Source organism: Rhizobium sp. CB3060 (assembly GCF_025200735.1).
Taxonomy (GTDB): domain Bacteria; phylum Pseudomonadota; class Alphaproteobacteria; order Rhizobiales; family Rhizobiaceae; genus Rhizobium.
Window position 1 is genome coordinate 3907311 of record NZ_CP104158.1, and the last position, 57671, is coordinate 3964981.

Here is a 57671-nt window from a genome sequence, read left to right on the forward strand (position 1 = left end):
AGACGCTATCGAGACCATCGGGCGCCAATGCTGCCAAACGCTCAGAAAATTCGGCAACGGCGGCATAGTGGAAGCGGGAATTGGTGTTGAGCCGTGACCATTGCCGCTCGATGGCCGCCGTCAGCCGCGGATGCGCATGGCCGAGCATGGTCACGTTGTTGACCATGTCGAGATAGGTGCGGCCTTGTGTGTCGAACACGAATTCATGCCAGCCGCGCTCGATCTGCGGCGGGACGTCGTAATAATGCTTTTGCGGGCTGGCAAAATGCGCTTCGCGCTGCGTGAGAAGTGCGGCGCTCTCCAGCCGCGGCGCCTCGCAGGCCTCGTTCAGGAGAATGGCGGGCGAGGGGCAGACGGCCGACCAGCCATCGGCCTGGTGGGCTGTGGCAAAGAGCGGTGGCACCATCCCCGGGACGCGGCAGAGCTGCACGCGCAGTCCCCCGATGGCCGAGCCCTCGCTGCCGATCGTGCCGACGATCGCCCCTTGTTCCACCTCGGCGCCCTCTTCCAGCGTGCACTCGACGCCGTCGAGATGCAGGCTGACGGTTTCGCCAATCAGAACGAGATGCTGGCCATGCCATTGGATGCGGCCGGCAAAGGGCGCGGTGACGGTCGTGCCGGCCGGCAGGCAGATATCGCTATGCAGCGCGAAATTCTGCGGCGGCGTCATGCTGAGAAGATCGGCATGCGACAGACGGAATTCCCCGTAGCGCGTCGCAGCCGAGCCGGAAGCGATGGCCGCCTTGGCGAGCAACCGCCAGTCCATGTCCGGCTTTAGCCAGTTACCGTCGACGAAATGCGGGCTGGTCACGGAAAGATCGACGGCGGCGATGTGATCCGATGCAATGTCCGGCAGCAATACGGACCAGCCGTCGGTGGCGAGCGGAGCGAGATCCATGCCCGCGGCCCGGAGGATCGCCGCTTCCATCACGTCCGGCTGCGCGCCGGTGGCAACGTCGAAAATCTCGCGCTCGAGTTTGAGATTGCCGCGCACGTAATCATTGTCGGGGTCGATGGCGAGCTGTTGCTCGCCGCTGGCGGCGAGAATCACCGCGCGGGCGACGATCAGCGGCCAGAGCGCCTTCAATTCGGCTTCCCCGAGCGGATAGATCGCGTGATAGGCCTTGATGGCAGGGAGGATGTAGAAGGGATCGCCTTCGGCGTGGTGAAGCAGCGAGGCGCAGGTGACGGCGAGGTCGCCCACCACCCAGCCCTGGATGATGTCGCCGAAATCGATCACCCCATCCGGGATAGGCTGCCCATGCGCATCCGGATGACTGACGACATTGTCGCCGGTGACGTCGTGATGGACGGGCTGCACGCGAAGCCCGCTCGCAAGCGGCTGGATGCGCTTTACGGCCGCGACCATTGCCTTGGCGATGCGGTCGCGCGCCTCGTGATCCGATATCGCCGACAGGAGCTGCACGGCGACCGGCCCGGCGCGGCGCAGGTCCCATTGCAGGCTGCGGTGGAGGCCGGGATGTTCGAAATCGGCAAGGTCACGGGCGAGCCGGCCGGAAAGGGCACCCAGCGCCGAAACGGCGGCGACGGGCAGATGCTTGCGCCGAGTCAGCGATTGACCGGGGAGATAGCTGAGCAGCCGGACAAGATAATCCTGCTCGCGAATGGTGACGACGAGAATATCCCGGCCGCTCAGCGAGGGCACGATGTTGGGCACGCGCGGCGCATCGGGTTTCGCATGTAGATGGCGGATGGCGGCGTTCTGCGCCTCCAGCTCGACCGTGTCGTATTCCGTTCGGCAGATCTTCAGAACGTAGCTGTTGTCACCCGCGTCGATACGGTAGTTGCGGTCCTGCTGACTGCCGAGTTCGGTAACCGTCCCGGTCAGGCCGTAATGCGTCTGCAAGATCTCCGCCGCCGCTTCCGGCGTGGTATCCGGTCTTGGCAGTTGCATGCGATTGACGAGCGCGGCGTCGGTCATGGCTCCCCCGGATGGTTCATCTGCGTCGACACTAAACCATTCCGTCCAAAAGAAAATCACCGAAAACGAATAGGGTGATCTAACGTTAAGACGAAAGATAGGCTCCCGATTACGCCTGCCTAGAGCGCCATGCGTTCATTTGCATGAAAGCGGGATGCTCAAGAGCGCTGTGCGTTCATTTGAATACACAAAAGTCGGTCTTGTTCGGACCCTACTCAACCTCGATTGAATAGCTGCAGCCGGCGAGCGTCTTGCCGGGATGGTAGATGTCGGTCGAGACGTCGAGGGCGATGCGCGAATGCAGGACCGTGTCGGAATTCTCCAACTGCTCCTTCTTGGAGAATATCTCCCTTTCGGCAAGATATTTGTCGAACCGGTCGACCGCAGCGGTGACGCCCAGCTCCTTGGCAAGCGGATGCGGATCGGCCTCGTTGATCAGTGCAAGCGGACCGGAGGAAGCAAACGCGATCCTGTCGGTCTGTCGCCCGAAAACGGTGATCGGCTTTGCCAGCTTGAATTCCCGCAGCAGAAGGCTGGTCGACGGCTGCTCGGTAATGCCGAACCGTCTCATTGCCTCATCGCTTTCCGGTCCGGTCAGCCACATGGCAAAGCCATTATAGCTTGGCACGTCATAGGTCGTGCATTCGATCAGCTTGGCGAGATCGATCTTCGAAGGGTCTTCTTCCGAGGTCATTGCGGCCGTTGACACCTGTGTGCTCACAAGGATGGCAAGGGCCGAGAGCGGCAGGATTCTCTCCAGATATGATCGCATTTTCCTCCTCCGCAACCTCCAAGCGATTCGATATCGGCCGCATTAAATCGCAATTTAGCGGGAAAAGGAAATAGGGACATGGAGGCGCAGATCGCGGGTTTGCGAATTCGGCGCCCCTTGCCCATAGCCGCGTGTTTTTACCCCATCCGCTCCGAGGCATAGCTTCCGGGGCTTGCCGGGAAGACGATGGTGCGGTTGCCGTTGAGGAAGGTGCGGTAGTGGATGTGGGCATGGATGGCCCGCGCCAGTACCTGGCTTTCGACATCGCGGCCGATCGAGACATAGTCTTCCGCCGACTGCGCATGCGTGATGCGGGCCGTGTCCTGCTCGATGATCGGACCTTCGTCGAGATCGCCGGTGACGTAATGTGCCGTCGCCCCGATCAGCTTCACGCCGCGCTCATAGGCCTGCTTGTACGGGTTGGCGCCCTTGAAGCTCGGCAGGAAGGAATGGTGGATGTTGATGATCTTGCCCGACATCTTCTTGCACATGGCGTCCGACAGCACCTGCATGTAGCGGGCCAGCACGATGAGTTCGGTGCCGGTCTGCTCGACGAGGTCCAGCAGTTGCGCTTCGGCCTGCGGCTTGTTGTCCTTCGTCACCTTGATGTGGTGGAAGGGGATGTCGTGGTTGACGACCACCTTCTGGTAGTCGAAATGGTTGGAGACGACGCCGACGATGTCGATCGGCAGCGCGCCGATCTTCCAGCGATAGAGCAGGTCGTTGAGGCAATGGCCGAAGCGCGACACCATCAAGAGCACCTTCATGCGCTTCTGGGCATCATAGATCTCGGCATCCATCTCGAATTTCTCGGCGACCGGCTTGAAACCTTCGACCAATGCCTCCTGCTTGACGCCTTCCTCGGAGATGAAGGAGACCCGCATGAAGAACTTGCCGGTATCGAGATCGTCGAACTGGCTGGAGTCGACGATATTGCAGCCCTGGTCGGCCAGATAATTCGCTATCGCCGCAACGATCCCGCGCGTCGATTTGCAGGATACCCGTAGAACATAGCTCTTCATGTTTCTTCCCTCGTAAGGCGGCTCGTCGTTTCGCCGCTCGCTTATAGCAATCGAAAGGCACGGGAAAGCTCCCCGCCCATTCCTCGCAACAGAGCTTAAGATAGGCGGCGGAAAATTCCGTTCCCATTGCGCCTTTCAGCCGCGTATCCCCGTCGTTCTGAGGGAAAGCCGCTGCAGATCGATGAGAAACGGCTCAGGCGATGGCGGCCTGCTTCTTTTTCCACTTGCTCCAGCGGCTGGGTGTCGTCAGCTCGTGGACGATCGCGCCGCCAATCGCCGAGCCGACGATGCAGCAACTGACGAAGATCGGACCATGCGCCATGATATCGATCTTCAGCACGCCGCAGACGACGCGCAGAAATGCCAGCGTGAAGGCATGGGTGATGTAGATGCTGTAGGACGCGTCGCCGAGATAGCTCAACCAGCCGATGACGGGAAGCTTGGAAAAATCGATCGAGACGGCCGAGTAGAGAATAATGACGGCCGGAATGCCCCACATATAGGAGCGCATGTTGGCATCGCAGAGCGTCTCGTTGATCAGCAGGAAGGCGAATCCGACCACCAGCGCCGGCCAGGCGACCGTCTGCGGCAGCAGCACTTTTTCGAGATAAAGCTTGGCGAGAACGACGCCCGCCAGGAATTCATAGATGATCGGGTCGCCATAGACCGTGGTGGCGGTCGTTTCTACCGGAAACAGGTGGCAGGCGAGGATGATCGCCGTCATCGTGCCGAAGAGGGCATGGAGCCGCCATTTTTCGCGCACCAGCAGCAACAGGCCGAAGACGAAATAGAAGAACATTTCATAGTTCAGCGTCCAGCCGGGCACGACGACGGGTGCGATGAGGCTGGGATCGGCAGCATTGTGCCAGGGCAGGAATAGAAGCGAAGCGACGAGGTGGGGAACGTCGAACACCGTCGATTTCAGGATCGATGGCGCGACGAGAGCGACGGCGGCGGAAAACAGTGTCGCCAGCCAATAAAGCGGCACGATGCGCTGGATGCGGCGGCGATAGAAGTCGAGCGGGCGCACTTCACGTCCTGCCGTGGTCAGCCACATGACGAAACCGCTGAGGACGAAGAAAATGTCGACGCCAGTCTCGCCGAAGAGATGGAATTGCCAGTCGAAGCCGGAATTGACCTTCGGTACCTGCAGCACTGAATGAAAATAGACGACCATCAGCGCAGCAATGGCGCGCAGATACTGCAACTGTACAAGCATCCCGATCCTCATGCGGCCTCGGCCGACATGAAGCAAGTCAGCCCGGCACTCTGCTGCCATCCACATTTGCCGGCTGTGTCCGGGCAATGCGCGGCTTTTCAGAAACGCGCATGTAACCGATCAGCAGCCAGAGCAGGCCAGCGATTTTGATGGAAAAGATCGCCGTACCGCCGATCATCATATTCAGAAAAATGAAAAGAGAGAGTGAATGACCGCACCGTCTTTGCGCCGGGGTTGCACCGGCGGGAAAAAGGCAGACGAACAGCCAGAACATGATCAGGCCAAAAATCGTCGAACCGTAGATGAGGTAGACATAACCGCTGTCGGCGAATTCCCCGATACGCGCAATATCCAGGCCGAGGATCGCCTGGAAATCGAGATCCAGCATCTTCTTGACCGTAACGCCGATACGGCCGGTGAAATTGTCGCCCATTTCATCCGGCTTCATGAAATGCACGAAGAAGCCGATCAGGATGATCAGCGGCATCAGGATGAGATCGAAAGCCTTCGGAATCTTCGGGAAGACGAAGTAGCCGATGATGCTGATGCAGGAGAAGATCAGCATGGTGCGCGTATCGTTGGTGAGCAGGATGAGCAGCACCGTCGAAACGAATAGCGCCTTGTCGATCCTGCCGAGCTTCGGCCAGAAGGAGAGCAGATAGATGACGATCACGCCGCAGAAATTGGCGAGCGACACCTGCTCCAGGAAGATCGACGACGACCGGTGGTCGATGAGGCCGAAGGAGAAGCGGCCCTGGAAACCGAGTGCGTTGGCGAACAGGCCGGTACTATTGAAGCTTGCCTGCTTGATGCCGCGGGTATTCTCGAAATATTCGCCGGGATGGAACAGGCTGACATAGAAGGGCGTGCTGACGATCTCGCAGACCAGAAACAGCAGCACGAAGAAACAGCCGATGCGGAAAGCCATTTTCACTGTCCGCTCGCTCGCCCAACTGCCGATGCCGGCGAAGGAGACGATGATCAGCACGTTGCGGAACTGGTCGATGAAAGGCACATGGTTCAGCACGGTGATGTAGATCGTGATGATCAGCGTGAATGTCAGAAAGAGGAAGATCGGCAGATCCTCCTCATAGATGCCCTTCTTCAAAATGAACGCGACGCTGGAAAGCATCATCATGCCTTCGCAGAGCACGACATGCGAGACGGCAAGCGGCGTGATGTTGTGGTTGATATAGGCGAGAATGCAATTGTAGAGGACCGAAAACAGTGTGATCGCCAGGATCGGGTAATCGATGCGCTGCTTGTCCGTGAGGGTTTTCATGAAATGTCCAGGGCTGCCGCGTCCATCGGCCGGGGCAACCATAGCAGCGCCGTGATTCGCGACAAAGCGCTGTCCGCCCGTTCGTCTCCGCCGATCAGCCCGCCGGCTTGACGCTGGCGCAGGCCGGCGCAATCACCGTTTTCTTACCGACGGCAGCAGCGATCACCTTCATCTGCGGCCGGTCCTTGCCGCCACGCGGCTGCACGTTCAGCGGCTCCTGCGACGGCCACCAGTCGCCGGCCGCCCAATACGTCCATCCGAGCCAGACATCGTTGTTGTCGGCCATGACATCGAAAATCTGCTTTAGCCCGTCAAGACAGGGCTGGTTTCCCGCCACGCCGAATTCGCCGAGAAAGCCGCGCTTGCCGTTCTTGCGCAGCCAGGCGGTGACGTCGGTCAACCCTTGTCTGGCCTGGTCGCTGCCGTCACAGACAGGATGCGTACCGGAACTATCGGCATCGAGATACTGATGAAACTCGAATGCATAGAAATCGAGAGGGTCCTTGACGCCAAGCATGACAGTATCGTTCGCGCCGCCGCCGATCCTGTCGGTAGCCCAGGTGAGCGCGCCGCTCCAGTTCGTGCCGGGCACGAGGATGAGGTTGCGGGCGCCGACCGTACGAATGCCCTGTATCGCGGTATTGGCGGCTTCCAGCCAATCGGGAGCCTTGATATCGTGCGGCTCGTTCATCAGGCCGAAGAACACGCCCTTCTGATTGGCAAACTCGACGGCGAGACGCGCCCAGAAATCGCCGAAGGCGAGATCGGTCGCAGGCGCCTGAGTGAGTTGATCCTTGTCGTAATAGCCGAAATTGTGCGGATCCAGGACGACGGCCATGCCATGCTCTTGGATGAGATCGACGGCATCCCTGAGCCGCTGCAGTTCTTCGCCGTCCAACGGCTGGCCAAGCACCGGCTGCAGCCGCTCCCAGCGGAACGGCAGGCGGACAACATTCATGCCCTTGCTGGCGAAATAGCGCACCGTTTCTTCCGACGGATAGGTATAGTTGGTGCCGACCACGCCGGTGCGGTCGCCATATTCGGCCCCGGAAAGGTTGATGCCCCGATAGCAGAGCTGCGATGGGTCAAAGCTTGCATCGGTCTCTGCGGCCGAAGCGAGCAGAACCGCTGCGGCGAGCGCTTGGCGCAGCAGTCTCCTCACGAGTCCGGTCATTGCGAGCTCCTGTTCTTCCTCGTCGCCAGTGAGCCCGTTTCATATGAACCTCCCGGTTGAATATTGATGAAGAGATGGGCTTGGCGGGCTCTCTGCCTGCCTCCACCAAGGGACTTCCTGGGAATGTCCTTAATGTTCCGTTAGCCAAACATTTCTAAACTCCAGGCATCTGCGGCGCAGAGACTGCGCGCGGACCCCGTGAAAGTCTGACATGAGCTCATTGGAACGAAGCAAGCGATCGAGCCAACTTCCGGGTTGGCGCAGCACCGAGCCGTACGAAGGACGGCGCGAAGGCTTGCGTTCACGCAGCCCTGTGCTGCGGCCGAGAGACTTTGTTCATGAGGTTCAACCCGTTGCCGCCGAAAAGCCGGTCGATCCGGCGGAGCGGATAATCGCCGCCCGCGATGACGTACGTCGCGAATTCGAACGCAAAGCGGAAGCCGCGCCGCCGCCGGTCGCGGAGCCGGTCGTTGTCGCTCCCCCCCCAGTCACCGAGCCGGTGGTTGTTGTCACGCCGCAAACGGTTTCGCCTGCGCGGATGCCCGCGGCCGATACGCCGCTTCTCGACTTGCGCTCGGCTGTGCGGTCGATCTGGGCGAAAAAGCTGCTGGTTCTTGCGCTTGCAGGCGTCGGGGCCGTGCTCGGCGCCAGCATCATCCCGCTGCTGCCGCAGAAATTCACGGCCGAAACCAGCCTCTATTTCGATCCTCGCCAAGTGGGGGGCTCCGATGGTCCGCAGGCCGCGCCCACTGCGCCGGAACTGATCCTGACGATGATCGACAGCCAGACCCAGATCCTTTCCTCCGGCAGGGTGCTGGGCCGGGTCGTCGATGCGCTGAAGCTCGATCAGGATTCTCAATTCAACGGCGGCGCGACCGGCGACGCGGCAAAATACGTGGCGACCGCAACGCTGGCGAAGGCAGTGCTGATCGCCCGCGAGGCCAGTACCTATGTCGTGTCGCTGAAGGTCACGACGCGCGATCCGCAAAAGTCGGCCAAGATCGCCAACCAGCTTGTTACCTCCTTCATGGAGGAAGAGAGCAAGGCGGCGGCGAACAGCTATCACACCAGCAGCACCGCGCTGGATGGTCGGCTTGAAGATCTGCGCCAGCAGGTGCTTGACGCCGAAAAGGCCGTCGAGCTCTACCGGGCCGATAATGATATGGTCGCCGTCGAAGGCAATCTGATCTCCGACAAGCGCCTAACTGCGCTGAACGATATGCTGGTGACCGCACAGCAAAAGACGATCGAGGCGAAGGCACGGGCCGAAGCTGCCAATAAACTGAGTTTCGAGGACGTCGTTGCCAATGGCTCCCAGGCCAACATGACGGCAACGTCCACATCGCTCAGCAGTCTGCGTCAGCAATATGCGGCGCTCGCCGCCAATGTCGGCAGCCTGCAAAGCCAGCTCGGTGCCCGCCATCCGCGCCTGCTTGCCGCCAAATCCTCGCTCGACAGCCTCGCAGCGGAAATTCGCCGCGAGCTGCAGCGACAGACGACGTCGGCCCGCGCCGATTACGAGCAGGCGCAGAAGGCCGAGCAGGATATCGCCAAGGAATTGGCGGTGCAGAAGGCGTCGCAGGTCAATACATCGGGCAAGCTGGTCGGACTGAACGAGTTGCAGCGCAAGGCGGCTGCTGCGCGCGAGGTTTACGAGGCGCTGCTGAAGCGTTCCGGCCAGACGAGCGACGCGCAGGACCTGTCGCAGAACAATATCCGTGTCATCTCCGAGGCCGAGCCGCCGCTGACGGCGAATGGACCGAGCCGAAAGGTGATGATGGTGGCCGGATTGATCGCCGGCGCGCTGTTCGGCATGAGCCTCGGGGCAGCCTTTGCCATCCTCGCCGGCTTGTTCCGGCATCCGGTCGTTCGTGGCTATCTTGGGAAGTGATCTTCGCCGCCACCTCTGCTGTAAGCGACTCTTTCAAGATCGGGGATGCAATTGCGCGTCCGCTGTTCTAAAAGTGAATTGATGCAGAGAGTGATTGCATTTTGCTAATGAAGGCATAAAGACAATCTTGCTGTGCCGTGCAATACATGGTGGGACAATTTATGCGAGAGAAGCGGTATGCTGTTCCGTTGACCGGCGCCAGGGGAAATTGACCCATGGTACCCGCGGATAAGCTCGTCCTGCCGTTCCTGGCGCTGCCACGCTCGACCAAACGCGCCCTGGCGCTGATTGTCGATGCCAGCCTCTGCGTTCTGACCGTCTGGTTCGCCTATTGTCTCCGCTTGGATGACTGGGTCATTCTCGAAGGCGTGGAGTGGCTGCCGGCGATCGTTTCGCTCCTCGTTGCCATCCCGATCTTCATCGTCCTTGGCCTCTATCGCGCCATCTTCCGCTATGCCGGCATGTCGGCCTTCATGACCGTCGTCAAGGCGGTGGCGATCTACGCGCTTGCCTTCATGACCATTTTTACCGCGATCAGCGTGCCCGGCGTACCCCGCACGGTCGGCATCTTGCAGCCGTTGCTGCTGTTGATCGCCATCGGCTTGTCGCGCATGTGGACGCGCTACTGGCTCGGCAACGCCTATCAGCGGCTGTTGAACCGCAATCAACTGGCCAAGGTGCTGATCTACGGCGCCGGCTCTTCCGGGCGGCAGCTCGCCGGTGCACTCGCCAACAGCGCCGAACTGAATGTCGTGGGCTATCTCGACGATGACAAGCATCTGCATGGCAGCATCATGGGCGGCCTGCCCATTTATGATCCGGCCGACCTGTCTGCCTTGAGCGTCTCGAGCGAGATCAGCGACGTGCTGCTGGCGCTGCCGAACGCGACGCGCCAGCGCCGCAACGAAATTCTCGAAAGCATGCGCAAGGCGCGCGTCACCGTGCGCACCATGCCCGATCTGACGGCTCTCGCCCAAGGGCGCGTCGCGGTCTCAGACCTGCGCGAACTTGATATCGAAGACCTGCTCGGCCGCAACGTGATCGCGCCCGATCGCACGCTGATCGAGAAAAATATCCGCAGCAAAGTGGTGATGGTCACCGGCGCCGGGGGCTCGATCGGCAGCGAACTCTGCCGTCAGATCCTGAAGAACCGCCCCTCCTGCCTGCTGCTGGTGGAGCAGAATGAATTCGGGCTCTACGCCATTCACGGCGAGCTGGAGAAATCGGCGGCGACGGCTGGCTATGATGATATCCGCATCATTCCATTCCTGGCGTCCATCCGCGATGGCCGACGGCTCAGACAGATCATGGAGGCTTGGCGGCCGAAAACCGTCTATCACGCCGCCGCCTACAAGCATGTGCCGCTCGTCGAATACAATCCCGTCGAAGGCATACGCAACAACGTGCTGGGAACGCTGACGACAGCCGAAGTGGCGCGCGACTGCGGCGTCGAGGATTTCGTCCTGATCAGCACCGACAAGGCCGTGCGTCCGACCAACATCATGGGCGCCAGCAAGCGGTTGGCGGAGATGGTGCTGCAGGCCATGGACGCGGACCGCAAGCCCGGCGTGGGGGGCACGAATTTCGCCATGGTCCGTTTCGGCAACGTGCTGGGTTCATCGGGTTCGGTCGTGCCGCTCTTCCGCCAGCAGATCCGCGATGGCGGTCCGATCACGCTGACGCATCCGGATATCACCCGCTATTTCATGACGATCCCCGAGGCATCGCAGCTCGTCATCCAGGCCGGCGCCATGTCCGGCGGCGGCGACGTCTTCCTGCTCGACATGGGCGAACCAGTGCGCATTGCCGATCTTGCCCGCCGCATGGTGGAATTGTCCGGCCTGACAGTCAGGGACCAGGATGAGCCGGAGGGCGACATCGAGCTGGAGATCACCGGCCTGAGGCCGGGCGAGAAACTCTATGAAGAGCTGCTGATCGGCGACAATCCGCAGGCGACGACCCATCCGCGCATCATGCGGGCCAAGGAAGATTTCCTGCACTGGTCGGAGCTGTCAAAGAGGCTTGCGGCCCTTGAGGCAGCGCTGGATGAAAACGACATCCCGCAGGCAAGAACCCTGCTGCAGAAGCTGGTCTCCGGCTACGCGCCGAGTGGCGAAGTGGTGGACCTCGTTTTCCGCGAGCGCGAGATGGATCTGACCATCGGTCAGCCGGATTTCGGCAGCGTCGCGGGGCTGTAATTTTGAGGCATTCCGGCAAAAGCCGAGCCGCCTTACCGTTCGCCGCCGCCCCCGACAATCGATTGAGGCTTGGCCTTCACGGTATAGGCCCAACGGCGGATCTGGTCGCAGAAGCGGAACCAATGCGCTGTTGCGCGCAATAGAAAATGCCGCTTCACCGCGCGGTAGTGGACGCGCTTGCCGATCGTCGTTTCGGCGCGGAATGGACTGAAATCCGCGACGTTTTCAAGGGTGGCGAAAGTTTCGACCCCTGTCGACCAGCCACGCTCGAGCGCGACATCGTAAGGCAGAAGCATCGGCTTCAGCGCGACCAGCAGCTTCTTCGCGGCCTGCCGGTTGACGATGTAGCATGCCGCCGATCCCTGCGGTCCGTGCATGCAGCGGCCGACAATGTCGCACTCGGCGGTTTCGGATATCGGCTTGAAGCCGACCAGACGATGATTGACGAGCTTCACCAGGCGTGCGCCGCAAACGCTGTCCATGGCGGCGAGCGCACGGGGTATCAATCTATGGTTGAGCTCAACATCATCCTCCATGATGATCGCCATCTTCTCGCCGCTTGCGACAAATTGCTGCAGGGCAAGCAGATGGCTGCGGTAGCAACCATATTCGCCGGCCAGCAATTTACGCCCGTTGTGATAGATGAATTGCCGCGGCTGGAAATCGACGCGGTCGCGTTCCGGAATCGTCTTACCGTCGATAGCGGGAATTCGAGTGACATTTAGCCCGTATTGGGCGGCCTGTCCGCGCAATCTTTCCCAGCGTTCGGGCGAACGGTCGAGGTTGATGACGTAAATGCGAACTTGCGAGGCCGGATTATCGGCGCTGGGTACTTCCGCACATGCGATGATCCGATTGGTCCGCTCCAGAATCACCTTTACTCCCAAAAATAGAAATCCCGACCAAGATAAACTAAAGCGACAGCCCCATTTATATATAACAGGCTTCTCACTTTTCGCAAATTCAGATTGCACGCTTATAGTGTATGCTCAAGTAAAAGCGTTTTCGCTGACGTAATTTGCTGTGAACGAATGTGCGGTTGCAGACATGCCGGTTTCCGAGGTCATTTTCATGCGTCATCTGTTGGCGCTGCATGGGCATCATTATATCTGAGACAGACGGCGTATTGTCATTCGCCTGCATGCCGGAAGGATCCTGAAATCCATGTGGACCAGACCGAAAATCGTCATTGCCGCGTTACTTCTCGCCGGCCTCGTGCCCGTGGCTGCCTTTGCCGACAATCCGCTGCTCCCCAAGCCCTATGTCCGCCCGATCTATCCCTATAAGAACCTTCCGGGGGTGACGGAACCGAAGATGGCTGCTGACGAAAAATTCGAGTGCCGCACGACCACGGTGCGCATACGCGGATTCCACGAGGGCGTCTTCTATCACAACATGCCGCGTCTCGGTTATATCTGCGAACAAAACGGCGTCATCTCCGAAGGCACCGGCAAACCGAACTATCAGTATTGGCAATATAACGGCCCCAACAGATAGGCTCGGCCATTCCTCCAAAATAACTGGCAAGGAGATCGATCCGCTGCGCCCCGCCCCAGAGCGGCAGCGTGTTCTTAAACGTCAATCTGAAAATGAATTTCATCATTTCGAGTATTTTCCCGAAGCGCGTTGACGAATGGGAAAATTTCGCTCAAGCTGACGAAAATAAATTACGCAGCGGGAACGTTACCAGTATGCGAGTGGGGATCATTGGACTCGGATTCCGTCTGGGATATCTGGGGTATGTTTTCAAAGCGATCGATGACAGCTTCGAGATCGCGGGCTATGTGGATCCCGAGCCGGCGGGCCTTCAGGGCCTGACCGAAAACGGCATTTCGGCCGGCAAGGCCTATGCCTCCCCGCAGGAGCTGATCGCCAGTGAAAAGCTCGACCTGCTGATGATTGGTTCGCCGAACCACATGCATCTCGATCATATTCGCCTCGGGCTTGAGGCAGGTCTCAAGATTTTCTGCGAAAAGCCGATCGTCACGAGCATTAGGGACAGTATCGAGCTTGCCCGCCTGATGGCAAAATTCGGCCATGAGCGGCTAATGGTCGGCCTCGTCCTGCGCTATTCGCCGATGTATCGCGATCTGCTCGTCGCGCAGGCCGAAGGAAAGCTCGGTCGCATCGTTTCCATCGAGGCGGCCGAGCATATCGAACCCTACCACGGCGCCTTCTTCATGCGCGACTGGCGCCGCTACGAACATTATTCCGGCAGCTTCATGCTGGAGAAATGCTGCCATGACCTCGATCTCTATAATGGCGTTGTCGGCGCGCGACCGGAGCGGGTCGCAAGCTTTGGCGGGCGCAAGAGCTTCATTCCGGAAAACGACCCGGCAAGGGAGGGCATCAACGATCTCGAGCTTTTCCATCGCAAGCCGAGCGGCTGGATGGGATCGGACAAGGTTTTCGACAGCGATGGCGACATCATCGATTACCAGGTGGCGATCGTCGAATATGCCAACGGCGTCGGCATGAACTTCCACACCAATCTGAACGTGCCGGACCAGTTCCGTCGCTTCGCCATCATGGGCTCGCGCGGCATGGCGGAAGGCGATTTCATTCGCGGCTATTTCAACGTCCACGAGATGCTCACCGGCAACAAGGTGATCGAGAAGACCTATGCGACGCGCACGGTGCTTTCGCAGCACTACGGCGCTGACGAGCAGATGGCGGCCGATATCATCTCGCATGTCAGATCGGGGCAGCATCTGCCGGTCTCGACATTGAATGCGCTCGAAGCGGGCATTCTTGCCTTGTCGATGGACGAGGCTCGCAGGAAGAGAGCCGTCGTCGATCTCCGCCCGATCTGGGACGAGTTCGACGAAGCGCTGCACTCGCGGGCCGCATAGAGGGAGGCGCAAGATGGGTGTTCAACGCAGCACAGTCATCTTCGCCTGGCTCCTGCTTCTTCCGGCCGTTCTCTACGTCGTCGTCATCGTCGCCTATCCGCTGGTCGACACCGTCATCCTGTCCTTCACCGACGCCTCGCTGAAGAAGCTGACAAACTGGGTCGGCTTCGAAAATTATGCGAAGATTTTCAACGAAACATTTGCCTCGGTGATTGTCCGCACCTTCATCTGGACGTTCTTTTCCGTGTCGATCAAGATGATCATCGGCACCTTCGGGGCGATGATGCTGAATTCGGCGGTTCCAGGCCGCTCGCTTTTTCGGGTACTGACCATGCCTCCCTGGATCGTGCCGATGGCGATCGGCATCTTCATGTGGGGCTGGATGTATAATGGCCAGTTCGGCATGATTTCCGGCCTGCTGCAGCGCTTTGGTCTCGTCGATGGCCCGGTTGCCTTTTTGGCCTTTGGCAGCACGGCCTTCTGGGCGACGATTATAACGGACGTCTGGATCGGCGTGCCGATGGTGACGCTTTATATGCTGGCTGCCATGCAGTCGATTCCGCAGGATCTCTACGAGGCCGCCTGGACGGATGGTGCCGGGCGGTCCTACCGCTTTCGCCGCATCACGCTGCCGCTCCTGGTGCCCTCGCTGGTCACGATGTCGATGCTGTCGCTGATTTCGACGTTCAACTCCTTCGACATCATCTGGATCTTGACCCGCGGCGGTCCGAATGGCGAGACGACGACGATGATCATCGATACCTATCGTACGGCGATCGGCTCCTACAAATATGGTGAGGGGGCGGCCCGTGCGGTGCTGATCTGCATCTTCCTGTCGCTCTTCTGCCTCGCTTACTTCCGCCTGACCAGCCGCTTTGCCACGGGGGACAAGCGATGAACCACCCTTCGATGATCAATCGCTACAGATGGTATGAACTTATCGGCATCTATGCCGGTATTCTGCTGTTCCTTACCTTTGTACTAGCGCCCTTCATCGAAGGGTTTCTGGTTTCGCTGAAGCCGCTCAGCCAGCTTTTCTCGTCACCCTACCGTTTCATTCCCGAAAACGGTTCGTTCGCCGCCTATCGGACCATGTGGACCAGTGTGCCGGGCTTCGGCTGGTACATCTTCAACTCGTTCCTGATTTCCGGCACGATTACCATCATCGTGCTGATCCTGGTGGTGCCGGCTGCCTATGCCTTCGCGCGTTTCGAGTTCAGGGGCTCCGGACTGCTGCTCGGCGCCTTTCTCGCCGTCAAGATGTTCTCCGGTGCGGTCCTGCTGATTCCGCTGTTCCGGCTCATGCGTTCCTTCGGCGTGCTCAACACCTATTTCGCCATGATCGTGCCGGGCGTCGCCTTCATCATCCCAACCGGGATCTGGCTGCTGCACACCTATATGAAGCGCATCCCCCGGGAGCTTGACGAGGCCGCTTATGTCGATGGCGCAAGCCAACTCTACACGCTGCGCCGCGTCATCCTGCCGATCGCGATGCCGGGCATCGTCGTGGTGGCGATTTCCTCCTTCATCGAAGCCTATGCGCAGCAGTTCATCTATGCGCTCACATTCAATTCAAAGACCGAATACATGCCGTTGCCGGTTGGGCTGTTCGCTTATTTCGGCCGGCAAGAGGTTGTCTGGAATGAACTCATGGCTGCAAGCTTCGTCGGCATCGCGCCGGCGCTGGTCGTGATCTTCTTCCTGCAGCGCTATCTCGTCAGCGGTCTGACCGCCGGCGCGGTGAAGCAATAAATCGTCCAAAATCACTAGAGAAGGGGAGCTTAAACGTGACATTCCATTTCAAAACAGGGCTGTTGGCCCTTGCTTTGCTCGGCTCCACTGCGCTTGGGGCCGTGAATGCTCAAGCCGCCGACAAGGAAATTAGCTGGATCTATTGCGGCGACAGCATCGATCCGATCCATGTGAAATATATCAAGCAGTGGGAAGACAAGAATCCCGGCTGGGCGGTCAAGCCGGAAGTCGTCGGCTGGGAGCAGTGCCAGGATAAGGCGACGACGCTCGCCGCAGCCGGTACCCCGGTCGCCATGGCTTATGTCGGCTCGCGCACCCTCAAACAGTTCGCGGAGAACGATCTGATCGTTCCGATCCCGATGACGGACGAGGAGAAGAAGAGCTACTATCCGAATATCGTTGATACCGTCACCTCCGACGGTCAGCAGTGGGGTGTTCCGATCGCCTTCTCGACCAAGGCGCTCTATTGGAACAAGGACCTCTTCAAGCAAGCGGGTCTCGATCCGGAAAAGCCGCCGACCACCTGGGCCGAGGAAATTGCCGATGCCAAGGCGATCAAGGAGAAGACCGGTATCCCCGGCTATGGATTGTCGGCCAAGACGTTCGACAACACCATGCACCAGTTCCTGCACTGGGTTTACACCAACAACGGCAAGGTGATCGACGGCGACAAGATCGTCCTCGACAGCCCGGAAGTGCTGGCCGCCCTTCAAGCCTATAAGGATATCACGCCTTATTCCGTCGAAGGACCGACCGCTTACGAACAGAACGAAGTGCGCGCCATCTTCCTGGACGGCAAAGTCGGCATGATCCAGGCGGGCTCGGGTGCTGCCTATCGCCTGAAGGAGACGAAGATCAACTGGGGCGTCGCACCGCTGCCGCTCGGTCCTTCAGCCAAGGGCCAAGGCACGCTGCTCATCACCGACAGCCTTGCGGTCTTCAAGGGCACCGGCGTCGAGGACAAGGCAATCGAATTCGCCAAGTTCATCACCTCTCCCGGTCCGCAGGGCGAATACGAACTGCAAGGCGGCGCCGGTCTGACGCCTCTGCGTCCTTCGCCCATGGTCGATGAGTTCGAAAAGAAGGATCCTTTCTGGAAGCCGTTCATCGACGGCATCGGCTATGGTGGTCCGGAACCGCTGTTCAAGGACTATAAGGGCTTTCAGAACGTCATGATCGAGATGGTCCAGTCCGTTGTGACCGGCAAGGCCCAGCCGGCGGATGCCTTGAAGAAGGCAGCCGGGGATCTCGAGCAATATAAATAGGCTTGCAAATCGCCGGGCCGCGCGCATCGCGCGCGGCCTTTTGAGCCCCGCCCGCCTGATGGCGGCGCCGCGCGGAGACAGAGTTTGGGAAAGCTTCACCTTAACCAGGTCAGGAAATTCTACGGCCACTTCGAAGTCATCAAAGGCGTCGAGCTTGACGTTATGGATGGCGAGTTCGTCGTTTTCGTCGGCCCCTCCGGTTGCGGCAAGTCGACCCTGCTTCGGATGATCGCCGGCCTCGACGGTGTCACGAGCGGCGACATCGTCATCGATGGCGCGCGCGTCAACGACCTGCCTCCGGTCAAGCGCGGCATCGCCATGGTCTTTCAGTCCTACGCCCTTTATCCGCATATGACGGTGTTCGAGAATATCGCCTTTCCCTTGCGCGTCGAGAAGATGGCGGAAGACAAGCTCAAGGCCAGGGTAGAGCACGCCGCCCGCATATTGCATCTCGATCAACGCCTGCAGCAAAAGCCGGGCATGCTGTCGGGCGGCCAGCGCCAGCGCGTCGCCATCGGCCGGGCGATCGTCCGTGAGCCGAAAATCTTCCTGTTCGACGAGCCGCTGTCGAACCTCGACGCGGCCCTGCGCGCCGATATGCGCATCGAACTTGCCAAGCTGCACCGTCAGTTGCAGGCAACGATGATCTATGTGACCCACGACCAGGTCGAAGCCATGACCATGGCCGACCGGATCGTCGTCCTGAACGCCGGCGAGATCGCGCAGACCGGCGAGCCGCTGGAGCTTTATCATAAGCCGGCAAATAAATTCGTCGCGAGTTTCATCGGTAACCCCAAGATGAATTTCCTGCCCGTGACCTGCAAGAGCGTCACCGAGGCAGGCGTCGAGGTGGAGTACAAAGGCCAGACGGCGCTGCTGCCGGTCGCCCCGCGAGACGGCGTCGTCGGTAAGGAGCTCACGCTTGGCATCAGGCCGGAGCATGTGCAGCTTGGCGGCGGCGATATATCCCTGACAGTCATGCCGACAGTGATCGAGCGGCTGGGGGCACAGACGGTCGCCTATGCGGCGCTGGAGCGTTACAGCGGCGAGAATTTTTGCGCCACGCTGCCGGGAAGCGTCGCCATCCGCACGGATGTGCCGCTGGTCACGGGCATCCGCCTGGCCGACTGCCATCTTTTCGATGAGAACGGCCTGGCTTTCGAGCGCAAGGTGGAGCTGACGGATATCGATATGGAGCTGTTGGGCACACCTTCTTCGTGAAAGCCCTTGGGGCCGCCTCGCACTTCGAGGCCCTGCCAAGTCCGCAAGCGCTCCCGTGTCAGTGCTCCCAGGATGAGGCCGAGCGGTCACCACGCATCAACGCAAAGACGATATATGCAGCCGCGAGGCGCGGAAGGTGAGCCCTCATGGTGAGGTGGCGCGCAGCGCCCTCGAACCACGAGAGCGGGTGGTTGGCACAATCAGCGGCGCCCTACCAGACCAGCCCGCGCGCCGCGACATCCTCGATGCGGGTCACGATGCCGTCGCGGTGAAACACCATGCGGTCGTAAAGGTTGGAGACGACGCAGGTGTGGTTGGGGATGATGCGGATCTTCTCGCCGATCGCCGGCTGAGGCCCGGTGCATTTCGAAAGATCGATCACCCCATGCTCTTCCGAAAGGTTTGTGATGACCGCTTCGGGGTAGCCGACCACGGTGCCGTAGTCCGAAAAGCCGAGGAGATCGGAGGTCAGCGCTTTGGAACCGGCGTCGATGACGGCGCGGTCTGGCGTTGGGCGCGAGACGACGGTCGCGAGGATATGCATGGCGCAATCGTCCTCGCTGCAATGGCCCGCCCGCACCATGGACCGATCGTTGTAGATATAGGTGCCCGCACGGTGCTCAGTGGCCGCCGTCACCAGATGCGCCTCGTAGAGGCTCGGCGAGCCGCCGCTGCTGACGATGGGGCATGCGATGCCATCACGCTTCAGGAGCGAGATGGCCTCGGCCAGAAAAGCCTGTATGGCGGCAGCGCTATTTGGCTTCGGATATGTCATCAGGCCGCCGAAGGTCAGGCCCGGCCTGCCGGCAATATGCCTTGCCAATGCCGCGGCCTCTTCCGGCGACTGCACGCCGCAGCGCCCGCCGCCGGTATCGCACTCCACCAGCACGGTGAGCGGTTTGCGCGTCGCGAAATGGGCTGACAGGCCGTCGACCGTAACCGTGCTGTCGGCGACGACTTTCAGCCCGGAAATGCGATCGTTGAGGTCAGAGAGGCGAGCGCGCTTTTCCGGACCGAGGATGTTGAAGGTGATGAGGATATCTTCGAAGCCGGCATGGGCGAACACCTCGGCCTCGGTGATCTTCTGGCAGTTGATCCCGTTGGCGCCTGCCGCCACCTGGGCGCTCGCCAGCGCGGGGATCTTGTGCGTCTTGATATGCGGCCGGAAGTTCAGCCCATGCGCATCCATATAGGATTGCACGCGGGCGATATTCGCCATCATGCGGTCTTCGTCGATGATCGGGCGTGGCGTCGAAAGATCGTCAATGCGGTCGCCTGGCCTGGGGCTGATGTCCGAGACGATATCCTGCGCCATATCAGGCAGCTCCCTCTTGTAACCCATGCGGGTCGGCAACCATCGGCCATATATCCTTGGGCGCGCGGCGATAGGGCGTGCGCGCCGGATTGTTCGGATAGGGCGTTCCGGCCGAACAGTAAAGGATTTCCGACGCGATCTTGGAGAAGGATGCGAAGAAGTGGTTGGTCGACTTGATCACCAGGATCTTCTTCTGCGTGGGATCGATGCCCATCACCGAGAAAAGGCTCGGATCGAAGCTTTGGGCGCGCGTCGAATTGAGGATGATGTCGATGCCTTCGAATTCAATATGCGCCGCATCGCCGAAGGGCGCCAGGCTTTCGCCGAAGCGCATTTCGGCATTGGCGACCAGACGCACGACCTTGACGACGCCGTCGATCGGATTGCCGGTGCCGGGCGCAGATTTCGCTCCGAAGCGCAGCGGAATTTCCGCACCTTCGCCGGCCGCCATGCAAATCTGCACCGCCATCGGGTCCCAGATCGTGCCGATCGCCGTGTCACAGGCGCCGCGGGTCAGCAATTCTTCGAGGATGACGGTCGCATCGCCCGCCGTGCCGCCGCCGGGATTGTCCCAGACATCGGCGATGACGACCGGACCCGAGCGTGCGGCCCCCGAACTGGCAGCCATGGCCTCGGTCACGGCCTGCTTTTCGTCGATCTGCGGCATCATGAAGGTGCCGCGCTTGGAAAAGAGCTCCAAGCCGAGGTCGCGGGCGAGGGCGGAGCCCTTATCCGGCTTATTATCTGTGACGACCAGCAGTTTCGTACCCATTTCCGGGACGTCGCCGGCCATAAAGCCGTGAATCACGGAGATGGACAGAATATCAGCATCGCTTTTCTCGAGCGCCATGATCTTGTCGACGAAGGAGCGCATCGGCTCGCGCGAGGTCGGAAAGACGTCGATCATACGGCAATCGAAGGCCGACATGACCGGCTGTACGCGGCCCCCCAGCGTATCGACGGCGATGCGCCAGAGGTCTTCGGCGCGATCGACGAAGTCCGTATGCGGGAATTCCTTGAAGTAGACGAAGAAATTTGCCGCTGCGAGACGCTTTTTCGTCAGATGGCTGTGTGGATCAAGTTCGGCGCAGACGAGAATGTCCGGCCCGACGATCTGACGGACCCGCGACAGGAAATCGCCCTCGGGATCCTCGTAGCCGGCGGCAACCATCGCGCCATGCAGGCCGAGCACGACGGCATTGACCGGCATGGCGGCGCGAAGCTGGTCGAGGATTTCGTCACGCAGGCCCTCGTAGGCCGTGCGATTCACAAGGCCGGCCGGGTCGGCCCAGGCGGCCGTGCCCTCGATCAGCTCCCAGCCCCTTTCCGCGGCCACTCGCCGGCCGACTGTGATCGGCGCCGAACAAAGCGTCGGCGTCTCCGGATGCTCGCCCGGCGGCGCATAGAGGGAAGCCTCGAAGGCGCGCCGATCGACGCAGATCGGAGAAAAAGTGTTCGTCTCGGTCGCGAGCACCGCGGTGAAAATGCGCAACGCCGTCGCCTCTATTCCATTGGATTCGGCAGGTAACCGGTAAAGCCGGAAATCTTCCAGCGGCCATTATGCAGACGGCAATAATAAAGCGTCTGCCATTTCAGCACATCGACGTCGCCATCGGCTTTCTTCAGGCTGCCATCGAATTTCTTGCGCACCAGCGCCATATCGCCTTCGATCTCGATGTCTTCCAGCGTAGTCGTCGTAAAGATGGCGGTGCGCGGGTCTTCCGCAAAGGATTGGCCGGCAAAATCGCGCGCTTGCCGCAACCATTCGTCGCGGTAGGCCGCAAGCGTCGGGAAGGTGAGGCGCCATTTGTCGGGACTGACTTCGCGGCGGCCGTCGATGCCGATGAAGCCGTCTTCGACGAAATCGTCCGCCACCTGCGACCAGTCGGCTGCGAGAAAGGCGTCGATATCGCGCGGCACCAGCATCTCCCAGATTGCGTGCCGGGCAGCGTCGTCGGCAGGGAAGGGATTTTTAAAGGGATCGCGCATTGTACCCGCCAATATTGAAATTCTTTTCATAAATTGCGATTTTCACTGGTCAAATTCTGCTTTCTATGGTCATTTGTCAACGTGTCACGAAAATAATTTGCAGGATTGAAAATGACCATCAAGCGTTATGGCGCTGTCCAGACGGGTGCGGGCGGCAAGCCGCTGCCTTTCGCGCGCGCTGTCGAAGCCAATGGCTGGCTCCATGTCTCCGGCCAGGTCGCCATGGAAGATGGTGAGATCATCGATGGCGGCATCGTCGCCCAGACCCATAAGGCGATCGGCAACCTCATCGCCATTCTCCATGAAGCCGGCTATGACCTCGAGCATGTCGTCCGCGTCGGCGTGTGGCTCGATGATCCCCGTGATTTCTGGAGCTTCAACAAGATCTACCAGGACTACTTCGGCGCGCATCCGCCGGCGCGCGCCTGCGTGCAGTCGTCGATGATGGTGGATTGCAAGGTGGAGATCGACTGCATCGCCTACAAGGCGCCGGAAGCGTGAGGTAGGAAGACTGTCAGGGGCTGCATGATCTTGGAAGGGCGCATAGCGGCTTTTGGATAGGATTGTGCATTAAAATGGGGGACGTCTGTGGATATTTTCACGACCATGCAGGAGGAAAGAGGGCGGTTGTCGCAGTCGGAAAACCGCATTGCCGACATCGTCCTCAACGATTTCGAATTTGCGGTCAACGCCTCCATTATCGAGCTTGCCGGCAAGGCGGATGTTTCGCCGCCGACCGTGACGCGCTTCTGCCGTCGGCTCGGCTGCGAGAGCTTTTCCGATTTCAAGGTGCAGCTTGCCCGCACCGCCTATGTCGGCATGCGCTACATCAAGCCGGAGCCGAAGAGCATCGCGCCGGCGGATGTCGCGCAGGACATCATCACCAAGGCGCAGAATGCGCTGTTCCTGCTGCATCGCGGGCTGGATATCCCCGCCATCGAGCAGGCCTCCAACAGGCTTGCCGGCGCCGAGATGATCTACGCCTTCGGCTCCGGCGGCAATTCCTCGATGATCGCCAGCGAGCTGCAGAACAGGCTGTTCCGCCTCGGCCTGCGCGTCACCGCCAGTTCCGATCACAGCATGCAGTTGATGATGGCCGCCGCCGCCAAGCCGACGGACGTGCTGATCGGTTCGTCGCTGTCGGGCCGCAATGCCGAGCTGGTGCGGGCCTTTATGCTCGCCCGCGAAGCCAAGGTGCCGACGATTGCGTTGACGCAGAGCCACAGTCCGGTGGCGCTTGCCGCTGACATCACCGTGCCGGTCGATTTGCCCGAGGGCAACAATATCTATCGCCCGACATCGACGCGCATCGCCTATCTCGCGGTCGTGGATATCCTCGCCAGCCTTGTCGCTTACCGCATCCAGCCGCAAGCGACGGTAACGCTGCGTCGCATCAAGCAACAGCTCGTCACTCATCGCGACGGCGACGACCGCCAGCTTCTCGGGGACTAAAGCGATTCTAATGCATGTCGCGCAAAAGTGTGCGGCGGTTTTGCGAAAACGACATGCAAAAACAAGGAGCTAAAGCGTGGGAGCGAATCTGAAAGATCGCGACGAGCTTTAGGAAAAGTGCGTGAGCCGCTTTCCGTCCGGAATTGCGAAAGAACAGAAACGCAGCAGGGGAGAGATGCATGACCCGATCCGTCGCCATCGTTACCGGAGCTGCCGGCGATATCGGCCGCGCCATTGCCCGGCGTCTCGCGGATGATCACGATATCGTCCTGCTGGTCGATATCGATGCCGCTGCCGTTCGAAAGGCTGCGGAAGAGCTGGGACCGGCGGAACGCTTCATCGCCCTGAAAACCGATGTCACCAGCGAGGCCGACCTTGCCGAAATGGCAAAGGCCGCCGCGGGACTGGGTATGGTCAAGACCCTGGTCAACAATGCGGGAGCGGCCCGCGCCGTCAGCCTGCATGATACGACGCCGGATATCTGGCGCGCCGACAATGCCCTTAATCTCGAAGCCGCCTTCCTCTGTTTCCGCGCCGTCGAGGATATGCTGAAGGCGTCAAAGGGATCGCTGGTCAACATCGCCTCGGTCAACGGCATGGCCGTCTTCGGCCATCCCGCCTATAGCGCCGCCAAGGCTGGTTTGTTGCATTTCACTCGGCTGGTCGCGGTCGAATACGGCAAGTTCGGCATCCGCGCCAATGCGGTCGCGCCGGGCACGGTGCGCACGCAGGCCTGGGAGGCGCGTGCGGCCGCCAATCCCAATGTCTTCGAAGAGGCCCGCCGCTGGTATCCGCTGCAGCGCGTCGTCGATCCGGCCGATGTCGCCAATGCCGTTGCCTTTCTCGCCGGCCCGCTTGCCAGCGCCATCACCGGCGTCTGCCTGCCGGTCGATTGCGGCCTGACGGCGGGGCAGGCCGAGCTGGCGCATACATTTTCACAGTCCGATCATTATTGAACGCTTGTCGTTAAGGAGAGAATAGATATGCAGCCGGCTTCCTATCATCTCGAAAACACCTGGTCCCCCGATGGCGGACCGAACGGCCGCCTGACCTTTACGCTGATCAATCTCTCGGATGCGCCGCTCACCGGTTTCCGCCTCGTCTATACCTCGCTGACGCGCGTCATCGATCCCAAGGCTTGCGACAATGCCGTCTTCCTGCGCCGCAACGCCAATTTCCATGAATTCGCCCCGCCTGCCGGCCTCTCCCTGGCATCGGGCGAAAGCTGGACCTTCAGCGTCAGCGGCCTGAACCGGACAGCGAAACATTGCACCGATGGCGCCAAATCCGCCTATCTGACACTGTCCGACGGCAGCCATGTGCCGGTGTCCGTCACCGATCTCCTGCTTGAAGGTCGCGTCAGCGAGCCGCCGCCGGTGCTGCTGCCGGAAGGCAAGCTCGATCTTCCCTTCGCCATCCAGCCTTGGCCAGCGGCGATCGATGCCAAGCCGGGCGAAAGCTTTCCGGTCGTGCTCTATCCCGTCAAGGGAACCGATGCTGCCAGCCTGAAGGCAGTTGCGACGTCGCTGGCGCTCTTCCAGCGCCTGTTTCCGGCCAATCACGCGCCATTCAGCCTCATAGCCGCGCCGCAGGGCAGGCCCTTGCGCTTCGTCGAGCGGCCGGCTCTCGCCAAGGAAGCTTATCAGCTCACTTTCTCGGCCGAAGAGATCACGCTTGCCTATGGCACTGAGGCCGGGCGTCTCTATGGTTTGACGACCTTGGCGCAGCTTCTGGACGGCGCGCGGCGCGAACCCGGCAAATTCCGCTTTCCGGCCGCCGGCACGATCTCCGACCAGCCGCGTTACGGCTGGCGCGGCTGCCATCTCGATGTCTCCCGGCAATTCCACCCGAAGGAGAATGTGAAGCGGCTGATCGATATCCTCGCCTGGCTGAAGCTCAATATCTTCCATTGGCATTTGACCGACGACGAGGCCTGGCGGCTGGAGATCAAGGCCTATCCGCAGCTAACCTCGACTGGCGTGCTGCGCGGCCCGGACGAACCTCTGCTGCCGCAGCTTGGAAACGGCGCTGAGCCGGTGGACGGCTCCTATTCGCAGGGAGATGTCAGGGAGATCGTCGCTCATGCTCTGGCGCTCGGCGTCGAGGTCGTGCCGGAAATCGATATTCCCGGCCACAGCACAGCCGCCCTCGTCGCCCTGCCGGATCTGGCCGACGGGCAGGAAGCGCCGGAGAGCTATCATTCCGTCCAGGGCTATCCCAACAATGCCCTCAACCCGGCCGTGGAGCCGACCTATGAGTTCCTCGGGAAAGTGTTCGATGAAATGGTCGAGCTGTTTCCCTCCGAATATATCCACATCGGCGGCGACGAAGTGGCCAACGGTTCCTGGCTCGCCTCGCCGCTCGCCCGCAAACTGATGGAGCAGGAAGGCATATCCGGCACGTTCGCGCTGCAATCCTATTTCCTGAAGCGGGTGAAGACGATGCTGACGGCGCGCGGCCGCAAGCTAGCCGGCTGGAACGAAGTCGCCCATGGCGGCGGCGTCGGCACGGAAGGCACGCTGCTGATGGCCTGGGAGAAACCGGAGGTCGGCATCGAGCTTGCGCGCGAAGGCTATGATGTGGTGATGACCCCCGGCCAGGCCTATTACCTCGACATGGTGCAGGCGGAAGCCTGGCAGGAGCCGGGCGCGAGTTGGGCCGGCACCGTACCCCCAGCGCATACCTACGCCTATGAGGCGGAAGGCGAGTTCCCCGAGGAATTGAAGGACCGGATAAAGGGCGTGCAGGCCTGCATCTGGCTCGAAAATTTCCTCTCCCGCGCCTATTTCAACCGCCTCGTCTTCCCCCGGCTGCCGGCCATCGCCGAAGCCGCCTGGACGCCGAAGGCGGGCAAGAATTGGGAGCGCTTCGCCGCGATCGTGCGGCTCAGTCCGGCCCTATAGGCAGATGTCCAGGGTCGTGATTGCCGCAGCCGTGATTGCCTGCATTGCCGGCAGCGCATGGCTATGTCACGAAACTGATAGAATAGATGCAGGATAATGTGGTTCCTTTCGATAGCGACGTCTGTCACCTAGAAGAGGAAACCCCATGAAGAAGATCATTTTGCTCGTGGCATTGGCGCTATCCGCCTCAAGCGCAATGGCAATGTCCCGCTATGACTCCCATCGCATGACCTGTTCGGCTCTTCACGACAAGATTGCCCGAGAGGGCGAAATCGTCCTGCGATACCCCTCGCACAGCGTCAACAATCTGATGATGTACGATCGCTACGTCTCAAACTCGGCGGCCTGCATTAACCGTGGTGCCATGTCGAGCGCCTCAGTGCCAACCTCGGACAATCCGAGCTGCAAGGTTCAGCGCTGTGTCTCGACGACGGGGAAGGGGCATAATCGCAAGTGAGCGATGTAAGCCGACTCTATTCAATGTCGGGTTCGATCTGAAAAGCTGCAGAGAAGGAGATCTCGGGACCTCTGCTTCCGGGAAGATCTGCGGTTTGATTTTGGCGGCGATCAAATCAGATTGGTATCCAGAATTATGGATATTAGCCCTCATTCTCAGCAACAATGGTTATTGAGTAATGTTAGATAGTAGAGCGGCCCACAGTACCCTTTGCAAATGGAGCATAACGGGTCCAATCTTCGAATCGCGCATATAGATCAAATGTGCATTTCTTGGAACTCAACGAACTTTCAGGCCCTCTACTTATGTTCAAAGACAATACTGTTTTTGTGATTGGTGCTGGTGCTAGCGACGAATTTAATTTGCCGGTCGGCTGGAAATTGATGAACACCATCAAGCAAAACTCAAAGTTCCGTTTTGACTACGGGCTTAAGGAGGGTGTCAAAGAAATCCACGATGCAATCGTCAGGCGGTATGAGAACCGCAACGATGAAATCAATGCCCGTTTTGAGGCATGCGCAGAGATTTACCGGGCGATTGACTCCGCCGGCTCGATTGACTCATTCATCGACCGAAACAATCACGTGCCACATATTGCCGAAGTGGGAAAGCTTCAGATTGCCTATGCTATTGCAAAAGCGGAAGGTGCTTCGAAGCTCGCGGTTAACCGAGATAGGAACAGGCAGGATCTAAACTGGGAAGCTCTAGATAACGCGTGGATTGCGACTTTCGCTCGGGCGCTATTCGACGGCGTTCGCACAACCGACGTCGACAACATTGGTAGCAATATTACCATTATCTGTTTCAACTACGACAGATGCATTGAATTTTATCTTATCGCGGCCATTGAACGGAGTTTTTATAAAGTTTCCCGCGAGCAGGCGTACAAGATTGTTAGTAACATGCGGATCATACATCCGTATGGGACGTTGGGAAGGCTCCCTCAGGGCTTGTTGGACCGGGACTACATACCCTACGGCCCCGATCTCGATCGATTGGATCTTTGGAGAGTAAGCGAGTCGCTCGTCACGTGGTCTGAGTCGATTCGTGATTCACAACAAGTGGATGCGATTAAGACTGCCATCGCCCAAGCGAGAGCTATTGTATTCTTGGGTTTTGCTTTCGCCAATCAAAACATGCGGTTACTTGAGGCTAACATCCCCGAAGGCAAATCCTACTATACCAAGGTCTACTCCACCGGATACGGCGTGCCGACTCAGGTGGAAGGGGCTCTCAAGGAAAAGATCACAAAGCTATACAGCGCGAGAATGGACGAGTTCATGGCACGATACATTCAGATCGAACACGGGCAGAAGTGCGCTGACTTCATAAACACTCATTTGATCAACCTGATGCAGTAGAACCCGACTTGGTGCTTCAATAAAGTTTAGAGCCAGATTTCTCACAGGTATTCACGGAGCAGCCGTGGCGAGATTACCCACATGGAGAGATGGGCGTCGGAAGAACCTTCGAAGCCACCGCGCGGCCCAAGCCCCAAGCGCATTGCCGCAGGCCTTTGTCACAAGGCACAAAACGCGCAAACTTTCACGAAATCTAACTCTTTGATCTTGGCAGTGATCAAAAGGAAATGGTGCCCAGAAGAGGACTCGAACCTCCACGCCTCGCGGCACAGGTACCTGAAACCTGCGCGTCTACCAATTCCGCCATCTGGGCGACGGACACGCATGTAAGGGGGTGGCTGTCCGGTGTCAACAGGGTTTTTGAAGTTTTCGTGGCAATCTTGAAAAAAGCGGTTGAAGCCCGGGTTAACCCCGGGCCGCCGCCCAGGCGCGGATGAGGCCAAGTCCCTGTTCCAGCAAGGCCTTTGCCTCGTTTTCATCTGCCGCTTCGACATAGCAGCGCATCTCCGGCGCATTGCCGGAGGGGCGGAAATGGATGATTCGGCCGTCGGCCAGCGTCACCCGCAGCCCGTCTATATCGCTCTTTGACGCGACGCCGGCGACCGGCGCCAGGAAGGCGGCGAGATTGGCGTCGGAGGCGCGCAGATAGGCCATCAGCGCCCCGCTGGTTTCGACCGGAAAATTCTCCAGCCGGTCGGCGGCGGCAAACGGCAGGCGGTAGTTGGCGGCAACGGCCGACAGCGATTGCTCTGCCCGCGCGGCGGCGTAGAGCGTCGCCAGGATCGGCAGGAAGCTGTCGCGCGTCGGCAGGGCGCGGATCGGCTGTCCCTCGATGATGAAGCGGCTTGCCGTCAGCGTGCCGCCATTGGCCTCGAAGCCCATGACATTGGCCTTGCCGGCCGCTAAGGCCTCATCCATGCCGGCGATGACATAGGGCGAGCCGACGCGGGTGCGGGTAACGGCGTAGGAGCCGGCGGCCTCGATGCCGGAATTGGAGGTGACCGGCGTCACTACGACTTCCGCGCCGAGGAAATTCGCGGCAATCAGGCCGAGCAGGTCGCCGCGCAGCGGCTCGCCGGTTTCATCGGAGACAAGCGGCCGGTCGCCATCGCCATCGGCGGAGACGATCGCATCCAGCCCATGCTCCGGCGCCCAGCCCTTCAACAGGCGGATGGTTTCGGCCGAGACCGCTTCGGTATCGACCGGGATGAAACTTTCGGAGCGGCCGAGCGGCACGACGCGCGCGCCGTAATGGGCCAGCACCAGGCCGAGCAGATCGCGCGCCACGGTGCTGTGCTGATAGACGCCGATGGTGAGGCCGGCGAGGCTGTCGGCGGGCAGCAGGGCGACATTGCGCTCGAAGAACAGCGCCTCGGCTTCCGCCTTCCGGTCGTCGCAAGTGCCGGGCGTCTCATCGAGGTCGGCGTCGCCGATGTCAGCGGCCTCAGTGCTGATTGCCAGCTCGTCCTGCTTGTCGATCTCGCCGTCGGGGCGGTAGAATTTGATGCCGTTGCGGTCGGCCGGAATATGCGAGCCGGTGATCATGAGCGAGGCGGCCTTGAGCTCTAGTCCGTAAAGCGCCAGCGCCGGGGTCGGCACCGTGCCGCAATCGACTGGCGTGAGGCCGGCGCGTTTCAGCGCGCCGATGCAGGTGGCCGAGATCGCCGGGCTGGACTCGCGAAAATCGCGGCCGACCAGGATGAGATCGCCGGGCTGCGCATGGCCGCTCTTCAACAGGTGGCGGGCATAGGCCGTGGCGTAGAGGGCAGATGCCCGTCCCATGAGATCGACGGACAGGCCGCGAAGGCCGCTGGTTCCAAATTTCAAGCTGCTCACGTGCAATCTCCTCGGAATGTTGCGCCTCTTATGGAACAAGCGGGGGAAAGGATCAACCGATCGATCGCGGCCGATAGCCGCCTTCGCGCCCCTGGTTTTGCCTTGAGGGAAGCCCCAAATATAGAGCGAGCCGCGGGAAAAGATGCTGGGTCGCCAAGACCAGCAACAGGAGTCTGCCATGACTGTTTTCGGCAAGATCGCGTTCGGCTGCGCCGTCAGCCTCGTTTTGTTGTCGCCACCGGATCTCGCCAATGCGGCCTCGAACAGCCCGAAGCTCGGCCTGCCTCCCCCAAGGGTTGGGCCCACTGTTTGCGACGCTCGCGGTTGTTTCGGTTTCGGCTCGCAGCAATGGTACCGCCCGCCTGGCTATCCCATTCCCTATACGCCGCGGAGCCTCGATAGGAGGTCGCGCTTTGACAATCCCCGCATCTATATCCAGCCGCGCAATCCTGTTCCGCCGAGAACCAATTACCCGGCGCCGGTCAACAATCGCACGCGGCATCAGATATGGTGCTCCGAACATTATCGGACCTACAATCCCGGCACCAATCTCTACACCACCCTTCACCACGGCTTTCAGACCTGCCGCTCCCCCTATTATTGAGTGAGCGGGAGCGCCTCTGGCGCCGGTTTCAGCACAGAGCACATCCATTCGCCTTGTCTATATGAGGAAGCGAAAATAAATCGCTTGCTTTTCTCGCGACTTGGGCAGTCCCTATAATGTCGCCGCTTCCACAGGGTCGCGGGCGAAGCAAGGAGCCCAAAATGGCAAAGGGTCAATTGAGAAGTACCCGCGAAGCGCGGAAACCCAAGAAGGGCAAGATCGTCGCTGTAAAGCAGCAGCCTGGTTCTCAGGTCAGGCAGGCTGCCAGCACGATCAGCCTCGGCAGGAAAGATAAGTGACGGAGCGAAGACGCGCCGCAGGCCGCGCCTTCTCGATATGTCAGTCGGCGGAATATCGGCCGGCGCGCCGCGGAGGTGCGCCGGAGAATGGGGTAGTCAGCTCTCCAGCGATCCGCGGTCGGTATGGCCGAGATCGCGATCGGGATCGATGATATCGCGCACCCGCTGCTTCAGCTCCTTCGGACCGGGGAAGCCGCCGTCGCGCTTGCGCTCCCACAACAGCTCGCCATCGATACGGATTTCGAAGTTGCCGCCCGTGCCGGGGATCAGCGCCACTTCGCCCACGCTGTCGCTGAAAGTTTGCAGCAGTTCCTGCGCCATCCAGCCGGCGCGCAGCAGCCAGTTGCATTGCGTACAATAGAGAATGGTGATCCGGGGCTTGTCGGTCATCGGCGGTTTCCTTGTTGTTTGCTGACATTTAGGCTCAACTTTAATCGGCCGCAAGCTGGCCTCTTGCGTCGTCGGCCCTCCCATGTTCATTTTGCCCGAATTGTATTCGGGGGTCATGGGAATGCGGGTCGCCATCGTCGAAAACATGAAAGATACGCCGCTCGGCGCCCTCGGCATCGCGCTGGAAGAAGCGGGAGCGGAGATCGAATGGTTCCGTGCGTGGGATGGCGAGCGGCTTCCGAGCGATGTAGCGGCGCATGATGCGCTGGTGGTGCTCGGCGGCGAGCAGAATGCCCGCGACGACGACACCCACCCCTATCTGCCGGAGCTCGCAAGGCTCATGCGTCGGTTCGAGGAGGCCGACAAGGCCGTGCTCGGCATCTGCCTCGGCAGCCAGATTCTGGCCCGCGCCTACGAGGCCGAAAATCTTCTCGGTGCCGCCCATGAATTCGGCTGGAAAACCGTCGGCGTCACCGAGGAAGGCAAGGCCGATCCGCTGCTATCTGCTTTGGGCGATGATTTCACCATCTTCCAATGGCACTCCGACACGTTTTCGCTGCCGACAGGCGCCATTCGCCTCGCCACCAACGCGGTGACCAACAACCAAGCCTTCCGCATCGGCCGCGCCGCTTACGGCACGCAGTTCCATTTCGAAGCCAATACCGCCGTTGTCGAAGGCTGGCGGACGGAGTTCAAGGCGACGATCGAGCGCAACGAACCCGGCTGGCTGGAGCGCTATGCCGAGATCGCCGCAAAGAATGCACCGGCGGCTGAGATCGCCGGGCTGACGATCGCCCGGGCGTGGGTGAGGACGATTGGTGCTGAGGTGGAGCTGCAGGCGGCGTCTTAGAGCGGTTCAATCGGCTAGCCCATCTATTGCGGCTCTCCATTGCCGGAGGCGATCTGTGCCGCCCCGCCTATAGCGTTGCGAAATGCGTCATCGAAGCTGACGCCGCGGATTCGCCAGTGATGGATTTTTCCACTTTCCATCATCGACCAATCGGCGACCCAGCCGAGATCCTTGTCGCTCCAGACAAGCGAACCCGCCAAGGCGATATCGCCGCCGATGGTCTTGGCCAAGGCATCGAGTTCCTGCTGTGCCGTCCCCGTCAAACCCGTTGTGGTGAGGCCCCGGCTGACCAGCATTGCCTTGTTGGGCATAATGATTGCCATGGCAAACGGTCTGGCGGCCGCTTCGAAAGCGTCGATCATGTAAGGGCTTTCGTCACCGTCGCGGGTCAGCGTGAAAGTGCGTTGCGCATCGCGTACGACCAAGAAAATCGCGAGTTTCGGGCGCGGTGACAGCCACGGCTTGTGCCCGAGCGTGGACAGCAATTGATCGATGGTATCGGGCATGTAGATGCAAGTGAGGTCCTGCGGCCGGTCGTGGGTGCCTTGCTCGTCATGGATCGGGATACCTTCCAGGCGATCGCGATAGCTGTAGGTCGCGACGAAGGAGCCGGCACGCGGCAGCATCGCTTGAAAGGCATTCTCCGTCGTCACACGCTGATCGCCGCTGACCCTGACCAGCACGCGACCCAGGCAATCCTTGAAGCCGAGTTCGCGATTGATGGCGCCAGTGCCGGTAACGATTGCCTGCGCTCGGTAAAGCCGGCTCTGATCATCGGCGTGAGCGACGGCTGCCTCGTTGATGACTGCGAGCGCGAAGGCGATGGCAATCGATCGTGATTTCAACATCGGGATATCTCCGAACGCTGCCATGGTGTCGTGAAAACAAGCGGCAGGCAATGTCAGATTATGATGGCCGAGCGACGTTGACGATGGCTTTGACAACGGCGTCAAGGCCACTAGATTTCATAGAAACCGGAGGAGGCGAGATCATGATCCAGCCAGAATTACCCTGGAAAGGTGGATGCCGTTGCGGGGAGGTGCGACTGAAGATCAGCGCCAAACCGCTATTGACCATGGCCTGCCATTGCACCGGCTGTCAGCGCATGTCCTCCAGCGCCTATTCGCTGAGCGTCGCCATTCCGAGCGAAGGTTTCGAAGTCACGCAAGGCGAACCCGTTATCGGCGGCATGCACGACGAAAACCTGAAGCACTATTTCTGCCCCTACTGCATGACTTGGATGTTCACGCGCCTGGAAGGGTTCGACTGGTTCGTCAACCTGCGCCCGACCATGCTCGACGACCCCAGTTGGTTCACGCCCTTCGTCGAGACCTGGACAAGAGAAAAATTGCCCTGGGTGACGACACCGGCAAAGCACAGCTATGCGGCGCTGCCGGAGATGAACGAGTATGAGGGGCTCATCAAGGAGTATGGGGAGCAGGCATAAATTCTAGCTGCGAAATCGTGCCGTCAGAATTGCCTGTATTTTCCGAACGGCACGCCATGTTTTTCAACGTAAGCATTGGCTTGTTCGATAGCCTCGGCGTTTTCCAGACGCCATAGGCGCTCACGCTCGGCTTTGATGGCGTGCGCTATGCCATCTTCGGCCGCACGCGCGATATTGATTTTCAGTTCACGGGCATCTGAAAGCAGTCTTTCGTCCAGAGACAAAATGGCGGCTTTGCGCGTCGTTTGGGCCATGAGGCGTTCCTCAAATTATGCCCAAACTATATGCGCGTGATCCGCCATTCAGAAGAGCTTTATTCATCCCCCATCTTCAGCGCTGCAATAAACGCTTCCTGCGGGATTTCGACCTTGCCGAACTGCCGCATGCGCTTTTTGCCTTCCTTCTGCTTGTCGAGCAGCTTGCGCTTGCGGGTGGCGTCGCCGCCGTAGCACTTGGCGGTCACGTCCTTGCGCAGGGCCTTCACCGTCTCGCGAGCGATGATGCGCCCGCCGATGGCGGCCTGGATCGGGATCTGGAACATGTGCTGCGGGATGAGGTCCTTCAGCTTCTCGCACATGACGCGGCCGCGCTTTTCGGCGGCGGAGCGGTGTACGAGCATGGAGAGCGCATCCACCGGCTCGGCATTGACGAGGATCGACATCTTGACGAGGTCGCTCTCGCGATAATCGGTCAGGCTGTAGTCGAAGGAGGCATAGCCCTTTGAGATCGACTTCAGACGATCGTAGAAGTCGAAAACGACTTCGTTGAGCGGCAGGTCGTAGGTGATCATGGCGCGGTTGCCGACATAGGTCAGCTCGGTCTGGATGCCGCGGCGGTCCTGGCAGAGCTTCAGGATCGAGCCGAGATAATCGTCCGGCGTCAGGATCGTTGCCTTGATCCACGGCTCGCGGAATTCGGAAATCTTGACGACGTCGGGCATGTCGGCCGGATTGTGCAGCTCGATCTCGGTGCCGTCGGTCATGGTGAGCTGATAGACGACCGAAGGGGCCGTCGCGATCAGGTCGAGATTGAATTCGCGCTCCAGGCGCTCCTGGATGATTTCCAGATGCAGCAGGCCGAGGAAGCCGCAGCGGAAGCCGAAGCCGAGAGCGGCAGAAGATTCCATTTCAAAGGAGAAGCTGGCGTCGTTGAGGCGCAGCTTGCCCATGGCCGAGCGCAGGTCCTCGAAATCGGCGGCATCGACGGGGAAGAGGCCGCAGAACACGACAGGCTGCGCCGGCTTGAAGCCAGGCAGCGGCGCAGCGGTCGGGCGCTTGTCCTCAGTGATAGTATCGCCGACGCGGGTGTCGGCTACTTCCTTGATCGAAGCGGTGATGAAGCCGATCTCGCCCGGGCCGAGGCTGTCGACGGCGACCATCTTCGGCGTCAGCACGCCGACGCGCTCGATCTGGTATTTCGCGTCCGTGCCCATCATGCGGATGGTCTGGCCCTTGGTCAGCGTGCCGTCGATGATGCGCACGAGAACCATGACGCCGAGATAGGTGTCGTACCAGCTATCGACCAGCAGCGCCTTCAGCGGCGCCTTTTCGCCGCCCGCGCTCTTCGGCGCCGGCAGCTTATGAACGATGGCTTCGAGAACGTCGGGAATGCCGAGGCCGGTCTTGGCAGAGATCAGCACGGCGTCGGAGGCGTCGATGCCGATCACTTCCTCGATCTGTTCCTTGATGCGGTCCGGTTCGGCCGCCGGCAGGTCGATCTTGTTGAGCACGGTGACGAGTTCGTGGTTGTTGTCGATCGCCTGATAGACGTTGGCGAGCGTCTGCGCCTCGACGCCTTGGCTGGCATCGACCACCAGCAGCGAGCCCTCGCAGGCCGACAGCGAGCGGGAGACTTCGTAGGCGAAGTCGACGTGTCCGGGCGTGTCGATCAGGTTGAGAATATAGGTCTCGCCGTTATTCGCCTTGTAGTGCAGGCGCACGGTCTGGGCCTTGATGGTGATGCCGCGCTCGCGCTCGATCTCCATATTGTCCAGCACCTGCTCCGACATCTCGCGTTCGGCGAGGCCGCCCGTCGTCTGGATCAGGCGGTCGGCCAGCGTCGATTTGCCGTGGTCGATATGGGCCACGATCGAGAAGTTGCGGATATGCGAAAGCGGAGTGGTGGAATTGGTGCTCATGCGCGCCATATAGCAGCGCCGCCCCGCGCCGCAAAGCGGAAAAGCGGGGTTTTGGCGGCTATATTCGCATGAAGGCAGGCTTTTCGGGCGCTCCATTTATCAAGATCATTATCGCGCTTGATTCCATTATTTGATCGTGTATTTCTCTTATATTGGAATTTCAGTCGAATAGTGCGGGGCAGATGATAGACGACGATCTGGAACTGGCGATCGGGGCGCGCATCAAGCAGTTGCGCATCGCTCGCGGTCTGACGCTGGACGAGCTGGCGAATGCCTCCGCCGTCAGCCGTGCGATGATTTCGCGCATCGAGCGGGCCGAGGCGAGCCCGACGGCGTCCTTGTTGTCAAGGCTCTGCGCAGCCCTCGGCCTGTCGCTCTCAGCCTTCTTCGCCGAGGACGCCAAGGACGTGTCGCCATTGGCTCGCCGCGACCAGCAAGCGGTCTGGCGCGATCCGGAAACCGGCTATATCAGACGCGCCGTCTCGCCACCGGGAACGGAATCGAAGGTGGATGTTGTTGAAGTCGTCTTCCCCGCCGGCGCACGCGTTAGCTTTCCTCCGAATGCCGCGAGCCTTGCCATGACACAACATGTCTGGCTGTTCGAAGGCGAGATGGAGGTGACCCATCGTGATGTCACCCATCGCCTGATGCCCGGGGATTGCCTCTTCATGGGCGTCGGCGACGGTCATGCCTTTCATAATCCCGGCGAGGGTCCGGCGCGCTATTGCGTCATCCTCGATCGCGGCCGCTCATAATCGTCAAGGACCTTTTTCATGCCCGATATTCGTCTTCTTTCCGCCGCCGAAGCCCGCGCCGTCGCTCCTGACCTCTGCGACGTGCTCGCCGATTGCGTCAACGGTGGCGCCTCGGTCGGCTTCATGCAGCCGTATAAGCCAGCCGACGCCATGCCCTATTGGCAAGGCGTCGCCGACAGCGTCGAGAGCGGCGCTACGCTGCTCTTGGTAGCCGAGATCGAGGGCAAAGTTGTGGGTACCGTGCAGGTAGGCGCGGCGCAGATGCCGAACCAGCCGCATCGCGGCGATCTCAAGAAATTGCTGGTGCATCGCTCTGCGCGTGGCAAGGGGCTGGCGCGACTGCTGATGGCGGCGGCTGAGCGTGAAGCGGCCAAGCGCGGCAAGACCCTGCTGGTGCTTGATACCGCAACCGGCAGCGAAGCCGAAGCCATCTATCCCCGTCTCGGCTGGCAGCGGGTCGGGGTCATCCCCGATTACGCCATGTGGCCGGAAGGCGGCCTTTGCGATACGACGCTGTTCTATAAGCGGATCGCCGCCTGAACTCGGTTGGCATAGTCACTGTGAAAATGCGGCAAGCGCGTCATTCAGCGTCGAAGTCGTCGTCCAGTGCATGGCCTTCCAGCCGAATTGCCGCGCGGCCTCTATGTTGGCGGGATAATCGTCGATGAAGGCGATCTCATGGGCTTCGATACCGACGCGCTCGGTGGCCAGCCGGAAGAATTCAGGCGCGGGCTTCTGGTAGCCGAGCATGGCGGAATAGAAGATGCCGTCGAAATAGGAGGATAGGTCAAGCTTTTCCATCAGATAGGCGGCGCGGCGATGCTCCTGGTTGGTCGCCAGGTACATCGGGATGCCCTTGGCCCGCAGCGCCGCGAGGTCGCCAAGCAAGGCTTGGTCGAGGCGGGAGTCGTTCTCGAACCAGTAGTCGATCAGCGTTGAGGCGCTCAGCCCCGGCGCGATCCTCTCCAGAACGCGGGTGAGCCGGGGTTCCAGATTGTCGCGGCCGGTAACGACGTCTCCCCAATGGTCTTTCCTGAAGAATTCTTCCTGAAGCACCTCACGCTTGATACCGAGATCGCGTTCCAGATAGGTGCAGTAGTGCAGGCCATCGCCGGGTCGCCCATGCACCAGCACACCGTCGACATCGACCATCAGAACTTTCATGCGGCGCGAATCTCCCAGTGGAATGAAAGGCATGGGGAAGGTGGCGTTGTTTCTGCCGGCGATCAAGAGCGCATGCGGCTCTTTTTTCCGTCCTGCAATCCGTGTAAGCCTCTGCATTCCCCAGGGAATTTAGCCGGCGTCAGGAGGCTGCCATGCGCGTCATCTATTCGGAAGATCACAAGCTGAGGGACGCCAAGACAGAACTGCATGATGGGCAGCTTGTGACGCCTTTCGAAGCGCCGTTCCGTGCCGAATGGATATTGGCCGCCGTGAAGGAGGCCGGTTTTGCGGACATCGTCGCGCCGGAAGCGCATGGGTTGGAGACGGCGCGCAAGGTTCACGATCCGGCCTATCTCGATTTTCTGGGCGTGGTCTGGGAGCGCTGGGTTGCGGCCGGTTACAAGGGTGAGGCGATCGCCAATTCTTTTCCCGTGCGGCGCACCAGCCAGCGCGTGCCGGAAAACATTGTCGGCATGATCGGCCATTATGCCAACGCCGCCGACACCTCGATCACCAAGGGCTCCTATGAAGCGGCGCTCGCATCGATGCGCTGCGCATTGACGGGTGCCGATTGGCTCCATGCCGGCAATCGCTATGCCTTCGCCCTCTGCCGCCCGCCCGGCCACCACGCCGGATACGATCTCTTCGGGGGTTATTGCTTCATCAACAATGCCGCCGTCGCCGCGCAGCGGCTGCGCGACCACGGCACGAAGAAAGTGGCCGTGCTCGATGTCGATTTCCATCATGGCAACGGCACGCAGGATATCTTCTATCGGCGCGGCGATGTCTTCACCGCTTCGCTGCATGGTGATCCCATCCATGCCTTCCCCTATTTCTTGGGTCATGTCGACGAGAAGGGCGAAGGCGAAGGGTTGGGGGCGAACCGCAATTATCCGATGCCGCGCGGCACGTCCTGGGAAGAATGGTCGGCGGCACTTGCCGAGGCTCTCGCCCGCATCAAGAATTTCGGCGCGGAGGCGATCGTGCTCTCGCTCGGCGTCGATACGTTCGAGCGCGATCCCATCTCCTTTTTCAAGCTGACGTCGCAGGATTTCATTCGCATGGGCGAGCGCGTTGCCGGCGCCGGCCTGCCGGTTCTCGTCTGCATGGAGGGCGGTTATGGCGTGCCCGAGATCGGCCTGAACGTCGCCAACGTCCTCATGGGCCTCGAAGCCTGAGACGGGCCTGGATCAACGCGCGTGATCGCAGGATGAAAAGTTTGAATTTGTCAGTCCAGGGCCAGATCTCTAAAAAACCCGCATAAGAGGAGAGGTCATGGACCAGCAGCTTATCGAAAGTGGCACGGATGGCGGCGCGGCGCTGATGCCGCATCCGGATGTTGCGCCATCCTCCGGCGGCATTGCCGCCGGCGTGCTGATGTGCGTCCTGTCCATGTGCAGCATCCAATTCGGCTCGGCATTGTCGTCTCCGATCATCAATACCTATGGACCCGTCGGCGCGACGTGGCTGCGGCTCGTCTTCGCGTCTGCCGCACTGGCGATCATCGTCCGTCCGAAGATCATGAGCTACAGCCGCTCGCAATGGATCAGCGTGCTGGCACTTGGTTCCGTATCGGCGTTGATGACGGCTTCCTTCTTCTCGGCGATTGCGCACATTCCGCTGGGTCTTGCGGTCGCGATAGACTTCCTCGGACCTCTGCTTGTCGCGACCCTCGGCTTCGGGTTGAGCCGTCAGCTTCTCTGGCCCGTCTTCGCCGGCGTCGGCGTTCTGCTATTGGCCTATGACGGTGAGGAATGGGTGGGCAATCTGCCGGGCATCCTTTTTGCCTGCGGCGCGGGCGTGGGCTGGGCCTGCTATATCCTGTTGACGAAGAAGGTCGGCAACGCCTTCCAGGGTCTCGAAGGGCTTTCCATGTCACTGCTGGTCGCGGCGGTCGTTTCAACACCTTTCGGCTTTGCCTCCGCCGCCCCGCATCTGACAGCCTCTGGCCTCCTCGAAATCGCCGGCCTGGCACTGCTCGTTCCGCTGCTCCCCTATGTGCTGGAAATGGTCGCGCTGCGGCGCATGCCGACCTCGTCCTTCGGCATCCTCATGAGCCTGGAACCCGCCATTGCTGCCGTTGCCGGCTTTATTATCCTGTCGCAGCCGATGACGCCGTCGCAGATGTTCGGCACGGCCCTCGTCGTCGCCGCCAGCATCGGCGCAACGATTTTCGCCACGAAGGGCTGAGCTTAGACAGTCTTCCTCGCCGGATCGTCCAATGCCGGATTATAGAAGAGTGAGAGCGTCAGGCTCTTGGCGATGCGCTCGGCTGTCGCCATGAACCAGGCCCTAGCTTCATCCGAGGGCGCGATATCCGCAAGCGTTTCCGAAAAAAGCGCCAGCCATTCTGGAAAAAGGTCCGGCGCGATGCCTTCGACGCCGAGATGAGCCTGCACCGGCTTGCCGCCATAGGCGCCGTTTTTGAACGCAACCGACGACCAGAAGCGTTTCATCTTCTCCATATGGTCCGGCCACCGACCGGCAAGACGACCGTCAAAAACCGGACCGAGCCGGGGATGCGCCTGAATGCGTCCGTAGAAAGTATCGACAAGCCGGTCGATGAAGGCTGCATCGATGCCGATGCGCGTCATCTCGGCTTCGGCCTTCTCGCGGATGCCGGCCAGGTGAGCGGCGCGACCCTGTATGTCAATGTTCATGTCATGCTCCTGCCGCCGCTCAGCATTTTGCGCAATACGGCGTTTGTCGGCCCTCTATCTATGCATTTTCATGGCGCAACCAAGATGTCATGCCGCCGTTGCGGCAATCTGTCAAAGTCATGGGGTAGTTGGCTCGGCATAGTCTGTTAGCCCTTGACCCCAGTGATCGTCCACTTTAGTTTTAGAATAATTCTAAAGATGGAGATTTTTATGTTGCTCGGGTTTTTCCGCTCGCCAAAACGTTCCTTTGCCTCTTTGTCCGAACAGGAAATTCTCGCCATTGCCATCGCCTCGGAAGAGGACGATGCCCGCATTTATCTCGCCTATGCCGATATTCTAAGAGACAACTATCCCGATTCCGCCAAGGTGTTCGAGGACATGGCCGAAGTCGAGGATACCCACCGCAAGACGCTGATCGACATGCACCGCAAGCGTTTCGGCGAGCGTATCCCGCTGATCCGGCGCGAACATGTCAACGGTTTCTATGAACGCAAGCCGGACTGGCTACGCAAGAACCTGTCGCTCGAAGCCATCCGTGCAGAAGCCGAGGGCATGGAACAGCAGGCCTATAATTTTTATGTCGAGGCGGGCAAGCGGGTTTCCGACGCCTCGACGCGCCAGCTCCTCGGCGATCTGGCGCTGGCGGAACAAGGGCATGAAGACATTGCCCGCATGCTTGGCGACAAGCACACGCCGGAATCGGTGAAGGAAGAAGAGGATGCGGATGCCCGCCGCAAGTTCGTGCTCACCTATGTGCAGCCGGGCCTTGCCGGCCTGATGGACGGCTCGGTCTCGACGCTTGCGCCGATCTTCGCCGCCGCCTTCGCGACGCAGCAGACATGGCAGACCTTCCTCGTCGGCCTGTCGGCTTCCGTCGGCGCCGGCATATCCATGGGCTTCACTGAAGCCGCCCATGACGACGGCAAGATTTCCGGCCGCGGCTCGCCGATCAAGCGCGGTTTTGCCTGCGGCATCATGACGGCACTCGGCGGATTGGGCCATGCGCTTCCCTATCTTATTCCCAATTTTTGGACCGCCACGATTACTGCGGCCATCGTTGTCTTCTTCGAGCTGTGGGCGATCGCCTTTATTCAGAACAAATATATGGAGACACCGTTTCTCCGCGCCGCCTTCCAGGTCGTTGTTGGTGGCTCCCTGGTGCTTGCAGCGGGCATACTGATTGGAAATGGGTGAGACGCGATCGGCGAAGCCGACGAAACGATCCAGTGAATCGTTTCGCGCGTCGAACGCCCTGAGCCCAAGCGAAGGGCCGGCGGGCACGGCATAGGCGATGTCTTGTCTTGTTCTGTAGGACGAAGATCAGACCGTTCTAAGGATTTTTGGAAAAACAAAAGGCCGGCAGATGTGCCGGCCTTTTGTATGAGTTCTGTTCTTATGGTGATTACTTGACGGCGCCGACGAGGACGTCGTTGCCATTTTCGATGGTGACCCAGCGGCCGGCATTGTAGCTCGCCTGGCGCTTCAGATAGGAATAGGGGGTCTGGTACCAGACCTTCACCTCGTCATCGAGATTGTCGAGAATGTAGTCGCCCTGATCGGTGCGCAGCGTCAGCACGGCATGGCCTTCGCCATCGGGTTTGCGTACGACCGTCATCAGAAGGTTGGCGGCGGAAATACCCTTCTGCATGAGAAGCTTGCGCTTCAGAAGCGCGAAATCTTCGCAGTCACCGGCCGTCTTCGGATATTCCCAATATTCTTCCTGGCCGTAGACTTCCATGTCGGTGGCAGGCGTGATGGTCTTGTTGACGCGCAGGTTGACCTGATTGACCAGCGTCCAGGTGGCGGCGTTCATATCGACAGGACCGGTATTGCGCGTCGGGCCGCATTCGTCGGCATGACGCTCGCAAAACTCATAGTGCCCGATGGGCTGGGATGTTACACCGCCGATGGTCATCGATGCGGTGTTCTGGGGGGCCGGCATGGCCGACGACGACATCGCAACTATAGCTGCGAAGGCAACGAATACGCCCTTAATACGCACGCCCACTTTCCTTGTATCGTCCCTGCATTTGTTAACAAATTGTTAATGTAAGGGGGCGCGCCAAGTCAATCGTTACTTAAGTGTTAACAGCGGAACCAGCCTTTATGGTTAATTTCAGCACAATCAAGAGGCTAGTCGCCACAATTCAATGCCTCTTATGATTACCGGAAGGCATGCGGGTTCTACCCCGCGGCGGGCCGTCCGCGGGTTTTTCACAAAGCTATCTATATGTTTTTACGGATGATTATGGAGCGCCAGCGTCTCCGCTGCGGTCAACATGCGCTCGATATCCTGCGGTCGGGACAGCCGATGATCGCCGTCACGCACAAGTGTTAACACGACATCGTCGGCCGGCAAATGTTCGACCAATCTTAACGAATGGGCAAAGGGCACATCCTCGTCCTGCATGCCCTGTAGGATATGAACCGGGCAGCCCGTTTCGATGATGCCGGTCAAGACGCGGTTGGCGCGGCCGTCCTCGATGAGCGCGCGGGTGAAGATATTCGGCTCGGGACTATATTCTGAAGGCTCCTCGAAATAGCCGCGTTCGGCAAGCGATCTCCGCTCGACATCGGAAAGGTTCGGCTCGATGAGATCGATAGTGAAGTCCGGGGCGGGAGCAATCAGCACAAGGCCCTGGATGGCCGGTGTCTTCTTGCGCTTGCGCAGTTCCTGGATGAGCCGCAGCGCGATCCAGCCGCCCATGGACGAACCGACAAGGACGATCCGCTTCGGCTTGGCGTAGTCGATGACGGCGAGCGCCTCTTCCAACCAGCGCGAAATCGTGCCGTCGGTGAAGACGCCGCCGGATTGGCCATGGCCCGAATAATCGAAGCGGATGCAGCCGAGGCCCAGCCGTTCGGCAAGCGCGTCGAGCTCCAGCGCCTTGGTGCCGCTCATATCGGAGCGATAGCCGGAGAGCCACACGAAGGTCGCGCCCTTTGCGCCTTTCCTGGCCGCGCGCAGTTGCACGGCGATCTGCCGTTGGTCGTCGGCGCTGCCCACGGAAATAAAGGTCGGTTCAAGGTCGGCTAGTGCTTCGGACATTAAAAACTCCCGGAATTTTGTGCTTTATAGAGCAGATTCGCACCCGCGCGAGTGCAAAAATCCTCCCGATTTCTGAAGAAGCGCATGCGCTATTTTGTGATGTTGCTGTGTCCTTTGCGCATCTTACGGCTGCGCCGCACAGTATTGGCACACGGGAGGTGATTTTTTCCTGGCATCATGCTATTGACTTCACCGCAGCTTTTACGACATTTCCGTCAGTTGCGCCGACGGGAGCGAGAGGCTGCAGCAATCCGAAACAATTCGTGGAGAGTACGACCATTCGCAGACCCTTTAAAACCGATGCGCCCGTGAAGGACGGGCCACGTTCCAACAGGGAAATCCGCATTCCCAAAGTTCAGCTCATCGCGGCTGACGGCCAGAATATGGGCATCGTCCCAACCGACCAGGCATTGAGAATGGCAGAGGAGGCCGGTCTCGATCTGGTGGAGATTTCCCCCAACGCTGAACCGCCTGTGTGCAAGATCCTCGATCTGGGCAAGCTGAAATACGCCAACCAGAAGAAGGCCGCCGAGGCGCGCAAGAAGCAGAAGGTCGTCGAAGTCAAAGAAATCAAGATGCGCCCGAACATCGACACGCATGACTACGACGTGAAGATGAAGGCGATCGAACGTTTCTTTGAAGAAGGCGACAAGGTGAAGGTGACCTTGAAGTTCCGCGGCCGTGAAATGGCCCACCAGGAACTCGGCATGAAGCTTCTCCAGCAGGTCAAGGAAGATACGCTCGAGATCGCCAAGGTCGAAGCCGAGCCCAAGCTCGAAGGTCGCCAGATGATGATGGTGCTTGCGCCAAAGTGAGGCGCGAGCAGACGTAAGAGGCCGGAGCCGTCCTGTTGGGCGGCTTTTTCCTTTTGTGCTCCGGGTTGATGCCTGTCATCGATCCGTAAAAGAATCCCCGCCGTGCCCGTTGCACTTACAGGCGACTGCGGTTATAAGCGCGCGTCCGAACTGACCGGCAGGGCATGCCGTGGCAGTTCAGAATGCTGGCGGAGCGGTTCGTCACCGTATCCGCCGTTCAACAACAAACGCTCCGGCACCTTGTCGCAGCCCCGGCCCAGCCGGATCTGTGGGGAGGCTTTTTACAAAGCGCGCCAGGAAGCATCGAAGGAGTAGCAAAATGCCCAAGATGAAGACGAAGTCCTCTGCCAAGAAGCGGTTCAAGATCACCGCGTCCGGCAAGGTCAAGGCAGCCGCTGCTGGCAAGCGCCACGGCATGATCAAGCGTACCAACAAGTTCATTCGCGACGCCCGCGGCACCATGGTTCTCGCAGAGCCGGATGGCCGTAAGGTTGTCAAGAACTACTTGCCGAACGGTCTCTGAGACTATTCGTAACGCTATAGACTAAGGAGATCATGAAATGGCACGCGTAAAAAGAGGCGTTACCGCCCACGCCAAGCACAAGAAGGTTCTGAAGGCAGCCAAGGGCTTCTACGGCCGCCGCAAGAACACCATCCGTACCGCCAAGGCCGCCGTCGACCGCTCCAAGCAGTACGCTTACCGCGACCGTAAGATCAACAAGCGCAACTTCCGCGCCCTCTGGATCCAGCGCATCAACGCTGCCGTCCGCGAATTCGGCCTGACCTACGGCCGCTTCATCGACGGTCTGAACAAGGCTGGCATCGAAGTCGACCGCAAGGTTCTCTCCGACATGGCGATCCATGAGCCGGAAGCTTTCGGCGCGCTCGTCGCCGCCTCCAAGAAGGCGCTGGAATATCTCAAGGACGCCGGCACGAAGAACGAATTCGAAGCTGCTGTGAACTAACACCGCTTCGCACGTATTTCGTGTATTCATTGCAAACCCGCGCTGGCAAAACCGGCGCGGGTTTTGTGTTTGCAGCACGCATGATCGAGCCCATTTGGCCTGATCAAAGCGCGCGCCGCCGCCGGCTGTGGCCGAACTTCGGCACATGACCCGTTTTCTTGGCGGGTTTTTGTCATTTGCCCGTTGATTGGCCGCGTGCACATGGGTAGTGATCTGCAGCGCTTCATCGTTGCCACCAGCTATCCGATGTATGTGTTCACCAATTATTCTGCGGAATGAGCGGCGCGGTGAGCCCGCCCTCCGCAAGGCAGGACAAGATGACGGAACTCGATACTCTTGAAACCCAACTCATGGCCGACGTGGCCGCTGCCACGGACGAGCAGGCGATCGAAGCCGTCAGGGTCTCCGCTCTCGGCAAGAAGGGCTCGGTTTCAGAACTGTTGAAGACGCTGGGCTCGATGTCGCCGGAAGAGCGGCAGACGCGGGGCGCGGCGATCAATGCGCTGAAGAATTCGGTGACCGACGCCATCAACGCCCGAAAGGGTGCGCTGCGCGATGCCGCGATCGAGGCCAAGCTGAAGGCGGAGACGCTGGACGTCAGCCTGCCCGTGCGTTCTTCGCCTGCGGAACGCGGCCGCATTCATCCGATCAGCCAGATCGTCGACGAGATCACCGCCATCTTCGGCGACATGGGCTTTTCGATCGCCGAAGGTCCCGACGTCGAGACCGATTATTATAACTTCACGGCGCTGAACTTCCCCGAAGGGCACCCGGCCCGCGAGATGCACGATACCTTCTTCTTCCAGCCGGACGAGAAGGGTGAGCGCAAGGTGCTGCGCACGCACACTTCGCCGGTGCAGGTGCGCACCATGGAGACGCAGAAGCCGCCGATCCGCATCATCATTCCCGGCAAGACCTATCGCCAGGATAGCGACGCCACGCATTCGCCGATGTTCCATCAGGTGGAAGGCCTCGTCATCGACAAGACGGCGAATGTCGCCAATATCCGCTGGGTGCTGGAAGAATTCTGCAAGACCTTCTTCGAGGTCGACAATGTGACGATGCGCTTCCGCCCCTCCTTCTTCCCGTTCACGGAACCCTCGTTCGAGGTCGATATCCAGTGCGATCGCTCCGGCCCGATCGTCAAGTTCGGCGAAGGCACCGACTGGATGGAAATCCTCGGCTGCGGCATGGTTCACCCGAACGTGCTGCGCTATGGCGGTCTCGATCCGGATGAATATCAGGGCTTTGCCTGGGGCATGGGCCTCGACCGCATCGCCATGCTGAAATACGGCATGCCCGACCTGCGCGACTTCTTCAACGCCGACGTCCGCTGGATGAACCACTATGGCTTCCGCCCGCTCGACATGCCGACACTGTTCGGCGGTTTGAGCGTGTAAGGAAGGGATAAAGCACATGAAATTCACACTCTCCTGGCTGAAAGAGCACCTGGAAACGGACGCCACGCTCGACGAGATCTGCGCCCGCCTGACGATGATCGGGTTGGAAGTGGAAGACGTCGACGACAAGGCGGCATTCAAGCCCTTCGTCATCGCCAAGGTCCTTTCCGCCGAAAAGCATCCGCAGGCCGACCGGTTGAAGGTGCTGATGGTCGACAACGGCTCTGGCAAGCCGGTCCAGGTCGTCTGCGGCGCGCCGAATGCCCGCGCCGGCCTCGTTGGCGCCTTCGCGGCTGCCGGCACCTATGTTCCTGGTATCGATGTAATCCTGACGGTCGGCAATATCCGTGGCGTCGAAAGTCACGGCATGATGTGCTCGGAAAAGGAGCTGGAAATCTCCGACAGCCATGACGGCATCATCGATCTGCCGGAAGATGCGCCCGTCGGCACCAGCTTTGCCGCCTATGCCGGCCTCGACGATCCGATGATCGAGATCAACCTGACGCCGAACCGTCCCGACTGCACCGGCGTCTACGGCATCGCTCGCGACCTCGCCGCTTCCGGCCTCGGCACGCTGAAGCCGCGCCTGACGCCGACCTTCGCCGTCGACGGCGATACGCCGGTGGACTTGAAGATCGAGCTCGATGATGCCGCCCTCTGCCCAGGCTTCGCGCTCCGCCTCGTACGCGGCGTCAAGAACGGCCCGAGCCCGAAATGGATGCAGCAGCGGCTGCTGGCGATCGGGCTGCGCCCGATCAGCGCGCTGGTCGACATCACCAACTACATGACCTTCGATCAGGGCCGGCCGATGCACGTCTTCGACGCCGCCAAGGTCAAGGGCAATCTGGTCGTGCGCCGTGCCCGGGATGGCGAGACCGTGCTGGCGCTGGATGAGCGCGAATACAAGCTCAATCCCAACAATGTTGTCATCTCCGATGATGATGGCGTCGAGTCGATCGGCGGCATCATGGGCGGCGAGCATTCCGGCTGCGATGAGAACACCGTCGACGTGCTGATCGAATCGGCGCTTTGGGACCCGATGAACATCGCCAAGACCGGCCGCAGCCTCGGCATCATCACCGATGCCCGCTATCGTTTCGAGCGCGGCGTCGATCCGGAATATATGGCTCCCGGCCTGGAACGCACGACCGAGCTGGTGCTCGCCTGCTGCGGCGGTACCGCCGCCAAGGCCAAGGTCGAAGGCTATAAGGGCTACGACGCCAAGATCGTCGATTTCCCCTTCTCCGAGGTCAAGCGTCTGACTGGCCTTGACGTCTCGGTGGAAGAGGGCAGGTCAATCCTGACGAAGCTCGGCTTTTCGGTCTCCGGCTCGGGCGAGCGGGTCTCCGTCGCAGTTCCCTCTTGGCGGCCGGATGTCGATGGCAAGGCCGATCTCGTCGAAGAGATCATGCGCATCCATGGTGTCGACAATATCAAGCCGCAGCCGCTCGCAAGCCACAACGCCGTCAACGGCAAGATCCTGACAACGCTGCAGATCCGTACGCGCACCGCCAAGCGCGCGCTTGCCTCCCGCGGCATGCTGGAAGCCGTCACCTGGTCCTTCATCTCCGAAGATCAGGCCAAGCTCTTCGGCGGCGGCTCCAATGCGCTGAAGCTTGCCAATCCGATCGCCGCCGACATGTCCGACATGCGTCCCTCGCTCCTGCCGGGCCTGCTGTCGGCTGCGCAGCGCAACGCCGACAAGGGCTATGGCGACGTCGCGATCTTCGAAGTCTCCGGCACCTATGAAAACGACAGGCCCGAAGGCCAACGCCGCGTCGCCGGCGGCATCCGCCGTGGTACTGCGACGTTGACGGGCGCCGGCCGCATGTGGTCGAACGCCGCCAAGGGCGGCGGCAAGCCGGTCGATGTCTTCGACGCCAAGGCCGACGCACTGGCCGTGATCGAAGCCTGCGGCCTGCCGATGGGCAATATCCAGATCGAGCAGGGTGGCCCCGCCTGGTATCATCCGGGCCGCTCCGGCACCATCAAGATGGGTCCGAAAGTCGTGCTCGGCTATTTCGGCGAATTCCATCCGAAGACGCTGGAAGCGCTCGATGTCACCGGCGCGCTTGCCGGCTTCGAGGTCTATATCGACGCCATGCCGGAGCCAAAGAAGAAGACGACGCGCACCAAGCCGGCGCTGGAGCTTTCGCCGTTCCAGGCAGTCAAGCGCGACTACGCCTTCGTGGTCGACAAGACTGTGGAAGCCGGCGCCGTCATCCGCGCCGCCACGGGCGCCGACCGCAAGCTGATCACCGGCGTCAATGTCTTCGATATTTTCGAGGGCGCATCGCTCGGCGACGGCAAGAAGTCGATCGCCATCGAGGTGCAGATCCAGCCGGCCGAGCGCACGCTGACCGACGAGGATTTCGAGGCGCTGACCCAGAAGATCGTCGCCAACGTGACGAAAACGACGGGTGGCGTGCTTCGGGGGTGACAAGGTTTCCCTTCTCCCCGCCTGGGAGAAGGGGAAAGACCTACCGATGCAAATGGTAGACCTTGTTGACGATGGTCCACCGTCCGTCGATCTTCAGCAGTGACAGATAGTCGGAAAAGCGCATGCCGGCGAATTCGTCGACGACTTTGACGCTTGCGGCATCACCTTCGATATCGATCAGCTCGATCTCCATCAGCGGCACAGTGTCGGGCGGTGCGCTGCCTTCTTCAACGATGGCGCTGATGAATTCGTCGCGCGTCATCCATTCCACCGCACCCTGATAATTGCCTATGATCGCTACTCGTGGATGGAGCGCCTTGCGCAATGCCGGCTCGTTCGCGAATGCCATGCCATCGACATAGAGGTGAACAACCGCACGGATTGCTTGCTCTTCTGACATCTCGCTATTCCTCGTTTGAGTGCCTGTTAATATAGCATAAACGCCCCAACTGGCAAAAACGGCGGCGTGATCGCGAGGATTTGACCGGTCTTATTCTACGAAAATCCGTACGCTGGCGGCCCGGCCGGCGGCATCGATGACGGTCAGCGTCGAATAGCCGGCGCCATCCGGAATCCATTGATTGGTGCGGCGGCGAGAGAGATCGGGCAGCGGCTTGCCGTTGGCGAGCCAGCGGAACGGCGCGCGGCCGCCCTGCAGCTTCAATGCCAGCGGCATCGGTGGGTTGGCGCCGCTGCTCGCGCCAAGATCGACGCGCGCCCCCTCTGGCGGATAGACGATCTGTGGCGCCGGCTCGCGGGTCGAGGCTGACAGCAAGCCGGCGGCCGTCACCGAAAAACGCCGCTGGCTGATCGGCAGTTCGGTGGCGGAAATGCGCACCGCGCCCATGGGCGCCGGCGGAAACGGCGCGATGGCGACGCCGGATTTGGCGAAGCCTTCGAAGAGGATGGGGGCGGCTGAGACATAGCCCGCCAGGCCCGGCACCGCGCCATTGTCCGGCCGGCCGACCCAGACGCCGAGCACATGCGCACCATCGTAGCCGACGGACCACGCGTCGCGGTTGCCATAGCTGGTGCCGGTCTTATAGGCGATGCCGAGCTGCTTGCTGCCGGCCGGTGCAATGATATCGGAGAGAATGTCGGTGATGTTCCAGGCTGCGACCGGCTCCATCAGCGGCTCGCTTTCGATCGGCCCGGGTTGATCCTGAATGCCGTCGCCGATCCGCATCGGTTTGCCGCGGTTGGCAAGGCCTGCATAGAGCTGCACCAGATCCTTGAGCGTGATGCCGACGCCGCCGAGGCCGATGGCGAGGCCCGGCGCTTCGTTGGGCGGCAATACCGGCTTCACCTCGGCGCGGCGGAAACGCACCAGCAGCCGCGTCGGCCCGACGGCGTCGAGCAGACGCACGGCCGGCACATTGAGCGACAGTTGCAACGCCTCGCGCACGCTGACATCGCCCTGGTAGGTCATGTCGAAATTGCGCGGGCGATAACCGTAGAAATCCGCAGGACGGTCCTCGATGATCGTTTCCTGGGCGACGTATCCTTCTTCGAAGGCAAGGCCGTAGATGAAGGGTTTCAGCGTCGAGCCGGGCGAGCGCAGGACACGAGTCATGTCGATCCAGCCGGAGCGGCTGGAATCGAAATAATTGGCCGAGCCGACCTCACCGACGATGTCGCCGGTATGTGCATCCGCCATCACCATGGCGACAGAGACCTTCGGTCCCAACCGCTTCGATGCTTCATCGGCGACGATTTCAAGGCCTTGCTGAATATCCCGGCGCAGCGTCGTTCGGTGCCGGATGACGCCGGGTTGCTTGCGTAGCGCGGCCTCCGCGAGATGCGCGGCATAGGCCGGCAATTGCCGTCGCTTCGCGGGGACCGGGACGAGCGCTGCCCGCTCAGCTTCACCCTCGCCGACGGCAGCCGCAACGGCAGCGCGATCGAGCACGCGGCGGCGGGCTGCCTCGGCGCTTGCGAGATTGCGGTCCGGCCGGCGCTTTTCCGGTAATTGCGGCAGAGCGACCAGCAAGGCCGTCTGTGCGACGGTCAAATGCCGCGGCTCCTTGCCGAAATAGGCAAGGCTTGCCGCACGCACACCCTCCAGATTGCCGCCATAGGGCGCATGCGTCAGATAGAGATCGAGGATTTGCTCCTTGCTGAGCCGCCGCTCGATCTGGATGGCGCGGACGATCTGCAGCAGCTTTGCCGTCACCGACCGCTCATTGCGCGGCTCGATCAGCCGCGCCACCTGCATCGATAGTGTCGAGCCGCCCGAGACGATGCGGCCATGGCTAACGAGCTGCACAAGTGCCCGGCCGAGCGCCATCGGGTCGACGCCGTGATGGTCGTAGAACCGCCGGTCCTCGTAGGCGACCAGCATGCGCAGGAATTGCGGATCGACATCGGCGACATCGGTCTTCAGCCGCCAGCGCCCCTCCGGCGTGGCGAAGGCTCGGAGCAACTCGCCATTGACGTCGAGCACCTCTGCCGAGACGATGCCGGCCTTGTCGAGCGGAGGCGGAAAGGCGCGATCGCCGGCCTCGAGGCCAAGGACAAGCGCCGCCACCGAGAGGGCGCTCACCCCGACACCGATCGCAATTTTCCATCGTGTCTTCATCGCCTGCTCTTACTGCTGTGCTGCCAGCACCTCCATGCGGCCCATCGCCGTGCGGGCCGAGAATTGCGGACGATACATGTCCTCGACGCTCGCGGCCGGATGATCGTAGGTGCCGGGGGTAACGGCACGGACGACATAGGCGAAGGTCAGATCACGATCGGCGCCGGTGCTCTGGTCGAAAGCGGCGACGAAGCGGTCGTTGCGGAATTCGACATGGGCCGGCTGGATATCGCTGAGCCAGTCGAAGTTCGAAAGCTGGGCGCTGTTGACGATGCTCGGATTGTCGATCTCGAAGCCGGCGGGCAGGAGATCGGTTACGAGAAGGCGCTGCGGCCAGTCATTGTCCTCGGTAACATGCAGCACCACGACGTAACGCTCGTTCTGCTGCGCTTGGCTGACATTAGCCTCCTCGCCATCGAGCGTGTAGTACTTGCGCTCGATCTTGAAGCCGTTGCCGCCGGCCGGCAGTGGTGCGACCGGAGCGGCGACCGTAGTCACCGCGGCCGATAAGGGCTGGCGTGTGGTGTTGGTGACGGTCAGCGGATGTCCCATCAGGGCGTCGCCGGTCATTTGGGCCATGTAAGCGCCGCTATGGGCAGCGCCGTTGACATCCAGCGTCAGGCCGTCATCGCCGTTCTGCAGGGCGCGGGCAGCGAGCAGCATCCAGGTTTGTTCCTGGGTGCTGGTATAGGTCTTGGTCTGCCATTCCTTGGCAACGACCGACGCCAGATCTGGAATGATCGGGGGCACAGGGCGGCTTTCGGCAGCAAGTGCCAGCACGGCCGCGCCGTCGCGCAGCGACGAACCGTAGTCGGAACGAGCGAAGCTGACCTTGGTCACCGCCGCCTTTTGCGACATCTGCAGCGCATCGACGAAGATGTTGCGTGAGCGCTGGGCATCGCCATAGAGCGCGAGAGCGGCCGCCAGATGTGCCTTGGAGAGTGGCGTCGGGAAGTCGTTCAGCATGGCGTCGGCGTAGTAGCGCAGATCGCTGATCGAAGCCTTCTTGTTGCGGGCGAGCACGTAGAGCGCATAGGCGATCTCGTTGCCCTGGTCCTTGACGTTGGTGTTGATGCTCAAGGAGTTCTGCAGGTTTTCCAGTGCTTGCACCATGGCCTGATCCGGCACGGTGTATTTCTGCTCGCGGGCGCGGGTCAGGAAGTCTGTGACATAGGCGTCGAGCCAGAGATCGCCGGAGCCCGGAGCCCAGAGGCCGAAGCTGCCCGTCGACGACTGATAGGACATTTCGCGATAGATTGCGTCCTGAACGCGCTTGTGGATTTCAGCGTCGTCGGCAAGACCGTTCTTGATCGCCATATCGCTGAAATAGAGCAGCGGCATCGCGCTGCTGGCTGTCTGCTCGGCGCAGCCATAAGGATAGCGGCTGAGGCTCATCAGCAAAGCGGGCACGTCGAAGGCGCTGGAGCGGCTGACATTGAGGCTGACGGAAGCGCCCGGCAGCACGCTATCGGCCAAAAGGTCGGCATTGACTGTCAGGCTCTTGCCGGGGGCAAGCGCGATGACGCGCCGTTCGGTGACTGGTAGCTGCGCCGGGCGAACTGGAATATCGACCGATTGATCGAGCGACATGCCGGAAGCATTCGACAGCTTGATCGAAACCGTACCGTCGCCGGGCTGTCCGCCGGTCAGCGGCAGCGTGATGTTGTATTTACCGCCGGTCTGTAGGTTGATCGTCTGCTGCGCAGCGCTTGCATCCACGGTCACGGCCGAGTTGCCCGTCACTGCCAGCCTGTAGTCGCCGGCGGGCGCGTCAGTATTGGCGATATCGAGCCGGAGATTGGCCTTATCCCCCGGAGCGAGGAATTTCGGCAGGCTAGCGGTGACGACGACGGGGTCGCGGATGATCACATCCTGCGTCGCATGGCCGATCCCGGCCTTCGACCAGGCGACGGCCATCAGGCGTGCCGTGCCGTTGAACTGCGGAATGTCGAAGCTGACATTGGCCTTGCCACTGGCATCGAGCTTGATCGGGCCGGAGAAGAAGGCGATCAGCTTTTCCGTCGGCGGGCTGGCCTGCAAGGCCGCCTGTCCGCCATCGCCACCGGTGCGCAACCGCCCGGTGGCGCCGAGCGAGCCGTCGATCAGGCGGCCGTAGAGGTCGCGGATTTCGAGGCCGAGCTGGCGCTGGCCGTAATACCATTCGTCCGGGGCTGGCGGCTGGTAGCGCGTGAGGTTGAGAATGCCGACATCGACGGCGGCAACCGTGACATAGGCATCCTCGTTGGCGCCCGCGCCCGCCACCTGCACGCCGATAGTCAGCGGCTGACGGGGCAGGGTCTTCTGTGGCGCATCGAGCTTGACCTGCAGCTTGCGTTCGCCGGGATCGACGATCGCCCATTTGATGCCGATTGCGCGCATTGGCATGCGGCTTTCCTGGGCATCGCCGGGGCGGAAGAGGGTGGCGGTTACATAGGTGCCGGCGCCCCAATCGGCGGTGACGGGGATGTCGACTTCGCCGCCGGTGGCGCCGATATCGGCATTGGTCACCGAGATCAGCGTTTCGGACCCGGCCGTCACCATCAACTGGCCGGCGTAACGCGAGGTCACCTTCAGCTTGGCAGTATCGCCGACATGGTAGCTGTCCTTGTCGAGCGCAATTTCCAGTGCGTCCGGCGTTTGCGTCGAGGCGGAAGCGACATACCAGCCGGCGTTGAATTGGACGCTGGATTCCGGCCCGTTCGGATCGGCCGTCTCTACTTCCAGCCGGTAGCGGCCCCAGGTCACCGGCACCGAGATTCTAGCGCCGTCCGTTGTGGCGTTGACCGTGCCGGTGGCGACCTGCTTGGTCGACATCACGGGCTCGTATTTCCAGCTACTGCCGTCGCGATACCATTGGTAGTCGCGTTCGACACTGAGCAGCTTCCAGGTCAGGCCCTGCATGGCCTGCTTCTGGCCGTTCTGGTCGACGGCGATGACATGGAAGTTGCCGATGGAATTTTCGCCGAGATCGCCGTCGAATTCCGGCTTGATGCCGATCCGCGGCCCATCCGCCTTGACCGGCAGCGTCAGGGAGCGCTCGACGGCCCGGCCGCCGGCCTCCTGCATGCGCACGGTGATGTTGGCATTGAGGAGCTGCGTGGTCGAAGGCGTGTCGGCTATGGTGACGTCGAAGGTCGTCTTGCCGTCTTCGTCCAGCGCCTGCAGGTCTTCCAGCGGCATTTGCGAGCTTTCGGCCTTGTTGTCGCTGCTGCTGTCGCTATCGCTGTTGTCCTGCCCGGCGCCCTCGTCGGCGAGGCCGAATTCATAGCCCTTATAGTCGGCGCTCTCGCGGGTCGGCTTCAGCGTCACTTCGCCTTCGAGGCTTAAACCCGCGGCCGGCGCGCCGTAGAGGTAGCGCCCTTCGATATTGACCGGTGTGGGTTGGCCGACTTCGATCGCCTTCGCGTCGCTCTTCATGTCGAATTCGATGCGATCCGGCACGAAATCGTCGACGAGGAAGGTCTGTGAGCCGATGGAGGTGCCCTTCGGGTCGGTATAGATGTTCATTGTCCAGGTGCCGCGCATCGAGGTCTGCTGTAGCGGCAGGTCGACATTGTAGCCGCCGAGCTTGCCGCCGTCGGTGACGATGCGGCGGTCCTCGACGCCGTCGGGGCGCAGGAAGACGAAGGTGAGCGGCAGGTTCTCGACCGCCATCGAGCTGACGTCGCGGGCAAGAGCGGAGGCATGCACCGTCTCGCCGGCGCGGTAGATGCCGCGTTCGGTCCAGGTGAGCAGATCGATCGCGCCCGGTGCCGTGCGGCCGGTGACGCCGCGGTCGGAGAGATCGAAGCCCGCACGGGTCATGTCAAGGAAGACGTAATCCTGGTCGCCGTTCTGCGCCGTGATGACGGCCGGGGTCATGCCTGCCGTGCCGCGCATCAGGCCGGCGCTGAAGGTGGCGCGGCCGTTCGCATCGGTCTTCGCAGTGCCAAGGATTTCATTGTTCTTGGCGAGCAGTTGCAGTTCGACGCCAGCGATCGGCTTGGCGCTGCCAAGCGAGCGGGTGAAGACGTTCAAGCCGTCGGTGCCGGCATAGGTCGTGACACCGATGTCGGAGACGACGAACCATTGCGTAGCCTGCGGATCCCACTCCTGGCCGCCGTTCGGTGTGACGGCGGTCAGGACATAGACGCCCGGCTTGCGCTTGGGCAGCGCCTCGTCGACCGGGAAACTTGTGACGACGTCCTTGTTGAGGTCCTGCTGGATATCGATTGAACCCTGCCAGACCAGTTCGCCGCTGGTGTCCTGGATGGTCTGGGCGCTATAGCTGTCCATCTGCGTCAGGAACTGCGAATTGCTGAGCAACTGGGCAATGTTGCGGTCGCCGATGCGGTAGAGCTTCAGATTGGCCGTGGTGGTGTTGACCGAAACCAAGGGAATGCCGCGACGCGCCGTCGACGGCAGCACGAAATTGTCGCCGGTGAAGCGGATCGAGGCGGTGCGGTCCTTGACATAGACATCGATGTCCACCTGGGCGGCAAGGTTCTCATCGACAGAGGAGGGCAGGCCGCGGCGCAGCGAAATCTTGTAGTGCTGGCCGAATTCGAGGCCTTCGACGCAGATCTGGTTGTCCTTGGCGTCGACGCCCTTGGGGGCGGCGCCGTTGACGGTCACGAAGGGCGTGTAGTCGACGCCGCTCTTCACCAGTTTTTCGGAGAATTGCAGGCAGGCGCGGGGCGAGGCGTTGTCGTTGTCCAGCGTGTTGCCGGTGACACGGAAGCCCTGCCGGGCTTTGAGATCGTCATAGGCGGCCTGGATCGTCGGGGAGCCGGCCAGAGCGAGGCTTGCCTTATAGGCGCTGAGCGCCTGGCGATAATTCTGTGCATTCTGCAGCGAGGTAGCGAGCACGGCGAGTGCGTCGGCGCGGCTGCGCGTCGTGCGGGAAAGCTGATAGCCGTTGAGAGCAGCGTAAGCCGCCTGGGTGGCGACGGTTGTATCGTTCGTTATCGTGTTGGCGGCCCGTGCCATCTCGACCCAGAGCGCGCCATTGTCAGGCGCAAGCGACAGCGCGCCCTGGAAGGCGTTCAAGGCATTGTTGACGTTGCCGGAGGTCAGCTCGATGCGGCCGAGCGCCGTCAGGCTTTCGACGCCTTGTCCCTTCAACTCATTGGCGAGCGTGAGCCTGCTCTTCGCATCGCGCGCGCTCTGTACGAAATTGTCGGAAAGGAAGGGGAGGGCGGGTGCGGCGCCGATATCCGGCTCGTTGGCGGCAGCCGTTTCGACGATCTTGCCGGCGACAGCGCCGGGGAAACTGTTGAGCTGGTTGAAATCGGACTTCAGGAAGCACCATTTCACCTTGGGATTATAGGTGAAGGCCTTGCAGGATTTGTCGCCGATGCAGGATGTCGAGCACTGGTCCAGCGTGACATTCTGTTCGGTGCGCAGATCGAAGCCGAAATAGTCCCCATCCTGTGTGGTGACCACCTGGCGCTTCGTATCGGCGGCGCTCGCCGGCGTCAAGGCAGCGAAGGTGGCGAGAAGAAAAGCGGAAAGTCCGATAAACGCGCGCTTAGACATAAGTCCCCCCAACGCTGTCCGTTTCGATTGGCCGCACTCTTCAAACTTCGGGCTAATTTGTCAACCGAGCGTCGAGATCTAAAAGCGGGATTTCGACCATAACGATCTATTTGATGTGAAGCCTTCGATCAAAAATTGGTACTTTAGTCTACGCTTTTCAAGGCTTTCGACAGAACGCTCGATGGGAATGCCAATCATCCAGTTCGCAATGGACTGCGCGTGCGAAGATGTCATTCGGCACGGATAAGCAGAGAAAAATCAAAAGCTTATTTTGTAGAAGGTCGATACCTTGTTTCGCAGTACAGACCTTTACAGAGCGTCTGTTTCATCCTCATGACGATGGCTGCTGAGGATCGCGTTCAGTTCGTCATCGAATAGATGTGTCACCTGTTCATCGGCACCGGCGAGGGGGCGCCGGTGCCGATGTTGCGTGAGAATGGCTGACGATCCCTACCGGTTCGTCATCGCCAGCGAGGCATCCGAATAGCGCTTGCCAGCTACCAGCTCGAGCGGCATGACATCGCTCAATTCCTGAAGTTCGCCGGCCGAGAGCGTGATGTCGGCAGCGGCGGCATTCTGCTCCAGATGGTTCAGCTTGCGGGCGCCGGGGATTGGCACGATGTCGTCGCCCTGGTGCAGCACCCAGGCAAGTGCGAGCTGTGCCGCCGTGACGCCCTTGTCCTTGGCGAGGGCTTCGA

General features: G+C 60.6%; 51 protein-coding genes and 1 tRNA gene (2 of these 52 cut by a window edge). 28 read left to right on the plus strand and 24 right to left on the minus strand.

The window, feature by feature from the left end:
• From N2601_RS18790 to N2601_RS18815, 6 genes are all read right to left on the minus strand, one after another.
• A protein-coding gene (locus tag N2601_RS18790; protein WP_104821661.1) for an aminotransferase crosses the window boundary here: on the minus strand, window positions 1-1942 show its 5' portion. Its footprint begins 986 nt before the window's first position; only the first 1942 of its 2928 coding nucleotides appear in the window; its start codon is at window positions 1940-1942; its stop codon lies off the left edge, out of view.
• Between the two features lie 211 nt (window positions 1943-2153).
• Complete coding sequence (locus tag N2601_RS18795; RefSeq protein ID WP_104821662.1) at window positions 2154-2714, minus strand: hypothetical protein; 561 nt, start codon at window positions 2712-2714, stop codon at window positions 2154-2156.
• A gap of 137 nt (window positions 2715-2851) precedes the next feature.
• Entirely contained in the window at window positions 2852-3736 is an 885-nt protein-coding gene (gene purU / locus N2601_RS18800; protein WP_104821663.1) for a formyltetrahydrofolate deformylase, read from the minus strand.
• A 193-nt stretch (window positions 3737-3929) separates the two neighbouring features.
• Entirely contained in the window at window positions 3930-4955 is a 1026-nt protein-coding gene (locus N2601_RS18805) for an acyltransferase family protein (protein ID WP_104821664.1), read from the minus strand.
• Between the two features lie 37 nt (window positions 4956-4992).
• A complete protein-coding gene (locus N2601_RS18810) occupies window positions 4993-6237 on the minus strand; it encodes a hypothetical protein (protein ID WP_104824948.1) in 1245 nt (414 codons plus the stop codon).
• Window positions 6238-6331: 94 nt separating this feature from the next.
• A complete protein-coding gene (locus N2601_RS18815) occupies window positions 6332-7411 on the minus strand; it encodes a glycoside hydrolase family 5 protein (protein ID WP_104821665.1) in 1080 nt (359 codons plus the stop codon).
• A gap of 211 nt (window positions 7412-7622) precedes the next feature.
• Between N2601_RS18815 and N2601_RS18820 the strand changes: the two genes are divergently transcribed.
• Window positions 7623-9302, plus strand: a complete 1680-nt coding sequence (locus N2601_RS18820; protein WP_104821666.1) for a GumC family protein — start codon at window positions 7623-7625, stop codon at window positions 9300-9302.
• Window positions 9303-9517: 215 nt separating this feature from the next.
• Window positions 9518-11500 (plus strand): polysaccharide biosynthesis protein, encoded by a 1983-nt coding sequence (locus tag N2601_RS18825; protein WP_104821667.1) that lies wholly within the window; start codon window positions 9518-9520, stop codon window positions 11498-11500.
• 32 nt (window positions 11501-11532) lie between these two features.
• On the opposite strand, the gene N2601_RS18830 is transcribed toward N2601_RS18825, so the two are convergent.
• The gene (locus N2601_RS18830; RefSeq protein WP_104821668.1) at window positions 11533-12375 is read right to left on the minus strand and encodes a glycosyltransferase family 25 protein; all 843 of its coding nucleotides are present in this window, start codon (window positions 12373-12375) and stop codon (window positions 11533-11535) included.
• A 289-nt stretch (window positions 12376-12664) separates the two neighbouring features.
• Here N2601_RS18830 and N2601_RS18835 point away from each other — a divergent pair, with 289 nt between their 5' ends.
• The 6 genes from N2601_RS18835 (at window position 12665) to N2601_RS18860 (ending at window position 18590) form a co-directional block, all read left to right on the plus strand.
• Window positions 12665-12997, plus strand: coding sequence for a hypothetical protein (locus N2601_RS18835; protein WP_260303274.1), 333 nt, complete (start codon window positions 12665-12667; stop codon window positions 12995-12997).
• Between the two features lie 194 nt (window positions 12998-13191).
• Complete coding sequence (locus tag N2601_RS18840) at window positions 13192-14352, plus strand: Gfo/Idh/MocA family protein (RefSeq protein WP_104824949.1); 1161 nt, start codon at window positions 13192-13194, stop codon at window positions 14350-14352.
• A gap of 13 nt (window positions 14353-14365) precedes the next feature.
• Entirely contained in the window at window positions 14366-15250 is an 885-nt protein-coding gene (locus tag N2601_RS18845) for a carbohydrate ABC transporter permease (protein WP_104821669.1), read from the plus strand.
• Entirely contained in the window at window positions 15247-16104 is an 858-nt protein-coding gene (locus N2601_RS18850; protein WP_104821670.1) for a carbohydrate ABC transporter permease, read from the plus strand. Before N2601_RS18845 ends, N2601_RS18850 begins: the two co-directional genes overlap by 4 nt.
• 35 nt (window positions 16105-16139) lie before the next feature.
• Window positions 16140-17369, plus strand: coding sequence for an ABC transporter substrate-binding protein (locus N2601_RS18855; protein ID WP_104821671.1), 1230 nt, complete (start codon window positions 16140-16142; stop codon window positions 17367-17369).
• 84 nt (window positions 17370-17453) lie between these two features.
• Window positions 17454-18590, plus strand: a complete 1137-nt coding sequence (locus tag N2601_RS18860; protein ID WP_104821672.1) for an ABC transporter ATP-binding protein — start codon at window positions 17454-17456, stop codon at window positions 18588-18590.
• 211 nt (window positions 18591-18801) lie between these two features.
• On the opposite strand, the gene N2601_RS18865 is transcribed toward N2601_RS18860, so the two are convergent.
• The 3 genes from N2601_RS18865 to N2601_RS18875 are packed head-to-tail and all read right to left on the minus strand — an operon-like array spanning window position 18802 to window position 21894.
• Window positions 18802-19905: a D-TA family PLP-dependent enzyme gene (locus N2601_RS18865; RefSeq protein WP_104821673.1), complete on the minus strand. Its 1104-nt coding sequence runs from the start codon at window positions 19903-19905 to the stop codon at window positions 18802-18804.
• Between the two features lies 1 nt (window position 19906).
• Window positions 19907-21397, minus strand: a complete 1491-nt coding sequence (locus tag N2601_RS18870) for a M81 family metallopeptidase (RefSeq protein WP_104821674.1) — start codon at window positions 21395-21397, stop codon at window positions 19907-19909.
• Between the two features lie 11 nt (window positions 21398-21408).
• The gene (locus tag N2601_RS18875) at window positions 21409-21894 is read right to left on the minus strand and encodes a hypothetical protein (protein WP_104821675.1); all 486 of its coding nucleotides are present in this window, start codon (window positions 21892-21894) and stop codon (window positions 21409-21411) included.
• Between the two features lie 111 nt (window positions 21895-22005).
• Here N2601_RS18875 and N2601_RS18880 point away from each other — a divergent pair, with 111 nt between their 5' ends.
• The 6 genes from N2601_RS18880 to N2601_RS18905 all read left to right on the plus strand — a co-directional run bounded on the left by N2601_RS18880 (window position 22006) and on the right by N2601_RS18905 (window position 28067).
• Complete coding sequence (locus N2601_RS18880; protein WP_104821676.1) at window positions 22006-22395, plus strand: RidA family protein; 390 nt, start codon at window positions 22006-22008, stop codon at window positions 22393-22395.
• An 87-nt stretch (window positions 22396-22482) separates the two neighbouring features.
• Window positions 22483-23346 carry a MurR/RpiR family transcriptional regulator gene (locus N2601_RS18885; protein WP_104821677.1) on the plus strand — a complete coding sequence of 288 codons (864 nt, stop codon included), beginning with the start codon at window positions 22483-22485 and terminating at the stop codon, window positions 23344-23346.
• 179 nt (window positions 23347-23525) lie between these two features.
• The gene (locus N2601_RS18890) at window positions 23526-24302 is read left to right on the plus strand and encodes an SDR family oxidoreductase (protein WP_104821678.1); all 777 of its coding nucleotides are present in this window, start codon (window positions 23526-23528) and stop codon (window positions 24300-24302) included.
• A 27-nt stretch (window positions 24303-24329) separates the two neighbouring features.
• Entirely contained in the window at window positions 24330-26249 is a 1920-nt protein-coding gene (locus tag N2601_RS18895) for a beta-N-acetylhexosaminidase (RefSeq protein ID WP_104821679.1), read from the plus strand.
• Window positions 26250-26394: 145 nt separating this feature from the next.
• The gene (locus N2601_RS18900) at window positions 26395-26706 is read left to right on the plus strand and encodes a hypothetical protein (protein WP_104821680.1); all 312 of its coding nucleotides are present in this window, start codon (window positions 26395-26397) and stop codon (window positions 26704-26706) included.
• Window positions 26707-26978: 272 nt separating this feature from the next.
• A complete protein-coding gene (locus tag N2601_RS18905; RefSeq protein ID WP_260303277.1) occupies window positions 26979-28067 on the plus strand; it encodes a hypothetical protein in 1089 nt (362 codons plus the stop codon).
• Window positions 28068-28295: 228 nt separating this feature from the next.
• Here N2601_RS18905 and N2601_RS18910 read toward each other — a convergent pair.
• Both N2601_RS18910 and N2601_RS18915 read right to left on the minus strand, forming a co-directional pair.
• Window positions 28296-28380 (minus strand) — tRNA-Leu (locus tag N2601_RS18910).
• A 92-nt stretch (window positions 28381-28472) separates the two neighbouring features.
• Window positions 28473-29894: a phosphomannomutase gene (locus N2601_RS18915; protein ID WP_199773558.1), complete on the minus strand. Its 1422-nt coding sequence runs from the start codon at window positions 29892-29894 to the stop codon at window positions 28473-28475.
• A 187-nt stretch (window positions 29895-30081) separates the two neighbouring features.
• Between N2601_RS18915 and N2601_RS18920 the strand changes: the two genes are divergently transcribed.
• Together N2601_RS18920 and N2601_RS18925 are read left to right on the plus strand one after the other, a co-directional pair.
• Window positions 30082-30507 (plus strand): BA14K family protein, encoded by a 426-nt coding sequence (locus tag N2601_RS18920; protein WP_104821683.1) that lies wholly within the window; start codon window positions 30082-30084, stop codon window positions 30505-30507.
• 161 nt (window positions 30508-30668) lie between these two features.
• Entirely contained in the window at window positions 30669-30806 is a 138-nt protein-coding gene (locus N2601_RS18925) for a hypothetical protein (protein ID WP_199773510.1), read from the plus strand.
• Window positions 30807-30902: 96 nt separating this feature from the next.
• Here the strand turns inward: N2601_RS18925 and N2601_RS18930 are convergent, their stop codons facing one another.
• Window positions 30903-31196 (minus strand): SelT/SelW/SelH family protein, encoded by a 294-nt coding sequence (locus N2601_RS18930; RefSeq protein ID WP_028750867.1) that lies wholly within the window; start codon window positions 31194-31196, stop codon window positions 30903-30905.
• Window positions 31197-31317: 121 nt separating this feature from the next.
• On the opposite strand from N2601_RS18930, the gene N2601_RS18935 reads away from it, so the two are divergent.
• Window positions 31318-32046 (plus strand): type 1 glutamine amidotransferase, encoded by a 729-nt coding sequence (locus N2601_RS18935; protein ID WP_104824950.1) that lies wholly within the window; start codon window positions 31318-31320, stop codon window positions 32044-32046.
• 23 nt (window positions 32047-32069) lie between these two features.
• Here the strand turns inward: N2601_RS18935 and N2601_RS18940 are convergent, their stop codons facing one another.
• Window positions 32070-32894 (minus strand): DUF2066 domain-containing protein, encoded by an 825-nt coding sequence (locus tag N2601_RS18940; RefSeq protein WP_158704413.1) that lies wholly within the window; start codon window positions 32892-32894, stop codon window positions 32070-32072.
• A 143-nt stretch (window positions 32895-33037) separates the two neighbouring features.
• Here N2601_RS18940 and N2601_RS18945 point away from each other — a divergent pair, with 143 nt between their 5' ends.
• Window positions 33038-33493: a GFA family protein gene (locus N2601_RS18945; protein WP_104821685.1), complete on the plus strand. Its 456-nt coding sequence runs from the start codon at window positions 33038-33040 to the stop codon at window positions 33491-33493.
• Between the two features lie 23 nt (window positions 33494-33516).
• Here the strand turns inward: N2601_RS18945 and N2601_RS18950 are convergent, their stop codons facing one another.
• Together N2601_RS18950 and lepA are read right to left on the minus strand one after the other, a co-directional pair.
• Window positions 33517-33747 (minus strand): type II toxin-antitoxin system CcdA family antitoxin, encoded by a 231-nt coding sequence (locus tag N2601_RS18950; protein ID WP_104821686.1) that lies wholly within the window; start codon window positions 33745-33747, stop codon window positions 33517-33519.
• A gap of 59 nt (window positions 33748-33806) precedes the next feature.
• On the minus strand, window positions 33807-35639 hold the full coding sequence (lepA, locus tag N2601_RS18955; RefSeq protein ID WP_104824951.1) for a translation elongation factor 4: 1833 nt from the start codon (window positions 35637-35639) through the stop codon (window positions 33807-33809).
• Window positions 35640-35812: 173 nt separating this feature from the next.
• Between lepA and N2601_RS18960 the strand changes: the two genes are divergently transcribed.
• The gene (locus tag N2601_RS18960) at window positions 35813-36385 is read left to right on the plus strand and encodes a helix-turn-helix domain-containing protein (RefSeq protein ID WP_445944972.1); all 573 of its coding nucleotides are present in this window, start codon (window positions 35813-35815) and stop codon (window positions 36383-36385) included.
• Between the two features lie 18 nt (window positions 36386-36403).
• The gene (locus N2601_RS18965) at window positions 36404-36925 is read left to right on the plus strand and encodes a GNAT family N-acetyltransferase (protein ID WP_104821687.1); all 522 of its coding nucleotides are present in this window, start codon (window positions 36404-36406) and stop codon (window positions 36923-36925) included.
• Between the two features lie 15 nt (window positions 36926-36940).
• On the opposite strand, the gene N2601_RS18970 is transcribed toward N2601_RS18965, so the two are convergent.
• Window positions 36941-37549 carry an HAD family hydrolase gene (locus tag N2601_RS18970; protein ID WP_104824953.1) on the minus strand — a complete coding sequence of 203 codons (609 nt, stop codon included), beginning with the start codon at window positions 37547-37549 and terminating at the stop codon, window positions 36941-36943.
• Window positions 37550-37701: 152 nt separating this feature from the next.
• Here N2601_RS18970 and N2601_RS18975 point away from each other — a divergent pair, with 152 nt between their 5' ends.
• The gene (locus N2601_RS18975; protein ID WP_104821688.1) at window positions 37702-38727 is read left to right on the plus strand and encodes a histone deacetylase family protein; all 1026 of its coding nucleotides are present in this window, start codon (window positions 37702-37704) and stop codon (window positions 38725-38727) included.
• Window positions 38728-38824: 97 nt separating this feature from the next.
• Window positions 38825-39739 carry an EamA family transporter gene (locus N2601_RS18980; RefSeq protein ID WP_104821689.1) on the plus strand — a complete coding sequence of 305 codons (915 nt, stop codon included), beginning with the start codon at window positions 38825-38827 and terminating at the stop codon, window positions 39737-39739.
• Between the two features lie 2 nt (window positions 39740-39741).
• Here the strand turns inward: N2601_RS18980 and N2601_RS18985 are convergent, their stop codons facing one another.
• On the minus strand, window positions 39742-40209 hold the full coding sequence (locus N2601_RS18985; RefSeq protein ID WP_104821690.1) for a group III truncated hemoglobin: 468 nt from the start codon (window positions 40207-40209) through the stop codon (window positions 39742-39744).
• Between the two features lie 210 nt (window positions 40210-40419).
• Here N2601_RS18985 and mbfA point away from each other — a divergent pair, with 210 nt between their 5' ends.
• Window positions 40420-41403, plus strand: a complete 984-nt coding sequence (gene mbfA, locus N2601_RS18990; protein ID WP_260303281.1) for an iron exporter MbfA — start codon at window positions 40420-40422, stop codon at window positions 41401-41403.
• A 208-nt stretch (window positions 41404-41611) separates the two neighbouring features.
• Here the strand turns inward: mbfA and N2601_RS18995 are convergent, their stop codons facing one another.
• On the minus strand, window positions 41612-42211 hold the full coding sequence (locus tag N2601_RS18995; RefSeq protein WP_104821692.1) for a transglutaminase-like cysteine peptidase: 600 nt from the start codon (window positions 42209-42211) through the stop codon (window positions 41612-41614).
• Window positions 42212-42445: 234 nt separating this feature from the next.
• Window positions 42446-43258, minus strand: coding sequence for an alpha/beta hydrolase (locus N2601_RS19000; protein ID WP_104821693.1), 813 nt, complete (start codon window positions 43256-43258; stop codon window positions 42446-42448).
• 278 nt (window positions 43259-43536) lie between these two features.
• Between N2601_RS19000 and infC the strand changes: the two genes are divergently transcribed.
• From infC to pheT, 5 genes are all read left to right on the plus strand, one after another.
• Window positions 43537-44073, plus strand: a complete 537-nt coding sequence (infC, locus tag N2601_RS19005) for a translation initiation factor IF-3 (protein WP_183868856.1) — start codon at window positions 43537-43539, stop codon at window positions 44071-44073.
• A 319-nt stretch (window positions 44074-44392) separates the two neighbouring features.
• Window positions 44393-44596 carry a 50S ribosomal protein L35 gene (gene rpmI, locus N2601_RS19010; protein ID WP_028750884.1) on the plus strand — a complete coding sequence of 68 codons (204 nt, stop codon included), beginning with the start codon at window positions 44393-44395 and terminating at the stop codon, window positions 44594-44596.
• A gap of 37 nt (window positions 44597-44633) precedes the next feature.
• The gene (gene rplT, locus N2601_RS19015; RefSeq protein WP_104821695.1) at window positions 44634-45038 is read left to right on the plus strand and encodes a 50S ribosomal protein L20; all 405 of its coding nucleotides are present in this window, start codon (window positions 44634-44636) and stop codon (window positions 45036-45038) included.
• A gap of 317 nt (window positions 45039-45355) precedes the next feature.
• Window positions 45356-46438 carry a phenylalanine--tRNA ligase subunit alpha gene (gene pheS / locus N2601_RS19020; protein WP_260303283.1) on the plus strand — a complete coding sequence of 361 codons (1083 nt, stop codon included), beginning with the start codon at window positions 45356-45358 and terminating at the stop codon, window positions 46436-46438.
• Between the two features lie 16 nt (window positions 46439-46454).
• Window positions 46455-48878 carry a phenylalanine--tRNA ligase subunit beta gene (gene pheT / locus N2601_RS19025; protein WP_260303284.1) on the plus strand — a complete coding sequence of 808 codons (2424 nt, stop codon included), beginning with the start codon at window positions 46455-46457 and terminating at the stop codon, window positions 48876-48878.
• Between the two features lie 40 nt (window positions 48879-48918).
• Here pheT and N2601_RS19030 read toward each other — a convergent pair whose 3' ends face one another.
• From N2601_RS19030 to N2601_RS19045, 4 genes are all read right to left on the minus strand, one after another.
• Window positions 48919-49278 (minus strand): nuclear transport factor 2 family protein, encoded by a 360-nt coding sequence (locus N2601_RS19030; protein ID WP_104821697.1) that lies wholly within the window; start codon window positions 49276-49278, stop codon window positions 48919-48921.
• Between the two features lie 90 nt (window positions 49279-49368).
• Entirely contained in the window at window positions 49369-51456 is a 2088-nt protein-coding gene (gene pbpC / locus N2601_RS19035) for a penicillin-binding protein 1C (protein ID WP_104821698.1), read from the minus strand.
• A 9-nt stretch (window positions 51457-51465) separates the two neighbouring features.
• A complete protein-coding gene (locus N2601_RS19040; RefSeq protein WP_104821699.1) occupies window positions 51466-56973 on the minus strand; it encodes an alpha-2-macroglobulin family protein in 5508 nt (1835 codons plus the stop codon).
• Window positions 56974-57423: 450 nt separating this feature from the next.
• Window positions 57424-57671, minus strand: the 3' end of a protein-coding gene (locus N2601_RS19045; protein ID WP_104821700.1) for an aldo/keto reductase. The gene runs 748 nt beyond the window's last position; the window shows 248 of its 996 coding nt (coding positions 749-996); the start codon falls outside the window, past its right edge; it ends in the stop codon at window positions 57424-57426.

What these genes read in the sequence shown, in the direction of transcription:
- N2601_RS18900 (WP_104821680.1), top strand. Translation starts at nt 26,395, where the DNA reads ATGAAGAAGATCATTTTGCTCGTGGCATTGGCGCTATCCGCCTCAAGC.
- rpmI (WP_028750884.1), top strand. Translation starts at nt 44,393, where the DNA reads ATGCCCAAGATGAAGACGAAGTCCTCTGCCAAGAAGCGGTTCAAGATC.
- N2601_RS18795 (WP_104821662.1), bottom strand. Translation starts at nt 2,714, where the DNA reads ATGCGATCATATCTGGAGAGAATCCTGCCGCTCTCGGCCCTTGCCATC.
- N2601_RS18935 (WP_104824950.1), top strand. Translation starts at nt 31,318, where the DNA reads ATGCGGGTCGCCATCGTCGAAAACATGAAAGATACGCCGCTCGGCGCC.
- N2601_RS18845 (WP_104821669.1), top strand. Translation starts at nt 14,366, where the DNA reads ATGGGTGTTCAACGCAGCACAGTCATCTTCGCCTGGCTCCTGCTTCTT.
- N2601_RS18820 (WP_104821666.1), top strand. Translation starts at nt 7,623, where the DNA reads ATGAGCTCATTGGAACGAAGCAAGCGATCGAGCCAACTTCCGGGTTGG.
- N2601_RS18850 (WP_104821670.1), top strand. Translation starts at nt 15,247, where the DNA reads ATGAACCACCCTTCGATGATCAATCGCTACAGATGGTATGAACTTATC.
- pheT (WP_260303284.1), top strand. Translation starts at nt 46,455, where the DNA reads ATGAAATTCACACTCTCCTGGCTGAAAGAGCACCTGGAAACGGACGCC.
- N2601_RS19030 (WP_104821697.1), bottom strand. Translation starts at nt 49,278, where the DNA reads ATGTCAGAAGAGCAAGCAATCCGTGCGGTTGTTCACCTCTATGTCGAT.
- N2601_RS18965 (WP_104821687.1), top strand. Translation starts at nt 36,404, where the DNA reads ATGCCCGATATTCGTCTTCTTTCCGCCGCCGAAGCCCGCGCCGTCGCT.
- N2601_RS18815 (WP_104821665.1), bottom strand. Translation starts at nt 7,411, where the DNA reads ATGACCGGACTCGTGAGGAGACTGCTGCGCCAAGCGCTCGCCGCAGCG.
- N2601_RS18920 (WP_104821683.1), top strand. Translation starts at nt 30,082, where the DNA reads ATGACTGTTTTCGGCAAGATCGCGTTCGGCTGCGCCGTCAGCCTCGTT.
- pheS (WP_260303283.1), top strand. Translation starts at nt 45,356, where the DNA reads ATGACGGAACTCGATACTCTTGAAACCCAACTCATGGCCGACGTGGCC.
- N2601_RS18950 (WP_104821686.1), bottom strand. Translation starts at nt 33,747, where the DNA reads ATGGCCCAAACGACGCGCAAAGCCGCCATTTTGTCTCTGGACGAAAGA.
- N2601_RS18970 (WP_104824953.1), bottom strand. Translation starts at nt 37,549, where the DNA reads ATGAAAGTTCTGATGGTCGATGTCGACGGTGTGCTGGTGCATGGGCGA.
- N2601_RS18825 (WP_104821667.1), top strand. Translation starts at nt 9,518, where the DNA reads ATGGTACCCGCGGATAAGCTCGTCCTGCCGTTCCTGGCGCTGCCACGC.
- N2601_RS18835 (WP_260303274.1), top strand. Translation starts at nt 12,665, where the DNA reads ATGTGGACCAGACCGAAAATCGTCATTGCCGCGTTACTTCTCGCCGGC.
- pbpC (WP_104821698.1), bottom strand. Translation starts at nt 51,456, where the DNA reads ATGAAGACACGATGGAAAATTGCGATCGGTGTCGGGGTGAGCGCCCTC.
- mbfA (WP_260303281.1), top strand. Translation starts at nt 40,420, where the DNA reads ATGTTGCTCGGGTTTTTCCGCTCGCCAAAACGTTCCTTTGCCTCTTTG.
- N2601_RS18980 (WP_104821689.1), top strand. Translation starts at nt 38,825, where the DNA reads ATGGACCAGCAGCTTATCGAAAGTGGCACGGATGGCGGCGCGGCGCTG.
- N2601_RS18925 (WP_199773510.1), top strand. Translation starts at nt 30,669, where the DNA reads ATGGCAAAGGGTCAATTGAGAAGTACCCGCGAAGCGCGGAAACCCAAG.
- N2601_RS18890 (WP_104821678.1), top strand. Translation starts at nt 23,526, where the DNA reads ATGACCCGATCCGTCGCCATCGTTACCGGAGCTGCCGGCGATATCGGC.
- N2601_RS19040 (WP_104821699.1), bottom strand. Translation starts at nt 56,973, where the DNA reads ATGTCTAAGCGCGCGTTTATCGGACTTTCCGCTTTTCTTCTCGCCACC.
- N2601_RS18875 (WP_104821675.1), bottom strand. Translation starts at nt 21,894, where the DNA reads ATGCGCGATCCCTTTAAAAATCCCTTCCCTGCCGACGACGCTGCCCGG.
- N2601_RS18810 (WP_104824948.1), bottom strand. Translation starts at nt 6,237, where the DNA reads ATGAAAACCCTCACGGACAAGCAGCGCATCGATTACCCGATCCTGGCG.
- N2601_RS18805 (WP_104821664.1), bottom strand. Translation starts at nt 4,955, where the DNA reads ATGCTTGTACAGTTGCAGTATCTGCGCGCCATTGCTGCGCTGATGGTC.
- N2601_RS18930 (WP_028750867.1), bottom strand. Translation starts at nt 31,196, where the DNA reads ATGACCGACAAGCCCCGGATCACCATTCTCTATTGTACGCAATGCAAC.
- N2601_RS19000 (WP_104821693.1), bottom strand. Translation starts at nt 43,258, where the DNA reads ATGTCCGAAGCACTAGCCGACCTTGAACCGACCTTTATTTCCGTGGGC.
- rplT (WP_104821695.1), top strand. Translation starts at nt 44,634, where the DNA reads ATGGCACGCGTAAAAAGAGGCGTTACCGCCCACGCCAAGCACAAGAAG.
- N2601_RS18985 (WP_104821690.1), bottom strand. Translation starts at nt 40,209, where the DNA reads ATGAACATTGACATACAGGGTCGCGCCGCTCACCTGGCCGGCATCCGC.
- N2601_RS18895 (WP_104821679.1), top strand. Translation starts at nt 24,330, where the DNA reads ATGCAGCCGGCTTCCTATCATCTCGAAAACACCTGGTCCCCCGATGGC.
- N2601_RS18975 (WP_104821688.1), top strand. Translation starts at nt 37,702, where the DNA reads ATGCGCGTCATCTATTCGGAAGATCACAAGCTGAGGGACGCCAAGACA.
- N2601_RS18945 (WP_104821685.1), top strand. Translation starts at nt 33,038, where the DNA reads ATGATCCAGCCAGAATTACCCTGGAAAGGTGGATGCCGTTGCGGGGAG.
- N2601_RS18865 (WP_104821673.1), bottom strand. Translation starts at nt 19,905, where the DNA reads ATGGCGCAGGATATCGTCTCGGACATCAGCCCCAGGCCAGGCGACCGC.
- lepA (WP_104824951.1), bottom strand. Translation starts at nt 35,639, where the DNA reads ATGGCGCGCATGAGCACCAATTCCACCACTCCGCTTTCGCATATCCGC.
- N2601_RS18940 (WP_158704413.1), bottom strand. Translation starts at nt 32,894, where the DNA reads ATGTTGAAATCACGATCGATTGCCATCGCCTTCGCGCTCGCAGTCATC.
- N2601_RS18840 (WP_104824949.1), top strand. Translation starts at nt 13,192, where the DNA reads ATGCGAGTGGGGATCATTGGACTCGGATTCCGTCTGGGATATCTGGGG.
- N2601_RS18960 (WP_445944972.1), top strand. Translation starts at nt 35,813, where the DNA reads ATGATAGACGACGATCTGGAACTGGCGATCGGGGCGCGCATCAAGCAG.
- N2601_RS18880 (WP_104821676.1), top strand. Translation starts at nt 22,006, where the DNA reads ATGACCATCAAGCGTTATGGCGCTGTCCAGACGGGTGCGGGCGGCAAG.
- purU (WP_104821663.1), bottom strand. Translation starts at nt 3,736, where the DNA reads ATGAAGAGCTATGTTCTACGGGTATCCTGCAAATCGACGCGCGGGATC.